Raw genomic sequence first — 57405 nt, 5'->3', positions numbered from 1 at the left:
GTGCTCAAGCAGCATTGGGTGGTCTATCGCTCGCCATTTATGAACGCGGCGGCGGTGGGGTGGCTGTTTTACACGTTCTGCTTTGTCAGCCTGCTGACGCTTTTGCCGCCGTTCATCGCACCGGAGTGGCGCACGTTTACGGTTGGGGCAATGCCACTGATGAGCATGATCAGCTCGATGACGCTTGGGGTTTGGTTGCTACGTTTCTGGCGCACCGTACACGTGATCCAAACTGGGTTTCTGATCTCCGCCGGAGCCGCCCTTGCGCTGATCTTGGTGCCGGGATCGCCGTTTGCGTGTTTGGTTTTGGCCGGTGCCTTGGGACTGATCCAAGGGGCAAGTTTTGCGCTGGTGCCAGAGTTGAATGACACGGCCGCGGATCGGGCAAATGCAAATGGGGTGTTTGCGCAGGCGGGCAACTTTGGCAACACCATTGGCACACCGATCCTTTTGGCGGTGGTCGCAGTGAGTGGCTATGGTGGCTTGATGTTGGTGTCGGCGATACTTTTGCTGATTGGCGCTGCGTTACATCTGGTGTTGGAGCGGGCGCGTGCGCGTGCCTGAAAACACAAAGCCCCGCGAAATGGCAGGGCTTTGTGCGTTTGTTGTGAGCTTACAAAATGGCGTGCGCCAAAATCATCAGTACGCCGGAACCAAGCACATAGCTGACATCCACGGTGATCGCGAAGCGTGACTTGTTGATCCAGGCGCCGGTGTTGGCCACGTAAGCGGCGCACGCGAGAATGGCGAGGAGGGCCACTGCCAGGTTCTGTGTGGTTTCGCTCAGAGCAACGATATAGGCCAAGAGTGCGATCGCAATCCAATTGGTGACCAGCGGCCCCATTGGCATTTTTTCAGGCGGCGTTGGGTCGATGTTGCTGCCCTCGGCCCAGCGTTTTTGCAGGCCCAAAACGGGGCCGTAGATCAAAAATCCAAAGGCGGCTGAGGCGACAAAGCCAGCAATAAATGCGATCCAATTCATAGGGTGGTCTCCAATGCTTCCAAGATGCGTGTCCAGCCACCTTCGTGGTTGTCGCGGCTTTCTTGCGACGGGAAGCGGACGTGTGTGAGGGTCAGGTTGGTACCGTCATTGGCGGCTGTCAAGATTAGGGTGACCTCGCTATCCTCTTGAGAATAAGGGGAAACCCATGTGAAGCGCAGGCGGTTTGCGCGATCAATTTCGAGGTATTCTCCTTCGTGCGGCCAGCCTTCTTCGACATCGGAGGCCTGCATCACCACACGAAACCGGCCACCGACCACAGGGTCATTGCTGGCCTCCGGCACAGTCATTCCCGGGGCAGGTACCAAAAATTTCTGCATCATTTTTGGGTCAAGCCAGGCGTCAAAAACACGTTCTGGTGGGAAAGGTAGAAAGCGGGACACTTCCAGCGCTAGGTCAGTCATTGTTGTCTTCCTCCAATAGGGCAGCTTCGAGGGCGTCCAACCGCAGCGCCCAAATGGAGCGCAGGTCGGCAAACCAGTTTTCGATTTGCGACAAAGGACCCATTTGCACCTCGATGAGGTGTTCCCGCCATTCTGTGCGGCGACTGGCCAAACCTGCAGCTTCCAGCACTTTGATATGCTTGGAGATTGCGTTCAGGCTCAGATCAAACCGGGCGGCGATGTCCGTGACCTTCATGGGGCCGTTTTGGGCCAGAAGGGTCAGGATCGCACGCCGGTTTGGCTCTGATGCCGCCTTGAGAATGGCGCTCAATTGGTCCGTGTCGTTTCGTTCAACCATATGGGTGAATAACATGAGGTCCCAGGTCAGTCAACCACTTGGGGGAATGACAGCATGACGAAAGGTGCGCAAGTTTGAAACACATCCAGATTGGCCTTCAAAATGTGGTCTTTGATACCTATGTCCAGAAATTGCGATCGGTTCGGGGCGCCGCAGATTCTGTCTTGGCGAACTAAAATGTTCTCTGTATGTTCGCGATATCTGGTTGGCAGAGGGGCAGCGATCCCCTATGTCTGGTGCCGTATCCGTTGGGGGTTTGAATGGCCGAGCTGAAGAACATCGAAGTGCGTGGCGCGCGCGAGCACAATCTGAAGTCGATTGACGTGGACATTCCGCGCGATCAGCTGGTGGTGATCACCGGTCTGTCGGGCTCTGGTAAATCCTCATTGGCGTTTGACACAATCTATGCGGAAGGGCAGCGGCGCTATGTCGAGAGCCTGAGTGCCTATGCGCGGCAGTTCCTTGATATGATGGAAAAGCCGGATGTGGACCACATCAGCGGCCTGTCTCCAGCGATTTCGATTGAGCAGAAGACCACCTCTAAAAACCCACGTTCGACAGTGGGCACTGTGACGGAGATATACGACTATTTGCGTCTGTTGTTTGCCCGCGTGGGCACGCCATATTCGCCTGCCACAGGTCTGCCAATTGAGGCGCAGCAGGTGCAGGATATGGTTGACCGGGTCATGACGTTGGAGGAGGGCACGCGGGGCTATCTTTTGGCGCCGATTGTGCGGGACCGCAAAGGCGAATACCGCAAAGAGTTTTTGGAGCTGCGCAAGCAGGGTTTCCAACGGGTGAAGGTGGACGGCGCTTTTTATGAGCTGGATGAGCCACCCACACTGGACAAAAAATTTCGCCATGACATTGATGTGGTGGTGGACCGGCTTGTGGTGCGTGAGGGCATGGAGACCCGTCTCGCTGACAGCATGCGGACGGCGCTTGATCTGGCGGATGGTATTGCGGTTCTGGAGACGGCACCCAAGGAAGGTGATCCGGAGCGGCTTACCTTCAGCGAGAAATTTGCCTGTCCTGTCAGTGGCTTCACCATTCCTGAGATCGAGCCGCGCCTGTTTTCGTTTAACGCACCGTTTGGGGCCTGTCCGACCTGTGATGGACTTGGCAAAGAGCTGTTCTTTGATGAGCGTTTGGTGGTCCCTGATGTGACCTTGAAGGTTTATGATGGGGCGTTGGCACCGTGGCGGAAAGGCAAGTCGCCGTATTTCCGGCAAACCATTGAGGCTTTGGCCAAGCACTACGAATTTGACAAAAACTCGCCTTGGAAAGATCTGCCGAAACATGTGCAGCAGGTGTTCCTCTATGGCTCTGGCGAGGAAGAGATTGAGTTCCGCTATGACGAAGGTGGGCGTGTATATCAGGTGACCCGTGTGTTTGAAGGTGTGATCCCAAACATGGAACGCCGGTATCGGGAGACCGATTCAAACTGGATTCGCGAAGAGTTTGAGAACTATCAGAACAACCGCCCATGTGGGGCGTGTCGTGGGCACCGTTTGCGTGAAGAGGCGCTGGCGGTGCGGATTGCGGACAAACATGCTGGACACGTGGTACAGCTGTCGATCCGCGAGGCCTTGGCTTGGATTGAAAGCGTACCCGCGGCGTTGACACCGCAGCGGCAAGAGATCGCAAAAGCCATTGTCAAAGAGATCCGGGAACGGCTTGGGTTCCTGAACAATGTTGGATTGGAATACCTGTCGCTGTCACGAAACAGTGGCACGCTGTCCGGTGGTGAGAGCCAGCGTATCCGGTTGGCCAGCCAGATTGGCTCTGGCCTGACAGGGGTGCTGTATGTGCTGGATGAGCCGTCGATTGGCCTGCATCAACGAGATAATGACCGGTTGCTGACCACGCTGAAAAACCTGCGCGATCAGGGCAATACTGTGATTGTCGTCGAGCATGACGAAGAGGCTGTGCGTGAGGCGGACTATGTGTTCGACATTGGCCCTGGGGCTGGTGTGCATGGTGGGCAGGTTGTTTCGCAAGGCAAACCGGAAGATATTGCCGCTGATCCGGCGTCCTTGACCGGGCAGTATCTGTCTGGTGCGCGTGAAATTGCGGTGCCAACCGAACGGCGTGAGGGCAATGGCAAGTCTGTGACGGTGGTGAAAGCGACGGGCAACAACCTGCGCAAAGTCACGGCGGACTTCCCACTTGGTAAGTTTGTCTGTGTGACCGGTGTGTCCGGTGGCGGGAAATCGACGCTGACCATTGAGACCTTGTTCAAAACCGCGTCGATGCGCCTGAATGGGGCGCGGCAGACGCCTGCACCCTGTGAAACCATCAAGGGGCTCGAACATCTGGATAAGGTGATCGACATTGACCAGCGCCCTATCGGCCGTACGCCGCGGTCCAATCCCGCGACCTATACCGGGGCGTTTACGCCAATTCGGGATTGGTTTGCCGGTCTGCCGGAAGCAAAAGCGCGGGGCTATAAGCCTGGGCGGTTTAGTTTCAACGTCAAAGGTGGACGTTGTGAGGCCTGTCAGGGGGACGGCGTCATCAAGATCGAAATGCACTTCTTGCCGGACGTGTACGTGGAATGTGAGACCTGCAAGGGCGCGCGCTACAATCGTGAAACTCTGGAGATCAAGTTCAAAGGCAAAAGCATTGCTGACGTGCTCGATATGACTGTCGAAGAGGCGCAGGAGTTCTTCAAAGCGGTACCCAGCATTCGCGACAAGATGGACGCGCTGATGCGGGTTGGGCTGGGCTACATCAAGGTGGGACAACAGGCGACAACGCTCTCAGGTGGTGAGGCGCAGCGGGTGAAATTGTCCAAAGAGCTGGCGAAGCGCTCAACCGGGCGCACGCTCTATATTCTTGATGAGCCAACCACCGGTCTGCACTTTGAAGATGTTCGTAAGTTGCTGGAAGTGCTTCATGAATTGGTCGATCAGGGCAACACCGTTGTGGTGATCGAGCACAATCTGGATGTGGTGAAAACCGCTGATCATATCATTGATATTGGCCCTGAAGGGGGGGATGGCGGTGGTAAGATTGTTGCCAAAGGCACGCCGGAGAAGGTGGCCAAAGTGGCAGCGAGCTACACCGGGCATTATCTGAAAGACATGCTGGTGCCGAAGAAAAAAGTGGCAGCGGAATAGGATTAGCGGGCGGTGGTTACAGAAACCTCCGCCCGTTTTCTTTAGGCCGCAACGGCTTGGCGCGGTTTCGCCAGAATGATGGGCAAGATGAACATCAAAAGAAAACCAGTGTTCAGCACCGCATTGAACCATGCGCCGGCTAGGACAGAACCTGTGCTGTCGATCACAAACCAACTCCAAATACCCCAGTGGATGATTGTGGCCCCGGTGGTTGGGTCATTTGCATAAACGCGGATGGTGATTTGCCAGATCATGAAACCTAAGCCGACCATCAGGCCACCGCCTATCGCGGCAAGGACCTTTTCGCTGTTGCCACCAAAGCTCTGCGCGCCGTCGAGCGGCAGGTGTGTCAGGTCCATGAACCAGCCAACGATGCCGTAGTAGCTGCCGGCGAGGGCAAAAAGCGGTATGAGGCCAAAAATCACCGTGCCAATTGAGGTCAGTTTCAAAAGATAGATCGCGCGATCCTGTGTCATGTTTTGTCTCCCACTATGTGTATGCGGGCACATTGCGCCGCTTGGGTGAGGTAAAACAATTACCTGTGGGGTAAGTGCTTTGCTTCCAAAATGCGTTAGAGTGACTGTGAACCTGAGGGAGCGAAATATGGGTGTCGATTTTGGTGCAGTTCTCAAAGAATGGCGGCAGGTGCGGCGGGTGAGCCAGCTGGACCTCGGGCTGTCGGCTGGCGTGAGTTCGCGACACATCTCATTTTTGGAAACAGGCCGGTCACGACCCAGCCGAGGCATGGTGTTGCGGCTGTGTGATGAGCTGGATGTGCCAGTTGCCCAGCGCAACCGGATGTTGACGGCGGCAGGCATGAGTCCTGCCTATGCGGAGCGGACGCTTTCCGCTGACGATATGGCGCCGATGCGGGCAGCGATGGAATGGACGTTGAAGCGGCACGAGCCTTATCCGGCGATTGCCATGGACCGGCACTGGCGCCTGGTGGCGATGAACACGGTGTCGGAGCGGTTGATGGCCGGTTTCGAAGTGGTTATGGGGGACAGTCTTGTAGACATGATGATTGACTCGAAGATCGTACAGCAAGCTCTTGTGAATTATAAAGAAATTCTACGTCACATGATTGCGCGATTGCGGGTCGAAAGTGCGCATTTTGGGCACGATCCAGTGCTGGAAGACGGGATCACGCGGATGCAATCGATGCTAGGAAGCGAGGTGTTGAACGTAGATGGTATCAAGCCTGCGATTATACCAGCCGTCTATGATTTTGGCGGTATGCATCTGTCGTTGTTTTCAACCATAAGCCAATTTGGCTCCACTGAAGACATCGCTCTCAGCGAACTTCGCATTGAGATGATGTTCCCGGCTGATGAAGCCACGCGCCTCACGTTGGAGGCGCTGGCCAAAGCGTGATCATTTTCTGTGCAGTGGACAGGTGCCTTTGCCCAGTATGGTATATAGCGGACAGGAGCCCAAGAGAGCTGTGGCCAAGGGGATAATGCCTATCCACATCCATGTGCCATACCCCATGAGCGCTCCTGCAATCAGGGCCAGCCCAATGACAACGCGCAGCACCTTTTCGATGCCGCCAACATTTTTCGCAAACATATGTTTCCCTCCTAGAGATGAGGTGAATATATATCTCGATATTGGAATGTGAATTGACTTCCCTCAAGCGGAGCGAGAAATCTTACGCTGCCAAAAGTGCCGTTGCCTCATAGCTTCGTAGGCTTGGGCGGGCGGCAATGTCCTCAAAACTGATGTTTTTCTCGCGCATCACTTGGCGTAGAGAGCGGTTTGCAAACGGATCAAAGCTATAGCGGGTCATTGGGCCAGGCAAGAAGCTCTCGGACCATTGGCCTTCGGAATAGAGCAGTTCATGCTGCGGCATGAGGATGTGGAAATAGGTGATGGTGCTGTCAGTTTCGCAGCGCACCACATCGCGGCCATTGACCAGATCTTTGGCTTTCACCAGCACTTCGTCACAGCCGAACAGGAGTTCGGCGCGGTAGCCTTGTAGCAGAACGCGGTGCTGAGGTGAGACAATCAGGTCACGGTCATTGTCCAACACGCCCGCTTTGATGCGGATTGGCAGGGACTCAAAACGTGATGGCATGTGGGAATGACCAATCCATTGGATTGGCTGAAAGCCGTTGTCCAGCGTATCGACCAGCATGCCTGCTTTGAGATCCTCTACCGGGATGTCGCCTTTGGATGTGCGGATCAGTGTGCCAACGGTGAAACACGGTGCGTGTTGCTCAATCTCGACCAACGCGGTGTCTGTCTCTCCCGCGGAATCTTCGATGGTGTAGTTAAAATAGACGGTTTCGTTGTCAGTGTCCGCATCTACAGTGAGCGTCCCGTCTGCGTTCAGGGTCACAACTTGACCGGTGGCGAGAGTGACGCTGCTGGGCAGGCCGCCACTGCCGTCGTGGCTGACAGCCGTGCCGTTAATGTGTGTGATAGTCAGGGTAGGGCCCGCGGACGAGTTGTCATTGCCCAGCACGTTGAGGATTTTGCTGTTGCCATAGGCGATGCGCAGGTCATCGTCTTGGGCCACAATCGCAGTTTGCACGGAGCCACCTGCGATCAGCAAGTTGGAGTCGTATTGTGTGTCGGTGGCGTCGGCGATGCCAATCACCAGCTCGTTTACACCATCCTGAAGTGGGACAACAAACGTGAGCGTGACAGTAAAGCCGTCCATTTCAGTGTTGTACTGGTCGCCAGCGTTGTCATTGTAAATATTGGAGTTGGCGTCGTTGATGTTGCCCACGGTTGCACCGCCATCTCCGACCGATATTTGCGCCTCAACACCGTTGACCCACACACCAATGGCGTCGTTGTAGCTCAGGTATTCGGGGTATTCTTCGGAAGACAACACAAAGTCGATGGTCAGCAGCTCACCGGCGGTGCCGTTAAAATCGATGGTCAGGTAAGAGGCATCAAACGTGTTGGTGCCTGCGGCGGCATTAAACAGGGCGTTGTTGTCTTCGCCGGAGGTGTTGGTTGACGTGGACGCCGACTGGTTGGTGTTGGTGCTACCGTCGCTGTTGGTAAAGTCGTCAACGTGACCGGTGGACAGGATCACACCGCTGTCAGCAGGGGCGACGCCAGCGCTTGTTGTGTCTGCGCCGGTGTAAATTCCGGAAGAGGCCGCGTCGCCGGTATAGGTGGCGCCAAGAATACGGGTTGGGTCACCAAAAATCTCGTTGGCCATCGCGGTTGCGGTGGCGTTTGTATCGATATTGAGTTCCGTTGCCGTTGGCATGGTCTAACCCCAGTGCATTCTGCTCTTGTCCAATCGCGGAACCTCTTTGGGTTCTCGCTCGCCCTAAAAACTGCTGGGCAAACGTGGCGTGAACGGGGCTGGGGTAAGGAAAGATTAATTAAAATTGAGGGCAGGTTTGAGTACGATAGAAAGTAGAAGGGTCGCGCAAAACGTGGCGCGACCCTTTATTTTATTGCTGATTTGGCGGAACTCTAGCTGCGCGTGCGTTTTTCGAAACGTGGCAACATTGCGGAGAAGTCGGTGCCAAGCCCGCCTTCATTCTCGACAAACTGCTCATAAAGCGCAGCAGCGGCTTGGCCCATCGGGGTGTCGGCATCAGCGCTTTCAGCGGCTTGTTGCGACAGCCTCAGGTCTTTGAGCATCAGTTCAGAGGCAAAGCCTGGCTGGTAATCGTTGTCAGCGGGGGACTGTGGGCCAACGCCGGGGGCCGGGCAGTAGGCGTTCATAGTCCAGCTGTACCCAGATGAGGTGGAGACCACGTCGAACATCGACTGGCGGTCCAGACCCAGCTTGTCAGCCAAGGCAAAAGCCTCGCAAGTGGCTATCATGGTCACGCCAAGGATCATGTTGTTACAGATCTTGGCCGCTTGGCCTGCGCCGGCTTCGCCGCAATGCACGGCCTTTTGGCCCATGATATCAAACAGCGGATCTGCCTTTGCAAAGGCGTCTTTGGAACCGCCTGCCATGAAGGTCAGCGTGCCGCCAGCTGCGCCGCCAACGCCGCCAGACACAGGCGCGTCCACCGGCAAGAGGCCTGCGGCGGTGGCTTGGTCAGCCACGGTGCGGGCGCTGTCCACGTCCACGGTGGAGCAATCCACAAAGGCCGCACCCTTGGACATCACAGGGATAATCTCGTTGGCCACGGCCCGCAGGATTTGACCGTTGGGCAGCATGGTGATGACCACGTCTGCACCGGTGGCGACAGCTGCACCGCTGTCAGCCATAGTTACGCCGTCAATCACGACGTCGGCCATGTCAAAGCCAGTCACTTCGTGGCCTGCTTTCGCAAGGTTGGCGGCCATGGGGCCACCCATATTGCCCAGTCCGATGAATCCGATCTTCATGGTGCTACTCTCCCTTTTCAAATGTTAGCGCATCCGCCCCAAGCGGAAGAACCATCTTGGTCACGATGCCAGCGGGCAGGGCGTCCAAGCTGTATTTCCATTGCGGATTGCGGTCTTTGTCGATGATTTGTGCGCGAATGCCTTCGAGAAAATCGCCATCATCCATGGCGCGGAAGGTAAAGCGATATTCCTGATCCAGAGCAAATCGGATGTCGTCGCGTTGGCGCACGCGGTGAATGATTTCCAGTGCGGCCCCCATGGCGATGGGAGAGTTGCGGGAGAGTTTTTTGAGGGCACCAACTGCAAATTCGCTGTCTGAATATTTCAGAGCGTTCAGAACGTCATTGAGGGTCTCTCCGCCGAAGTGTGCGTCTATGTCAGCCTGTTGAGTCGTCAATGGGCCAGCCTCGGGCTCGGAAGCTACCGCGTCGATCAGGGTGTAGTCTGCGGTCCCTTCGAGTCGTTCAATCAGTGAGGGCCACTGATCTTCTGGAATATAGTAGTCGGCAAAGCCTGCGTAGATCGCGTCAGCGGCGTTCAGACGCGCCGCGGTGAGGCCGAGAAATTCACCCAAACGACCGGGTGCGCGCGCAAGGATCAGCGATCCGCCGACGTCTGGCACAAGACCTATGCCGCATTCCGGCATGGCGATTTGGCTGGTTTCGCCCACAATCCGGTGGGATCCGTGACAGCCAACACCGACGCCGCCGCCCATGGTGAAACCTTGCATGAAGCTGACCACCGGTTTGGGGAACTCAAAGAGTTTTGCGTTCATGCGATATTCGTCGGCCCAGAAGGTGCGGCCATAGGTAAAGTCGCCTCTGGTGCCGGTGTCATAGAGCTCGGCAATGTCACCACCGGCACAGAAGGCCTTTTCGCCTTCCGCATCGATGACAATCATTTTTACGGAGTCATCCGTGGCCCAAGCGTCGAGCGCGTCTTCGATGGCGATGCACATGTCATAGGACATGGCGTTGAGCGCTTTGGGGCGGGTGAAGGTGATACGACCAGTCTGGCCGGATTTGCGGATATTGATGTCAGACACGCGGTGCGCTCCGTCTTGAAAAAAGGCCGCTCCAGAGGAACGGCCGGGTCATGGTTAGGCTGATATCATCTGGCGGGAGATGATCAGGCGCATGATTTCGTTGGTGCCTTCGAGGATCTGGTGCACGCGCAGGTCGCGCACAATTTTCTCAATGCCATAATCCGCGAGGTAGCCATAGCCGCCGTGCAACTGCAAGCAGCCGTTGGCGACGTCAAAGGCCACGTCGGTGACCATCAGTTTGGCCATGGCGCAGAATTTGGTCGCTTCGTGGTCGCCGTTGTCGAGCTTCCAGGCGGCTTGACGCAAGAAGGTGCGCGCGGCTTGCAGTTTGGTTTCATACTCCGCGAGGCGGAATTGCAGTGCCTGAAACTGGTTGATGGATTTTCCGAAAGCTTTGCGTTCGGACATGTATTGCACTGTCAGGTCCAGCGCCTTCTGCGCGCCACCTAAAGCGCCTGCGGAGATGTTCAGGCGACCACCGTCCAGACCTGCCATGGCGTAGCTGAAACCTTTGCCTTCTTCGCCAATCAGGTTGTCGGCAGGCACGGTGCAGTCGTCAAACTGGACTTGTGAGGTGGGTTGGCTGAGCCAGCCCATTTTCTTTTCCAATGCGCCAAAGGACAGGCCCTCCGCGCCGTCTTCCACCACCACAGTAGAGATGCCTTTGGGGCCGTCTTCGCCAGTGCGCACCATACAGACATAGGCGTCAGAGTATGAGCCGCCGGAAATGAAGGCTTTGGTGCCGTTCAATGTGTAACCGTCGTTTGTGCGGTCTGCGCGGGTTTTCAGGGCCGCAGCATCAGAGCCTGAGCCGGGCTCAGTTAGGCAGTAGGAGAAGACTTTATTCATGGTGCAGAGGTCCGGCAGCCATTTCTGCTTAGTCTCTTCAGACCCAAATTTGTCGATCATGCCACCACACATGTTGTGGATCGACAGGAAGGAGCCAACAGAGGGACAGGCCATGGCGAGGGCTTCGAACACCAAAGTGGCGTCCAGTCGTGATAGGCCGGAGCCGCCGTATTCTTCTGAGACGTAAATGCCGCCCAGACCCAACTCAGCAATTTGTGGCCAAAGTTCTTTTGGAATGCTGCCCTCGGACTCCCACTTTTGCGCGTGAGGTGCGATGTGCTCCTCGGCAAAACCTTTGGCCATATCAAAGATCAGGGTCTGTTCTTCACTCAGTGCAAAATCCATGTCTCGTCCTTCAAGATCGCGGCGTGGGGCAGGCCAACGCCAAAGAGGTGCAGATGAGGGGCAGGGGGCGCTGTCGCCCTTTCGCAGCCTCCCCTCCGCGAATTGAACATGTGTTAAATTACCATCGTTGTATTTGGATTGCAAAGCTCGAATGGCGCAAGAATAGCGCTATCACGCAGCGATTATGCAGATTGGTTTTGCAAAATTGCAGGAGAGGCGCAGGTTAGCCTGCTTCCTGGAGATCGGTTGCGTTTGGATCCGCATTTTCTTCGATCATTTGCGCGTAGGTCACCGATCGGTTGCGACCGCTCGATTTGGCGTGGTCGAGCGCTTCGTCGGCACGAAGCAGTAATTCGCCTTTTTCAAGATCGGTGTTGGGCCCGCCGCAGGCGATGCCAAAGCTCGCGGTGACGCGCAGGCTGACATTGCCGGTGCACTCGGTAGTCATGGTAGCAATTCGATTGCGCATACGTTCCGCAACAATCTTGGCGTTTTCACAGGAGGTGTCGGGAAGGATCATAACAAACTCTTCACCACCGAAGCGACACACCCGATCAGCACGGCGCAGGTTTGCGGCCTGCACCAGATCAGCAACGGCACGCAACACATCGTCGCCAGCTGGATGGCCATAGGTGTCGTTCACAAGTTTGAAGTGGTCGATGTCGAAGATCACCAAAGAGATGCCTTGGATGGAGTAGTCTTTTTCCCGCCACGCCAATGTGAGCTCGTTGTCAAAGGCTTGCCGGTTGAGTAGGCCAGTGAGGTGGTCACGGCTCGCGGTGTCTTTTGCGTCTCTATGCAATTGTTGTAAAGTGGCCCGTTCTTGATCCAGCAGATCGGCACGGCTGATGGTCCGGGTCACGCGGCGGCCAACCTTGAGGCTGTAGACACACAGGAAGAGCAAAAAGGCGTAATTGATCACATAGACGCCTTTGTACGATTGGCTGACCACAATATCGTTGACCCCTGCAAGGAGCGGTACAAACCATCCAAGCGTGTAAAACCAGGCGTCTTGTTTACGCTTGGAGATTGCGCGAATGCTCGTTGCCATGATCAGTCCAAATATGGCGACGCAATACAGTTGGACATAGATCAGATTGTCGGTGACAAGCGACAAGGGCGCCGTGAAAAGAATGGCACTACCGAGCATGGCTATCACACCAGCAACCAGTGGGGCGCTGAGATCCGAAAAACGGCGCCACAACAGAGTTTGATGCAGCGCAAAACTGGCCCACGCGATCAGCAGAATTCCCACGTATTCCAGGCGCACACGGAAGGCGCGAATATCAGCGCCAAACTGAATTTCGAGCATACCTGCAAGGATCACCGATCGAAGAAGGAAAGCAAATGCTGTTAGGGCCAGAAGAAGCGTTGCCGGGTCTTTGCGATGTACAACAAACAAAAACAGGTTCAACATCATCGCGAAAAACGTGATGCCCATAACAAGGCCGTCGATGATGCGATCCCGTTGCAGGGTGTTTTGAAAGTGTTCTGCAGAAGCAATGAATGGCGCGCCAATTATGCCGCCGTAGCTTTGCATTTCTTTGCGCACATGTACCACGAGGTGGCCGTCCCCCCGAAAGTCCAAAGGGTAAGATTGGGAGATGTAGGATGAGCGAATGGGGCCTGACATTGTGCCGCTGCCGCCAATTTTTGTGGCGTTTTCCGGTGTGTTGCGTGGCACCCAAAAAACTTCGTAAGCGTCGGCAACCCGGGGAAAGACAATGGTGAGTGGGGTGTCTGCGGCGTAGGGCAAGGTGAGCTGCGTGACATACGTTGCGTAGCCATGGGCATAACGGTTCTGTTCCAAGTCGGGCAAGCACATGGCCCAGTCGAGCGGAACCATTATAGTGTCCAACTGATTGGCGCCTGCCGCTGCTGCCGCTTCTTGAGCAGGCAAACGTGCCCCAAAGTGGAACCCCCATTCCCCTCGCAAAGTGACCTTCTCTTGAGAGGCAAATGGGACGTCGGAAAGGTTGTGGGATTGTGCTGTTGTCTGCTGTGCCCACGCTGGGAACGGCACGGTGAAAGACAGTAGGGCGCAGGCCGTCACAAACGTGAAGACGTGAAAGATCACACGTGGATATCTGAAGGCCATTGTCCGATGTCTCGCCATTGAGTGCTGCAAAAACTGTGACGCAGAGCCTTTAAATGCGGCTTAATCTGGCGGCGAAATGTCCGCTTTCCGGTGGTGAAAAATGAGCGGCAATTGGATCAAACTTTAGCCAGCCCGTGGAAATACGTCCAGCTATTGTGGAATGCGACACACCTGATGCGATTATCCAGCAGGCTTAAGCAGTTGATTGAGGTTGGTGCGTGGCACGCCGAGAATGGCAAGGGCTTGCTCCTCGGTGTCCAGAATGATTGGCACAACCGAAGGAAAGGGCTCCCAGCTGCGAAGTGCAAGGCGGGCCAGTTTTTGTCCAATCTCGGTTGGCGCAAAGTAGGTGATCAGAGTCTGCGCGTTGTTGCCGGTAAACGTCTCTGCCTTTTTTGCCTGTGCCTTCATCAGCTCAAGATAGTCTTCGTCCCAGCCCGTCAATTGGCTGAGATCAACAAACTGCTTTTGGCCGGGGCGAAAGTCCGGATGCTGCGCGTATTCGGAAAAGGCGTGTAAGGTGTCTGCCATTTTTGCGTGGCCCGCATAGTGTACATACACCAACCCAAGAGACGAAAGAATCCGAAACGAAACTGACAAATCGCGACTTCCTTTTGCAATGGAAAACGGGCGGCGCAACGCCGCCCGTTTGTATACAAACGAACACAGATTTGTGTCTGGATCAATCCATCTGTTTGAAGTGGAACTCGCCGCCTTCTTTGATACCTGATGGCCAGCGGGAGGTCACGGTTTTGGTGCGTGTGTAGAACTTGAACGAGTCCGGACCGTGTTGGTTCAAATCTCCAAAAGCGGATTTTTTCCAACCGCCAAAGGTGTGATAGGCCAGTGGCACAGGGATTGGCACGTTCACGCCAACCATGCCGACGTTGATGCGGCTGGCAAAGTCACGGGCGGTGTCGCCGTCACGTGTGTAGATCGCGGTGCCGTTGCCGTACTCGTGGTCCATCGCCAGACCAAGCGCTTCCTCATAGGATTGCGCGCGCACCATGGACAGGACGGGGCCGAAGATCTCGGTTTTGTAGATGTCCATGTCTTTGGTGACGTTGTCAAACAGGTGTGGACCCACAAAGAAACCATCTTCATAGCCCTGCAGGCTGAAGTCGCGGCCATCGACCACAAGATCTGCGCCTTGGTCGACGCCGGTCTGGACCAGACGCAGGATGTTTTCCTGTGCGGCTTTGGTCACAACAGGACCGTAGTCCACATCATCGCCCGCCGTGTATGGCGCGATTTTCAGTTTTTCGATGCGTGGGATCAGCTTGTCACGCAGCTTGTCAGCGGTTTCCTCGCCAACTGGGACTGCTACAGAAATCGCCATGCAACGTTCGCCAGCCGCACCGTATCCTGCACCAACCAGTGCGTCTGCGGCTTGGTCCAGATCGGCGTCTGGCATGATGATCATGTGGTTTTTTGCACCACCGAAGCACTGAACGCGCTTACCTTGAGCACAGCCAGTGCCATAGATGTATTCCGCAATCGGAGTTGAGCCTACAAAGCCTACGGACTGGATGATCGGATCGAACAAGATCGCGTCCACGGCTTCTTTGTCGCCGTTCACAACCTGAATGATGCCTTTTGGCAAACCCGCTTCTTCGAGGAGTTCCGCCAGCATCAGTGGCACGGATGGATCGCGCTCAGACGGCTTTAGGATGAAAGCATTGCCGCAAGCGATTGCCGGGGCAAACATCCACATTGGGATCATTGCTGGGAAGTTGAACGGTGTGATACCCGCGGTCACGCCAAGCGCCTGACGCATGGAGTAAATATCAATACCTGGACCGGCTGCGTCGGTGTATTCACCTTTCAGCATCTGAGGTGCGGCGATGCAGTATTCTGCAACTTCCAGACCACGCTGGATGTCGCCCTTAGCATCCGGGAAGGTTTTACCGTGCTCGCGGCTCAGTGCCTCAGCCAGCTTGTCCATGTCGCGGTTCAACAGGTCAACGAACTTCATCAGCACGCGGGCGCGGCGCTGTGGGTTCACAGCGGCCCAAGCCGGCTGAGCTGCTTGTGCGGCGGCGACGGCGATGTCCATCTCGGCCTTGTTGGCGAGCGGTACTTTGGCTTGAACTTCACCCGTTGCTGGGTTCATGACGTCGGCAAAGCGGCCGGACGTTCCTTTGACGTGCTCACCATTGATGAAATGAGTCAACTCTTGCATGGCATCCTCCATTGACATTTGGGACAAGAATAGGCTTGCAAAAATCAATGGAAAAGAGGCAACTGTTCAAAACGGCTTTGCAAAAATAGGTGGGGGTAACATGGCGGCACATTGGGATGATCTGCGGGTGTTTTTGGCGGTAGCTCGGGAAGAGAGCCTGTCGGCAGCGGGGCGTCGATTGCACGTTGACCCTGCCACGGTGGGGCGCCGTGTGGCGCGGTTGGAAACCGCGTTTGAGTCCCCTTTGTTTGTAAAATCGCCAACCGGTTATGCGCTGACCGACGCGGGGCAGAGGTTGATGGGACATGCGTTGCGCGTGGAACAGAGTTTGCAGGAAGCCACCGAAGAGATGGTCGGGCAAAGCTCTGGATTGTCTGGGCAAATCCGCATTGGTGCGCCGGATGGTGTGGCCAACTACCTTTTGCCGCGGGTATGCGGACGGATTGCAGATGACAATCCGGATCTGGACATTCAGATTGTGGCTCTGCCGCGTGTTGTGAGTTTGTCGCGTCGAGAAGCGGATTTGGTGGTGGCGGTGAGCGCGCCAACAGCGGGGCGGCTGACCGTGCAGAAGATTACCGACTATAAATTGCATCTGGCCGCCGCGAGATGGTACCTGCGCAACCGTCCCAAGATCACCTGTGTTGAAGACCTCAAAGATCATATGGTTACGGGATACATCCCGGACATGATTTTTGACAAGGAACTGGATTACCTCAGCGAAACTGGGATTGACCGTGTGCGGCTGGCTTCCAATTCAGCTTCTGTACAATTCAACTGGGTACGCTGTGGTGCGGGTATTGGTGTGGTACATGACTTTGCCATTCCCTGGGGGCGTGGTGTGGTCAAGGTTTTGAAAGATGAAATCAGCTTGACGCGCAGTTTTTATCTCATCCGCCACGCGGATGATCGGCGTCTTGAGCGACTGAACCGCTTCTCTGAGGCGCTGTGTGAAGGCATCCGGCACGAGGTTGCCCACCTAGAAGGTCAAACTTGACAAGCGCTTAGGATGCGGCAACGCTGATTTTCAGGGAGCGCCAAAACAAACTTTAAGCGGAGATCGCCATGCTCGTACACCAAATTCTCAAGTCCAAAGGCTCTGAAGGAGTGCTGACTGTGAAACCGGGAACCTTGGTGGAGGAGGCGGCCAAAATCCTTGCAGACAAGGGGATCGGTACCGTTGTGGTTTCGCCTGACGGCAACACGCTTGCAGGGATATTATCGGAGCGGGATATTGTGCGCGAACTGGCTAAGCGCGGTGCGGGCTGCATGTCAGATAAGATCGACGATTACATGACCACCGAGCTTGTGACCTGTGGTCGCAATGACGATGCGGTGTCCGTGCTGGAGCAGATGACACAAGGGCGCTTTCGCCACATGCCGGTCTTGGAAGACGGCAAGCTGGTAGGCCTTGTTTCATTGGGGGATACAGTGAAAGCGCGGCTGTCGGAATTGGCGATGGAGAAAGACGCGCTTGAAGGCATGATTATGGGGCACTGAGACTGTGCCGTGACGTTCTGTGTCCCGCAGAACTACCTATGATCGAATGACCCCTTGCAAATGGCTGCGCAATAATGTTGCGTGCGCATAGGACCGCAAGACCCATCGGGGGAGGCAGATATGCGCACCGCACTTTATCCAGGCACGTTTGATCCTATCACATTGGGACATATAGATATTATCCGTCGAGCTGCTGTATTGGTGGATCGGCTGGTGATTGGTGTGGCGATCAATCGCGACAAAGGGCCAATGTTTGACCTCGAAGAGCGGGTGGCGATGATTGAAGGCGAATGCGCGAAGCTGTCCAAAGAAACCGGTACAGAGATTATTGCGCATCCGTTTGAGAACCTGCTGATCGATTGTGCCAAAGAAGTTGGGGCGCAGATTATTGTGCGTGGCCTTAGGGCTGTCACAGATTTTGAGTATGAATATCAAATGGTTGGCATGAACCGTGCGTTGGACAGCAGCATCGAGACCGTGTTTCTGATGGCCGATCTGAAACATCAGGCGATTGCGTCAAAACTGGTAAAAGAGATCGCGCGCTTGGACGGGGATGTGTCGCAATTTGTCACGCCAGCGGTGAATGACGCATTGATGGATCGGTTGGGCAAAGCCTAAGCCGCTGCAGATGCATTAACACACGAAATTCAGGCCCATAATCACGTCGGTATTCTGTCTGTATCGCGACTGTTTTTGAACAGTGCAAATTTGCGCGCGCAGGTGTGACCGCGCCGCACGCCGCAAGGCCTTGACGTGCAACAGCTCTTTGCAAATCTGCTCTGGTGAGGCATGAAGAGCCAACAGGACAGATAGCCTCAGATCGAGGTAATGGGAGTGCGTAAGATGGCAGGCGGTTTGCTGGCGTTGTTGGATGATGTGGCTGCAATTGCCAAAGTGGCGGCGGCCTCAATTGACGATGTGGCGGCGGGCGCGGCCAAAGCAAGTGCCAAAGCTGCTGGTGCGGTTATCGACGATGCCGCCGTGACTCCAAAATACGTGCAGGGTTTTGAAGCCAAGCGTGAGCTGCCAATCATTTGGAAAATTGCCAAAGGCTCGATCAAAAACAAGTTGATCATTTTGCTACCTGCGGCGCTGCTTCTGGCAAATTTTGCGCCTTGGTTGATTTCGCCGCTGTTGATGATCGGTGGGGCGTACTTGTGTTTTGAGGGTGCCGAGAAGATATTCCACGTTTTGGTGCCACATGAAGCACATCCCGCAGAGGTATCTGAGGTGTCCGACGATCCGGCGCATCTTGAAGAGAAGAAAGCCGCCGGGGCGATCAAGACCGACTTTATACTGTCCGCAGAAATCATGACCATCATCCTGTCCGGCATTCCCGAGAGCAACTTCTGGATGGAAGCGGCGACACTGGCCTTGGCCGGGGTGGGCATCACCGTGGCGGTCTATGGTTCCGTCGCGCTGATTGTGAAGATGGATGACGTGGGTCTGGCGATGTATGCCGGTGGGCGCTTGTCGCTGACACGCACCTTGGGGCGCTGGCTGGTGCGAGGCATGCCGTATTTTATGAAGCTGCTGACCATCATTGGCACCGCGGCAATGCTGTGGGTAGGCGGCTCGATTGTGATCCACGGCATGGAAGTGCTCGGCTTTGGCTGGCTGGGGCATCACATTCACGACATTGCCCACGCCGTAGGCCATAAGGTGCCAGCGGCCTATGAGGGCTTTGTCGCCTGGACCACCAAAGCGGCGCTGGATGGGGTGTTTGGGGTTGCGCTGGGATTGGTGTTGATCCCGGTGGCCACCAAGGTGATTGCGCCGATTTGGGGTGCTGTGAGCGGTAAGAAAGCGGCGCATTGAGTGGTCGTTGATGCCGACCTGCCGGTGATCCGGGAAGTGCGCCCGTGGTACCAAAAATGGATCAGCACACGATCCAGTTATCCTGAGCGCCACATGCGATTCATTACGGTTCCGTCTACGCAGTTCGCGTTTGAGCAACGCTTGTCTCTTGCGCCGCGCGCCCAGAGAGAGCTTTTGGTTTTCTTAGATTTGCGCTTGAAGATTGCCGAACAGGCAAAAAGCAAATCCACGGGATTTGCGGGAAGGCTCTTTAATGTGCTGCCTGGTGAAAACCCGGATTACCTGAGGCTGTCTGGGAGGGAGTTGAAAGACGTACTGCAAGTCATTGGGGCAGATGTCGGCGACCTCACCGAGATAGATGTGTGTTATGATCTGCGTGTGGATGTGGCGCGGGAGGCGCTTAAAGTTTTGGAACAGGCAGAAGCGGCGAGTGATTAACCTTTTGTTGGTGCGCACGGGACTGTTGATCTGCCGGAACCAAGCCCCAACTCAAGGCCCAGAGAATTGGGATGCGTTTCCTCTTCAAAAGACACCTCGACAACTGCTCCGTTGATCAAAGAAATTTCTAAACGCGCATTTCAGATTTCCCCGGTCACTCAACACATTGCGGTGGACATGCCCCAAAACATGCCCATATAGGGCGCATGCTCTCACGCCCTTTCAAATACATCTGGCAACATCTGCGCTACATTCCGTTGTGGACAGCGCTGACCTATTCCAAGTGGCGTGGATTTGACGGGCGGGCGCGCAGTCTGGGTTATCTGGTCGGCTGGGTCATGCGGTGGATTCCAATCGCACGGCGGCGGTTTGACCGGGAGATCTTGCGGATTTACCCGGATATGGCGCGGGCGGAGCGGTTGGTGCTCAGCCGCAAAATGGGCCAGAACATGGGGCGCACCTTGTTTGAGGTGTTTCACAACACCGGGTTTCAGGCGGGACAGGAGAATTTTCATATCTCCGGGCCGGGGCTGGAGATTTTGGAAAAGATGCGGGATGAAGGCAAAGGTGCCATTCTTGTGTCCGGGCATTTTGGCCAATGGGAAGCGGTGCGCGCGGTGCTAAAACACCGGGGCATGGAGACTGCTGGCGTGTACCGACGTCAGAGCAACCGGCATTACCAGCGGCTGTTAGAGCGGGGCATTGAACAGGGAGGCAAACCTGCGCTGACCACCGGGCCCAATGGCACCAAAGCCATGATCAAACATCTGCGGGCTGGCGGATTTGTCGCAATCCTGCTCGATGAAAAAACCGTGGACGGCGAGATGATGCCGTTTCTGGGGTTTGACGCGCTGACCTCTTTGGCAGCGGCACGGTTGGCGCTGAAATATGACGTGCCTTTGATGCCGGTGTTTGGCACCCGGCGCGACGACAGCAGTGACATTGATGTGGAGTTTGAGGCGCCGATTGCGCCGAGTGATCCACGTACCATGACGCAGATGTTTAACGACAACCTGTCGGCGCGGATATTGGAAAAACCGGACCAATGGTATTGGCTGCTGCGCCGCTGGAAAGACATGCGCCGCTGACGTTTTTATGCGGGCAGGCGGTATTAGGTCTGTTCGGTTGTTTCGCCGGTTTGCGCATCATAGGCAACGGCCATGGCAGCGCGCAGGCGGGCCACCGCAGCGTCGGTGTTTTCTTCCGCGTCAAACTGCATCTGGTCCAGAACGTCGATGTGGATGCTGCCTTTGAACGGAAAGAATTTGCCACGCGGCAGAAGTGTATCGGAGTGGCTGATCACAAACGGCCGTACGGCGCGGCCGGTTTGTTGGGCAATCAGCACGGCGCCGGCTTTGAAAGGGGATAAGCCGGGTTTGGTGGCGCGGGTGCCTTCTACAAAGAGGATTGGTGACCGGCGTTTGGGCATCTCAGCGATGGCATCCGTGAGGGAACTGAGTGCGTCGCGGCCTTTTTGGCGGTCGATCTTCAAGAGGCCTGCGCCGTCAAATCCACGTTTGAGTAGCGCGGCTTCGCAAAGCTCTTTCTTGGCCCCAAAAGTCACCCATTTTTCGTCCGGGATCACATGCAGCATGGAGAAGCCATCGAGATGGCTGCGGTGGTTCACAGCGATAATGGAGTTTTGATCGGTGCGCAGGGCCTCAACGGCGGCGTCGGAAATCTCGACCTTGACGTCAAGGAACCACAGCAGCCAGGAGCAACAGCGCGACACGGTGCGCCAGAACCAGCCGCGAAAGCCGGGGCGTTTGCCGCAGAGCGTTGGGATGAAGGCCACAAACAGGAAAATAAACGGGCCGGTGAGGACCAGCAGCGTCCGTTTGGCAAGTGTGGCAAGCATCGGGAAATCCTAGGCAAAGGGCGCGATGGGCGTCGTATGGCTGATAGTGACTTACGGCAGGTAAAGATAGGGGGGAATTGGGGTAGGGTCTGTTTCAGGAATACTGTAAATTGGATGTGCGGAGATGACCATGCCACGGAGCGGTTGTGGCTAAGGTCTGCTTCGAGCGTAAAGTTGCCGCCGCAGCTTTTTGATTGGCGTTTCCCCTACCTACGAAGCCGACATCATCATCATTGGTCAGGATCAAGAGAACTGCCCGCGTGGTAAAGCTACCACGCGAGCGTTTCAGGACATTCTTGTTACCGCTCGCCTGAAAGTCAGTCTGCAAGCCTTTCAAACTGACAGGTGAAATGGCGCATCAAATCGGGTTGCCGCGTGATCTGAAACCCTGTCAGGCTATCTTTGTGCTCTACGAATTCCTCGAACACCTCGACCAAATAGTCGGCATGGCTTTGGGTGTAGGTCCGCCGAGGGATGGCAAGCCGAACAAGGTCCATGGCCGCAGGTGTTTCGGTTCCATCTGGATGTGCCCCGAACATAACGGTCCCGATCTCGCAACCACGAATGCCGCCCAATTCATAAAGTGCCACGGCCAAGGCCTGTCCCGGATATTGCAGCGGAGGGATGTGAGGTAGCCAGGCGCGGGCGTCAATGAACACGGCGTGCCCACCGGCGGGTTTCACCACAGGCACGCCGAGCGCATCCAACTTGTCGACTATGTAGGTGTTGGTCCGGATGCGGTAGCGCAGGTAATCCTCGTCCACAATCTCGGTCAGGCCTTGGGCCAGAGCCTCCAGATCGCGCCCTGCCAAACCGCCGTAGGTCGGAAAACCTTCGGTCCGAATCAAGTGGTTGCGGGCTTGTTCAGCCAGATCATCATCGTTGAGGGCCAACCATCCGCCGATGTTGCCAAACGCATCTTTCTTGGCGCTCATGGTCATCCCGTCGGCGACGGCAAAACAGTCACGCACAATGTCGGTGATCGAGCGGCTGCTCTGGCCTTCTTCGCGTTGTTTGATGAACCAGGCGTTTTCGGCGAACCGGCACCCATCAATGAAAAACGGCTTGCCAAATTTGCGCGCCAGAGCGGCGGTCGCGCGGATGTTTTCCAGGCTGACAGGTTGGCCACCGCCTGCATTGTTGGTGATTGTGATCATCACGCAAGGCACGGTGTCGCCGTGTTCTTGCAAATAAGCCTCGAGCCGGGCCAAATCCATGTTCCCCTTGAACGGGTGCAGATTGGAGGGGTCGAGGCCTTCGGCGATCACCAGATCGTGGCCTTCTGCACCCGATGCTTCGATGTTGCCTCGGGTGGTGTCAAAATGCGTGTTATTCGGGATGTTTTTTCCGGTTCCGCCAAACATCGAAAACAAGATTGCCTCAGCGGCGCGGCCTTGGTGGGTGGGAATGACATGTTTGAACGGCATGAGGTTTTTCACAGCCGCCTGGAACCGATAAAACGATGGCGATCCAGCATAGCTTTCATCACCGCTCATAACAGCCGACCATTGTTTGGCGCTCATCGCGCCTGTGCCGCTGTCGGTCAAAAGATCAATCAACACGTCGTCTGATTGCAGGCCAAAGAGGTTGAAATGTGCGTCTTTGATCAACGTTTTCCGCTCATCGCGCGTGGTCATGCGGATGGGTTCAACCGATTTGATGCGGAATGGTTCGATGATAGTTTTCATTACAGGGCTCCTGAATTTCGACCCTGTAGGTATCGTGGCAACACTCACACGAAAGGGCCGAAGCGCTGCGGTTGTCCATTACGGACCGCGCTCAGCGCCCAATCTGTTGCGCCCTATTTTTGAATTGATCCCGGGTGGGCGAGCAAGAGGTCAAATTGCCGCGATCCCTGTGTCTCACCCGGCGGTTTGTTGTGTCAAAGTTTGATCCACTTTCTGCTGGGCTTTCTTGTGGCAGCACGTGGCTGAAAACGTCCCTAGAAAAAAAGGCGCCCCATAATGAGGCGCCTTTTCAATGGGATATGCGGTCGACTTAAAGCAAGTCTTTGACCTTCTGCGCCACATTGGCGGCGGTGATGCCGAATTTCTCGAACAGCTCACCCGCTGGGGCCGAGGCACCAAAGCCGTCCATGCCGACAAAGTCGGACTTGCCTGGACGGGCGCGCTCACCCAAGAGCCACTGATCCCAGCCGCCGTTGCGTACAGCGGCTTCAACACCCACACGCACAGCAGCGCCCGCAGGCAGCACCTTGCGGCGGTAGTCTTCGTCTTGGGCGGCAAACAGCTCCATACATGGCATGGAGACCACGCGGGTGCCGATGCCGTCGGCTTCCAAGAGAGCCTTGGCTTCCATCGCAAGCGACACTTCAGAACCGGTGGCGATCAGAATGGCCTGACGTTTGCCGGTCGCTTCGGCCAGAACATAACCGCCTTGCGCGGTGAGGTTCTTCAGCTTGTGCTCAGTCCGCAGCGTTGGCAGGTTCTGACGGGTCAGGGCCATGACCGATGGGGTGTCTTTGGAGGTCAGGGCAATTTCCCAGGCTTCGGCAGTTTCCACGGAGTCAGCTGGGCGGAACACATAGGTGTTTGGCGTGGCGCGGCAGATTGCCAGATGCTCAACCGGCTGGTGAGTTGGGCCATCTTCGCCCACGCCGATGCTGTCATGGGTCATGACAAACACGGTTGGGATTTTGCTCAGGGCCGCCAGACGCATAGCGGGACGCGCGTAGTCGGTGAAGCAGAAGAAGGTGCCGCCGTAAGGACGGATACCGCCGTGCAGCGCCATGCCGTTCATCGCCGACGCCATGCCGTGCTCACGAATGCCCCAGTAGACGTAGCGGCCTTTGCGGTTGTCGGTGTCAAACACACCCAGATCAGCCGTCAACGTGTTGTTGGAGCCGGTCAGATCCGCAGAGCCGCCCACGGTTTCTGGCATGATCGGGTTGATCGCAGCCAGGGCCATTTCGGAAGATTTCCGTGTGGCAACCTTGGGCTGGTCCTCAGAAATCTGTTTCTTCAGGGCTTTGATGGTGGCCGACAGTTTGTTTGGCACATCCAAAGCATAAGCGCGGTTGAAACGGTCTTGTTTCTGCTTGGAGGCTTCGGCAAAGCGGGCTTCCCAAGCTTCGCGGTCAGCAGCGCCACGGGATCCAATGGCTTCCCACTGTGCTTTGACGTCGGCAGGGACGTCGAATGGCGCGGAGGTCCAGCCGTAACCAGCTTTGGCGGCTTTCATCTGATCAGCGTCAGTCAGCGCGCCATGGCCTTTGGAGGTGTCTTGCGCGGCGTGGCCAATCGCGATGTGCGTTTTGCACGCGATCATTGATGGCTTGTTGGTTTTCTTGGCGGCTTCGATGGCGGCGTCGATGGCCTCAGCATCGTGGCCGTCAATCTCCTGAACGTGCCAGCCGGAGGCTTTGAAGCGCTTCACCTGATCGGTGCGGTCAGACAGTTCCACTGTGCCGTCGATGGTGATGTTGTTGTTGTCCCAGAAGACAATCAGGTTGCCCAGAGAATGGCGACCTGCCAGGCCGATGGCCTCTTGGGAGATGCCTTCCATCAGGCAGCCATCACCGGCAATCACATAGGTTTTGTGATCGACCAGCTTGCGGCTGTACTGTGCGCGCTGCATTTCCTCGGCCATGGCAAAACCCACAGCGTTGGCGATGCCCTGACCCAGCGGGCCAGTGGTGGTTTCCACGGCATCCAACAGGAAGTTTTCCGGATGGCCTGCGGTCAAAGCGCCCATCTGGCGGAAGTTTTTCAACTGTTCATGGGTGACCTGCTTGTCGCCCATCAGATAGAGCAGGGAGTAGATCAGCATGGAGCCGTGGCCCGCGGACAGGATGAAACGATCGCGGTCCGGCCAGTTTGGCGCAGCCACGTCAAATTTCATGTGCTTTTCAAACAGCACAGTGGCCACATCAGCCATGCCCATTGGCATGCCGGAGTGACCGGAGTTGGCAGCGGCAACCCCATCCAGCGTCAGGGCGCGAATGGCGGCGGCTTTCATCCAATGTTCTGGGTTCTTTTCACGCAGTGCGGCGATGTCCACGGATGCGCTCCTTCGTTTAAAGGGTTGGGTTGCCGGGTGAATAGCAGTTTTAAGGCCAATAGCAAGCTGGCAAGGCTGTTGGCTGTGAATTTGACCGGGTTTGGCGTGGTGAATTCCCGCCGATTGGGGGCGCAATTTGCAATTTCAGCGGCTAATATCAGGCCATTGAGCGCCGTTCTTTGATTCGTTAAGAAAGAAAGGCGCGCAAAAGAACGCGGGTCATTAAGAACCGGACCGGAAAGGACGAGGCATATGAGCGACATCAGCGAACTGGAAGGCAGGCTGACCGCAGCGCTGGAACGCATTGCGCGAGGTGTGGACGGTATGCAGGCGGCGGTTGCTGAGCCTGATGAGGGCGAAGACGTACAGGCATTGCGTCGGGCATTGGAGAATGAAGCGCTGGTGACGGCGCAAATGGAGGAGCGTGTGCGGGCGTTGACCGCGCGGCAGACCGAGCTTGAGGAAGAGCTGGGTGCAGCGCAAACCGCCAAGACAGACGCTGAGGATGCGCTGAAAGCTGCCGAGAGCACGGCGGAAGACACCAGCGCAGCCTTGCTCACGGCGGAAGCACGGGCGGAAGCGGCAGAAACGGCAGCCGCCGCTGCGGCCGATGCTGCTGAAGAGGCCGCAAGTCAAGCTGGCTCAGTACCGGAGAGCGCTGGAGACGTGGCGCCTGCGGAAGACGCGGCTTTGACCGAAGCGGTGGAAGAGAACCGTGTGATGCTGGCCGAGTTGGGCACACGCCTGCGCCGGTTGCGTCAGATGGCGCGGCGTGAACGCTCCGCCAACCAGGTGTTGCGTGAGCAGGTTGAAAAAGACGGCATGGTGGATCCGTCTGCTGTGAATGGCGCGTTGAAAGCTGACCTGGATACGTTGAGTGCATTGCGTGAAGCGGAGAGCGCGGAAACAGCCGTGATTTTGGCAGAGCTGCGCCCGTTGGTGCATGGTTTGGCTGTCGCCGCGCCGGACGCGGACGTGGACGATAGTGATGCCGCGCCAGAAGAGATCGCGGTTGAGACTGCGGAGCCGCTTGCCGACACGGTTGAAGACAGCAAAGAAACGGGAGACGCCTGATGCCTGAAGTACAAATTGAAATTGGCGGCCGGGTTTTTGAAGTGGCCTGTCAGGACGGGGAGCAGCATTTCCTGCGGGCAGCGGCACAGATGGTGGATGAACAGGCACGGGTGCTTGTTGGGCAAGCCGGACGAATTCCTGAAGCGCGGATGTTGCTGATGTCTGGTCTGATGTTGGCCGACAAAACGGCTGGTCTGGAAGATCAGCTGCGCGATGCGGAAGCCAAGATTGCGGCGCGGGAAAAGGAAATCCAAGCATTGCACGAGGCCCCAAAGGCGGAGCCCGCAAAGGTGGAAGTGCCCACCATTCCTGAAGAGGTGACGCAGACACTGGCCGAGATGGCGGCGCGGGCAGAGAGCCTTGCGGATCTGGTGGAAGAGAAGGCGGCGGGATAAAAACCGCGTGGTTCTAACTCTAGCGCTAATGCGCCCGTGCCAAATGGTACGGGCGTTTTTTTTGGCCTTTGGCGACGGATTTGGGGCGGGTGGCCGTTAGAGACATAGGTGCCTTTGTCACCTGTAATCTCATTGCCTTAGGGAGGCTGATATGGCTCAACAACAGACCGCCTATGATCGGATGTCGCGACTAAATCATTGGCTTGTGGCTGTCTTGATGATTGGCATGCTTGCAGGGGGTATTTACATGTCGCAGTTTTTGCCTCGTGGTCCAGAAAAGCAAACTTTCATGGGTATTCACAAGTCAATTGGCCTTGTGGTTTTGATACTGGGCAGCTGGCGGGTGTACTGGCGACTGCGCCAGGGATTTCTGGCCGCGGTGCAGGACGGATGGCAAACCAAATTGGCGCATTGGGCGCATGTGATTTTATTGGTCGGTATCGTTGTGATGCCGATGTCCGGTGTGATGATGTCCTATTTTGGCGGCCGAGAGATCGGGGTTTTTGGTCTGTTCGCAATCCCCGGTGGCCCCGAGATCAGCGCGCTAAAATCACTGGGGGGTGCAGTGCATGGGATTTTTGCCAAGCTGATGATTGCCACAGTTCTCCTGCATATCCTTGGAGCGCTCAAGCATGTGGTAATGGACAAGGATGGCACTTGGTCCCGCATGACGGGTCGATCATAAACAGAAAACCCGCCATTCTCTGGCGGGTTTTTGTTTTCAAACAGATGGTTGTGGTGCAAAGCTTAGGCGTTGGCCTCGCGAATTTTGTCGGCTGCGTCCTTGTCAAACGCCAAGCCGTTGTCGGCAAACAGAGTGTCAAGCTCGCCGGACAGGGTCATCTCGGTGATGATATCACAACCGCCAACAAACTCGCCTTTGATGTAGAGTTGCGGGATGGTGGGCCAGTCGGAGTAGTCTTTGATGCCTTGACGGATTTCTTCATCCGCGAGCACGTTCACGTCGGCGTAGTCCACCGCCATGTAGTTCAGCACGCCAGCTACACGGGAGGAGAAGCCACACTGCGGCATGTCCTTGGTGCCTTTCATGAACAGCACCATGTCGTTGGCTTTTACGATTTCAGCGATGCGGTCTTTAACGTCGGTCATTGTTGCGTTTCCTTGTTATGTCGCCATCGGTCTATGGCGCGGGTGCGCCTCCAGTAAGAGGGGCCGTGTTTCAAAAAACCTCGTACATCTGAACAGATGGTGACGCCACCTAGAATGTCGAGAAGCGAGCTCATTTGCGCTTGGTGTTTTCTTTCTCCAGCCGGTCATTTTTGGCAACGAGAGCGGTCATACTATGTTCCTCCGTTGCATGGTGACGCACGTCGCTGGATTTGGGTTTCATCGACGAAAGGGACGTTCGCCGGTTGCGTTTGAGATAAACCTCCGCCGCGATGGCGACAACCACCAAGCCAATAATACCAAAGGTGATGGCGGCTATCGATGGCATCATTCAGGTGCTTTGGTTGTCAGCGCGAGGGCGTGCAACTCGCCTGTCGAGCCGTCCATTTTTCCCTTTAGTGCGGCATAAACAGCGCGCTGTTGTTGCACGCGGTTTTTGCCGCGGAAGCTTTCGTCAATCACCATCGCGGACATGTGCACGCCGTCGCTGCCACCCACTTGGATGTCGGCATCCGGGAAGGTCTCGCGCAGCAGTTCCTCGATTTCATGGGTGGTCATTGGCATGGTCGGCTGTTCCTTTGTGTCGTTGCCCAAAAATGTAGGCTTTGGGTTTGGGCTCTGCAAGGCGATTTCGATGTCAGGCGCGTAATGTCACAGGAAAGGCGCAAGCGATTGCAGGTAAGCTGGCACGTCGGCCAAGGCGTCTTGGACCTCGGGGACTTCGAAGTCATGTACCGATTTGGGATTGTCCGGGCAGAGCGCCGTTATGAGGGACAGAGCCTGGCGTTTGGCGCTTGCGGGGATCGGGAGGTTGCTGACCTCTTGCAGAAGCAGCAGGGCTTCGTGGATTGGACGGACCACGCGCAGGGCGTAGGTCATATGTTCCAGAAGGTCGGGGTCGTCGCGCCAGGTTTCGCCTTCAAACAGCTCCTGAGTGACACGCTGTCCAGCCCCGGCGCATTGGTACGCGACGCAACCGCCAAAGCCTTTGGGCAGCAGATCGGCGTGGACGGTGCAGTTGAGGCAGCTGTCTGAGAGGTTGGGGCAGGGGATATCGGCGCGTTTGAGCAGGGCAAAGTCTTCGTCCGCGTCAAACGGGTAAGCAACACAGCAAAGCGCCGCGCAATTGCTGCAATCGTCGGTGAGTGTGGGCAAGGCGACGGGCAGTGTCATGGCAAAAGGCCTGCGTCAGTCTTCATAGATGTCTATCGGCATTCTGGAGGTTTTGTAGAGCACCAGCAAGGATGCGATGCCCCAGCCATAAGCCAAAATGCGTGTACAGAGTTGCAGGAAACTGTGGTGCCATTCCGGGCGGAATATGGAGCGGGGAATTATTTCTTCCGTGCAGGAGCCGCCTGAGGCCGCGCGAAGAAAAACGTCATTGCCGTAATAAATAGCCACAAAACCAAGCGCGCAGAGCATAGGAAGCGCAGCGAGGCCCCAAGGGGTGTCGGCAAAACGATGCGCAACAACCAATCCTGGCGCGTGGATCAGAGCCGAAAATATTGCGACCTTGGCGGCAAAAACTGCGGTACGGGATGCGTAATCCGGCGCACAGAAATCAACCGCAATGCTGCTGGTGTGGGTGGCCAACAACAGTGTGTAGACAATGCAAAACACGCCGATCTGTGACAGGATGTAAAAGATCGGCGCGTTGGCTTTCATTTAGGCGACAGCGGCGGCAAAGCTGCTGCGGAACGTGGCGGAGAGCTCTTCCAATGGGGCTTCGGAGGCGCCGAATTTTACGGTGTCGCCGGTAAATTTGCCCACAGAAGTGACAGTCACGCCTGCTTTGGCTGCGTTGATCATCAGCGCCTCTGCCTGATCGAAGTTACAGGCCACCAAGTAACGGGCTTGATCTTCGCCAAACAGGGTTGGGGTGTCGTCCATGTCGATCTGCACACCCACGCCAGCTGCTTCGGCCATTTCAAAGGCTGCGAGCGCGAGGCCGCCATCTGCGAGGTCAGTACAGGCTTTGATCCAGTCGCGGTTGTTGCGAATGAACTCGCCGTTTTTGCGTTCCGCCTCAAGATCAACGTGCGGTGCGTCACCTTCTTCGCGATTGAAGACTTCGGCCAGCAGGGCAGATTGGCCAAGGTGGCCTTCGGTGTCGCCAATCAACAGGGCGACGTGGCCATCACGTGCCTCGCCCAAGATAGGCTCTTCGCCAGCGGCAATCAGGCCAACCGCGCCAATGGTTGGGGTGGGCAAGATGCCGGAGCCGTCGGTTTCATTGTAGAGCGACACGTTGCCGGAGACGATCGGCATGTCCAGCGCTGCAACTGCTTCACCAATGCCTTTGATGGCGCCAACAAACTGGCCCATGATCTCAGGCTTCTCTGGGTTGCCGAAGTTCAAGTTGTCGGTTGTGGCCAATGGCTTTGCGCCCACGGAGGACAAGTTGCGGAAAGCTTCGGCCACAGCCTGTTTGCCACCCTCGATGGGGTTGGCTTTTACGTAGCGTGGGGTCACGTCAGAGGTGAAGGCCAGTTTTTTGTCGGTGCCGTGCACGCGGATCACGCCGGAGCCCATGCCGGGACGCTGGGCGGTGTCGCCCATCACGGTGGTGTCATATTGCTCATAGACCCACTGTTTGCCCGCGTAGTTGGGCGAAGTGATCAGGCCTTTGAGGCCGTCGATCGCGTTAATCTGGGGCACGTCCGCCAGTTCTTCAGCCGCTGGGGTCTCTACCCATGGGCGGTCATATTCTGGTGCGCGGCCGGACAGTGGCGACAGCGGCAGGTCCGCTTTGACCTCACCGTTGTGCAGGATCAGGAAGCGGTCTTCGGCGATGGTTTCACCTACGATGGCAAAGTCGAGATCCCATTTGGTGAACACGGCACGGGCTTCGGCCTCAAGCTCTGGGTTCAGCACCATCAGCATGCGTTCCTGGGACTCAGACAGCATCATTTCGTAAGCTGTCATATTGGCTTCGCGCTGAGGTACGTCCTCCAAGTTGAGCTTCACGCCCAGCTTGCCTTTGTCGCCCATTTCCACGGCGGAACAGGTCAGGCCTGCGGCACCCATATCCTGGATGGAGATCACAGCGCCTGTCTGCATCAGCTCCAGCGTGGCTTCCATCAGGCGTTTTTCGGTGAAAGGGTCGCCAACCTGCACGGTGGGGCGTTTCTCTTCGATGGTGTCGTCAAATTCAGCAGACGCCATGGTTGCGCCGCCCACACCGTCACGGCCGGTTTTGGCGCCGAGGTAGACCACAGGCATGCCGATGCCGGAGGCGGCGGAGTAAAAGATGCTGTCAGTTTTGGCGAGACCCGCAGCAAAGGCGTTTACAAGGCAGTTGCCGTTGTAGGCCGGGTGGAAGCGGACTTCGCCACCAACAGTCGGGACGCCAAAGCAGTTGCCGTAGCCGCCGACGCCTTCGACAACGCCGTTTACTAGCTGTGTGGTCTTGTGGTGATCAGGTTCACCAAAGGACAGGGAGTTCATTGCCGCCACAGGACGTGCACCCATGGTGAAGACGTCGCGCAGAATGCCGCCAACACCGGTGGCGGCGCCTTGGTAGGGTTCAATATAGGACGGGTGGTTGTGGCTTTCCATTTTGAAAACAACCGCATCGCCGTCACCAATGTCCACGATACCAGCATTTTCACCAGGACCACATATCACCTGTGGGCCTTCGGTGGGCAGGGTGCGCAGCCATTTTTTGGAGGATTTGTAAGAGCAGTGCTCGTTCCACATCGCAGAGAAAATACCCAGCTCTGTGAAGGTTGGCTCGCGGCCAATGATCTCCAGGATCAGGTTGTATTCGTCAGGCTTCAGTCCATGAGCTTCGATGAGATCGGTGGTGATGGCCGGTTCCTGCATGTCGCGAGAGTCCCCAAATAAACAGCAATTGAGGGGCTTTTAGGACAGCGAGTGCAAAAGGGGAAGCCTTATAACGCCTCGTTAGAAGCGTTGGCCCACATAGATGTAGAGAAGGTCCTCTTTACGGTCGTTGTAAGACATGTCGACGGAAAACACGGCTTTGAACTTTTTGGAGAGTTGGAAGCGTAGGCCCAGACCACCTGCATACCGGACGTCGGAGTCACCGATGCGGCCGAGACTGCTGCCGGTGTTGCCAAAACCTGCAAAAGCCACACCAGAGAAGCGGCTGCTGATCTGGTGGCGGTATTCGGCCTGTGCTGAAAGCAGTGCGTCGTTGAGAAACTCGGTTGGGCTGAAGCCGCGGAAGCCGTCGGTGCCGCCCAGAGAGCATTGGTCAAAAAACGGGGTGTCTTCGCTGCTGGCGCAGCCTGCAAAGCGGGTCGCAATGCTGTTTTGATCCCCAATGGGCAGGTAGTGGTTGTAGGTCAGAACGGCCTTGCTGTAATCGCGGCCGCTGGCGTTTAGGATTTGGCCGTAGGTCAGCGCGCCGTCGAGTAGGTGGCCGTTGCGGGCGGAAAAATCGTCGTCACGGGTGTCCCACTTGGCCAGAAGGCTAAATGTGCCCACTTCGAGGTGGCCTTCGGGCAAAGGGGGCAGACCGGTTCCAGTGCTGTCATAGCCCAAAGTTGTGTCTAGATAGCGCATGGAGCCGCCAAACAGTAGGTCGGAGTTTAAGCCGCGCAGCACGCTGAGGTTGACGACGTCGCCGGTTTGGCGCACCGGCACCGGGGTGCCGCCGATGAAGAGATCATAGAAACCTTCAGCCTGGCCCAGGCTGGCGCTGACCTGCCAGCGGTTTTCATCCCAGACAAACTTGCCGCCTAACCCATAGGCGTTGGTGCCGTTGTCAGAGCGCATAACACCTGCGCCAAGGATGGAGGTGTCGCTGCCTTCATCAATGGTGAAGAGGTAGCCGCCACCAAGTACAAGCCCTGCGCCAATGAGAACGTTTTTGAACGGCACCGGAGCAACCACAACCGAGCCATTGCCAAAGCCCAGCGGGGTGTCTTGGGTTCGGGCGTCGTCGAGAGAGCCATTCACCATGTCGTTGGCAAACGGGTCAGCCTGAGCGGCGGAGAACGACAGGTAGGTCGCAAGCGCAGCGCCCGGAAGGATCCGGGCGGCTGCTTTGGTATATGTGGCAAGGGTTGCCGTCATGGTTTGTCCTTTGTGGGGCTGGATCAATCTGGCCCTTTGGAAGGTGTGGCCGCGGCTTGCTCTTCTTGCTGCTGCGCTGCTGCTGCCGCCGCGGCGGTGAGGGCGGCTTGATCTTTCTCTGGCAGATCCTTGGCGCCGTCGGGTAAGGCCACACGGACCTCGCGGCGGGCAAAGTCGATACCAGCAGCGTTGAATTCGGATTTCACCCGGTTGTAGATCTCTTTGCGGATCATGAACTGTTTGCCCGGTTTGGCCATGAACTTGCCTCGAATGATCATGCCGACGTCATCAAAGTCAAACACACCTTGCGATTTGAACGGCTGCAAGAAGTCGTCTTTGTAGAGTTCTTCCACCAGCATTTCCTGACCAATCTTTTTGAAGATCTTTTTGACCTGATTGGGGTTGGTGTCAAATGGCACGGTGAACTTGAGTTTCATAATCACCCAATCACGGGAATAGTTCGTGAGTTTGGGGATTTCGCCGTATGGGATGGTGTGCACAGGACCGCGGTGGTGGCGCAGTTGCATGGAGCGGATCGAGATTTTCTCAACCGCACCCATAGTGCCTTCGATTTCCACGTATTCACCCACGCGGAAAGCGTCATCCACCAGGAAGAACACACCGGACACCACATCGGTGACCAATTTCTGCGCGCCAAAACCAATCGCCAGACCGGCGATACCAGCACCAGCCAACAGAGGCGTGATGTCCACGCCAAGGTTGCCAATGGACAGGAGAGTGAAGACCACAATGATTGCGCCCTGGGCAGTGACCAAGGCCAAAGGCAGAACTGTGGAAAGTCGCGACGCACCAGCACCGCCCATTTCGTCGCCACCAGCGTCGTCCTGGGTCAAGCCAAGCGCCGTCATTTCTGCGGCGAGGCGGCGGTTGATGTAGAGGCTCATCGCCTCGTAAACCACATAGCCAACAATTACGGTCATGGCGAAGCTGAACAGATTGTCGCCGATGCCTGCGCCCTCCTGAAGCAAGCTCATCAGCGACACATTCCAGGCGCGGGTGATGATCATCAGGACAGCACCAACAGCGATCACGCGCCCGATGCGCACATAGCTGCGTTTGGTTGCGATATGGGCCTCTTCGGCAACTATTCCTTCGCCCTGCATTGGGGGGACCAGATGGCGCACCAACCCGCGGATGCCGGTGTCGATCACCGGGGCAATCAACAACCAGAACATGGTGGTATAGTGGGCGCCGCCAAGCAGAAGCTGAACTTTTCCTAGTCCAATCAATGTGGAGACCAGCACCCAAGTTGCACCGGCCACAGCCATTGCAAAGAAGGGGTAGCCGCGGGCGAGGGCCTCGTCAAATTCGGTGCGGTCTGGATCGTCACCGCGCATCATGTCGCTGAGGCCTTCGCGGGCGGTCCAAGCAACATACGCGATGTAGACATAGACCAGGGAGTCTAGCCAAAAGCCGATGCGGGTTTCGCCTGGGTTAATGCCGTTCAATTTGTTGAAGGCGACGACAAAAATGGTCGCGCCACCCAAGACGACAATGCCAATGATGTGGCGGTGAATAAACGCCGCCCAATGATCGCTGACATTCACCAGGCGCAGATCCGGACGGTTGGGGGCCATTAGGAAGCGTGAGAAGGCGGCGGCGATGCGTGGCATCCAAATCATGTAACCGATAAACGGAGCAACAAAAGTGACCTGCTGGGCGTCTAGAACGGTACGGCCAAGGGCTCGTACGGTGATATAGAAGATCACCAACCCAAAGATTTCCCGCAGGAAACGTTTTAGCAGGAAGGTGACGGCCTCACGCAGTGTGGTGTCGCCCTGCGCGGCCTCCGGGTTGCGCACTTTGATGACCCAAGTGCGTACGGCGTATTCGACGCCAAGGCCAACGGCGAGCAACAAAGCCGTAAGCCCAAAGAGGGTCAGCACACCGCCCATGCCCCCGTGCGTTTCGCCAAAGGCTTTGAACGCCTGAACTTGCGCTGGGATCAAAGCCGGGAGAGTGCGGAGCGCGCCCAGAAGCGGTTGGGAGAATGCCTGCCATAAGACTGTGCCACGTTCCACGAGGCTTTTGGGCGTGTCCTGCCCTGCTTCTGCCGCAGCAACGGCATCCAGTCGATCCAACAGCACCGCTCGGACTTCGTCATCAGACATACGTGCCACCATCGCGTTGATGGCGTCGGTTGTCATTTCTTCGGGGTTGATCTCTGCCACCTCGGCGGGGCTGGAGGATAAGGTAGTGAGTGGCACGCCTTGGGCCTGTGCCACTGTCATTGTTGTGACGCATAAGGAAAGCGTCAGAAGAATGCTCGAAACGATTTGTCTCATAAGGTACTCTACGATCAAAAAAAGATTGATTCAAAGAGATGACTTTTACGTGACTAGGTCAAGGAGTGTTCGCCTTACTTTGCAAATGCGAACAAGTAATTTCAGATTGTGAAATGCAAAAAAAAGGGCCGAGCATTAAGCTCGGCCTTAGTCCAACAGGGAGGTGAAGGTGATGAGCGTATAAGCAATCATCGCCTTCAAGAGATGAATTAGTAGTCAGTTTGCGAACCTTCAAGAGATATTCTGTCGCAGGTGCAGCATGCCCGCTATGCGCGCGTTGCATAGCTTAGGAAATGTCCTTTTCCCGCAATTGCTTGCGATGCAAAATGATCTCTTCCTGCACAAAGTCCCGGAAGGCCGCAATGCGCTTGGATTGGCGCAATTCCTCCGGGAAGGCCAAGTAAACTGGGACTTCAGCTGATTCAATTTCAGTCCCAACGCGCACCAAATCAGGAAAATCCTGCATCAGGTAGTCCGGCAAAACACCAATGCCGAGGTCGTGGCTCACCGCTTGCAACACACCAAAGTAGTTGTTCACGTAGAGCATCTTGGTGATGTCATTGGCCAGCAGGCTGGTGACAAAGCTGGCGCCGGCACCGACCTGCTCGGAGGTCACATTTTGGCAGATCAGGCGGTGCTCTGTGAGGTCTTTCAGGGATTCCGGTTCGCCATGCGTCTCCAGATAGCTCTGGGAGGCATAAAGGCGCATGCGCACGCTCATCAACCGTTTGCGGATCAGGTCTGCTTGACTTGGCTCTTTCATGCGGATGGCCACATCAGCCTCGCGCATGGGCAGATCGAGCACCTTTTCCTCCAGCATCAAGTCGATGTTGAGGTCGGGGTATTGCTCGTAGAGCTTTGCCAAGCGAGGGGCCAGCCAGAGAGTGCCAAAACCAATGGTGGTGGTGACACGTAATTCGCCAAACACTTCCTCTTCGCTGTCACGGATGCGCGCGGAGGCGGCATCCAGTCGTTTGTTCATCGCCGTGGTGGCATCAAACAGCAGCTCACCTTGTTCGGTTAGGATCAAGCCGCGGGCATGGCGGTGGAACAAGGTGGTGTTCAGGCTTTCCTCAAGCGCGCGGACTTGCCGGGACACAGCCGATTGCGACAGGTGCAGCACATCGCCAGCATGCGTGAGGCTGCCAGCGTCGGCAACAGCGTGAAAAATCCTGAGCTTGTCCCAGTCCATGTTGGCTCCGTTTTTTTGTTGTGTCTCATGTGGTTAGTTCTCAGTCAAAGAAAATCGTGTCCACATGAGCGGATGGAGGGCGGTCTTACGCCCTTGGGATGCTGAGCGAAAGTGAAGTTTTTGCGAAAAATCAGCTGCTTGGAGTGAAACCTATCCAAATGGGGAGGCGGAGCACCACATAAGGGTAGGCATCAAAAAACTTGGCATAGGGTGTTCGGAATTTGATCAAACAGATTTTGGTTGAAGATAAGGTGGTTCTCGCGTGGTTTGATCAAATAGGGCGCTGGATTCCTAGGAAATTTCAATCATCGGTAAGTTTTGGTTTACGTTTGGTTAGGATGCGGCTGTCACAAGCATTGTATCCAACACGCGAGGCAACAATGCGAGCATTTTCAAGGATCAAAGCCAAGCTCCGGTGGCATCACATGGTGCACGGCGGTATTTTCCTGTTTGCGCTCGTTTTGTTTCCTATCCTCGGTGAATATGAACTTTTTGAAGAGTTCTACGAGTACAGCCGCGAGCATGAAGACTGGGAGCTGGATGAGCTGGCACTACTCGTGGTATTGCTGACCGTCGCGCTTTTGTTTTCCGTGGTTTTTCAGGGGCGGCATTTGCGGAGCATGTCCCAAGAGCGTGAAGCAATGCGCAAAAGCGCAGAGGCGAATGCGCGGCATGATCCGTTGACTGGTGTGATGAACCGCCGTGCGTTCAAAGAAGTTGCGGAAGGTTTGGTGAAGGAAGCCAAAACAGCGGAAACCGTACGATACATTGCGTTGTTGGATTTGGATAAGTTTAAGCCTGTGAACGACTTGCATGGGCACGCGGTTGGGGATGCTACCCTGATTGAAGTTGCGGAGCGGTTGAAAACGGAAGCGGGCGTCGGCGGCACAGTGGCGCGGCTTGGGGGAGATGAATTTGCCATTTTGCTGGACCCTCTCGTAAACGCGGCGCAGGCGGAACGGGCTGCGCAACGATTGGTGCATGCAATTGCACGGCCTTTCCATTTTGGCGAAATCGGCGTGTTTATCGGCACGTCCGTTGGGCTGGTGGCATTGCGTCAAGGCGACGACATCTCCGAGGTGATGCGTCGTGCGGATAAGGCGATGTATGTGGCTAAAACTCAGGGCCGTGGCCGGTTTGCGTGGTATGATGCAGAGCAAGACCGTCAATCGATGGATCGGGAAAAGCTGGCAGCTGATCTGCGTGAGGCGATTGCACATGATCAGGTTGAGCCATGGTTCCAACCGATTGTGGAGATCGACGACAATCTTGTGAGCGGCGTCGAAGTTTTGGCACGCTGGAACCATCCGGAGCGCGGGTTCATCCCGCCGGGGGTGTTTATCGAGATCGCTGAAGACAGTGGCCAGATTGGCGCCTTGGGTCTCAGTGTGTTGCGACAGGCGTGTTCTCAGGCCAATGAATGGGCGCAACCGCTGACTGTGTCGTTCAATGTCTCTGGGGTTCAATTCAAAGACCTCAATTTGGTCCCGTCGATCCGTATGGTGTTGGAAAGCACCGGTTTTGATCCGAAGCGGCTGATTGTTGAAATTACCGAAAGCTCCGTGATCGACGATTTTGATGTGGCGCGAGAAAAGCTAGACGAACTCAAGACACTTGGCGTGTCGATTGCGCTGGATGATTTTGGCACCGGCTATTCCAGCCTTGCGTGCTTGCAGAACCTGCCATTTGACCGTTTGAAAATTGACCGCAGCTTTGTGACTGATATTTCGGATCATCCGCAAAGCCAGAAAATTGTCTCAGGCATTGTGTCGCTGGCACAGGGGTTACATTTGGAAGTGACCGCCGAAGGCATCGAGACGGTCGAGGATTTGGCCTATGTGAGCTATCTGGATTGTCAGCGGGCGCAGGGGTTTTTGTTTGAGAAAGCTGTTCCAGCAGCGCAGGTGGAAGAGTTGTTGGAGACCAAATGGGACGACCTTCCAACCGTGCCGCTGTCGTTGCCAAAAGCGGTGGGCAAATCTGCAGGCTAAGTTTTCTTGGCAATTGTTTCGGACTGGTGTGCAGGGGGCTGCGCGCCGGTTTTTTGTTTGTGATCAGATCACTAAGCCGTAGTTCTGCGGTGTTTTCTGTGCAACCCGGGAGGGTTAAAGGAACGAGTGTTCAAAAAAATGATTGCATAGGTCAGACTTTGTGACCTAATAAATTGCTTATATAGGAATGACCGTCCAGCGAGGGGAGCGCAAGATGAGTATCCAAAAGGTGTCTTTGAATGACCGATTGGACCTGACCAAAGATAGTGTGATGCTAAATGGCACACAGGCTTTGGTGCGGTTGATGCTGATGCAGAAGGCGCGGGATACCACAGCTGGGCTCAATACCGCTGGCTATGTAACAGGGTATCGTGGTTCGCCGCTGGGTGCGGTGGACAGTCAGATGATGCGGGCCGAGAAAGAACTCACGGCGCATGATGTGTTGTTTCAGACCGGGTTAAACGAGGACCTCGCGGCGACGCAGCTGTGGGGCAGCCAACAGGCAGAGCTGCGTGGCGAAGGTAAGTTTGATGGCGTTTATGGGCTTTGGTACGGCAAAGGGCCGGGCGTGGACCGCACCGGTGATGTGATGCGCCATGCCAACATGGCAGGTACCAGCCCCAACGGTGGCGTGCTGATGGCGATGGGCGATGATCACACCGGGGAAAGTTCCACCGTGTTGCATCAGTCTGAGTGGGCGCTTGTGGATGCCTATATGCCGGTTGTGTCGCCTGCCGGTGTGCAGGAGGTCATGGACTACGGTCTCTATGGTCTGGCGCTGAGCCGGTTTGCCGGGGTCTGGGTGGGGCTCAAGACCATGAAAGACACCATTGAAGCCACGGCGGTGGTGAATGGTGACCCGCATCGGTTGGACTTTGTTGTGCCTGACTTTGCGATGCCAGAAGGCGGTTTGAACATCCGCTTGCACGACACGCCGCACGCGCAGGAAGCGCGGATGATTGACCACAAACGCTTTGCCGCGGAGGCGTTTAGCCGGGCCAACAAGATGGACAAGCGGGTCTGGGGCAAGCCGGGTGCGAAAATTGGCTTTGTGGCCGCCGGTAAGAACTGGCTCGATCTGGTGCATGCCATGGACTTGCTGGGCATTGATGAAAGCGAAGCAGAGCGGCTTGGCATCACCACCTATAAGGTGGGTCAGACCTTCCCGCTGGATATGATGTCATTTGAGGAATGGGCCGAGGGACTCGACCTGGTTGTCGTCGTCGAAGAGAAGCGCAAGCTGATCGAGGTGCAGATCAAAGAAGCAATCTTTGACGACCGGCGTGGGAGACGGGTCTATGGTTGGTACAAAGGCGGCTATGGCAGCCTGGGGCGCGAGGAGCTGTTCCCAACCCGTGGGGCTCTTGATCCGATTATGATTGCCGAAAAGCTCGGCGACATTCTGGTCGAGGAAGGTCGGGGCACCGATGCGGTGAAGGCCGGTATGAATACGCTGAAAGAAGCGCAGCGGGCAGACAATGCCGAGGATATTGCGGTGCGTACGCCGTGGTTCTGTTCCGGCTGTCCACACAACACCTCCACCAAAGTGCCAGAAGGCAGTCGGGCTTATGCCGGAATTGGCTGTCACTATATGGTGCAGTGGATGGATCGGGAGACCACCGGCTTTACCCATATGGGCGGCGAGGGGGCCAACTGGATTGGCGAGGCGCCATTTAGCAAGACCAAACATGTGTTCCAGAACCTGGGGGATGGCACCTACAACCACTCCGGAGTGCAGGCCATTCGCGCGGCATTGGCGGCAGAAACCAACATCACCTACAAAATCCTGTTCAACGACGCGGTGGCCATGACGGGCGGGCAGGCCAATGATGGTGGCCTGAGCCCCCAGAAAATTGCCGACGAGGTGCGCGCAATGGGCGTGCAAAATGTGGCGGTGGTCTACGACGAAAAAGAAGACGTGGACCCTTCTGTGTTCCCGTCAGGCATCACCTTCCATGAGCGTGCTGAGTTGGCTGATGTGGAGAGAAAATTCCGTGAAATCAGTGGGGTGAGCTGTATTGTTTATGTCCAGACCTGCGCCAGCGAGAAGCGACGTCGGCGTAAACGCGGACAATTTCCGGATCCGGATCGTCGGGTGTTTATCAACACCGATATTTGTGAAGGCTGCGGCGATTGCGGGGTGCAGTCCAACTGTATTTCCATCGAGCCAGCCGAGACCGAACTGGGTCGCAAGCGCAAGATCAATCAATCGAGTTGTAACAAGGATTTCAGCTGCTTGAACGGATTCTGCCCGAGTTTTGTGACTGTTGAAGGGGCAAAAATTCGCAAAGGTGCCACAGCAGCGTTGGAGTTGCCGCAGATGGCGATGCCGGAGATCAAGCCGATCGAAGGCACCCATAACGTGGTGATTACCGGCGTTGGCGGCACCGGGGTTGTGACCATCGGGGCGATCCTGTCCCAAGCGGCGCAGATTGACGGCAAAGCGGCCGGCATGATGGAGATGGCCGGTCTCGCACAGAAAGGTGGCGCGGTGCATATCCATTGTCGCGTGGCAGAAACGCCGGAAGCGATAAGCGCGGTGCGCGTGGCCACCGGCGAGTGTGATGCGCTGATAGGGGGCGATCTGGTGGTGAGTGCCGGGGCAAAGACCTTGGGGCTGACATCAGAAGGCCGGACCGGGGCTGTGGTGAACAGTCATGAGATCATCACCGGTAGCTTTACGCAGGATACGGAATTCAAGCTGCCCACAGGCCGGTTGGAAGTGGCCTTGCAAGCCCGGTTGCGGGAAAAATTGGCTTTGTTTGATGCGTCGGAGCTGGCGCGGGTTGTGATGGGGGATGCGATTTTCTCCAACATGATGGTGTTTGGGGCGTCGTGGCAGAAAGGGCTTGTTCCAATCAGTCACGAGGCGATTGTTAGCGCGATTGAATTGAATGGCGCGGCAGTGGAGAAAAATCTGCGCGCGTTTGAGATTGGCCGGTGGGCGGTGCTGTATCCAGAACAGGCTGCGGGCATGCTGGCACCCAATGTGGTGCAGAAGCCCAAGACGCTAGAAGAGAAGATCGCCTTCCGCGCGGATCACTTGGTGAAATATCAGGGCCACGGTTTGGCAAGAAAATACCGCACTCTGGTCGATGGCATTGAGGATATCCGTCTGAAAAAGGCCGTGGCGTTGGGTTATCATAAACTGTTGGCCTACAAAGACGAATATGAGGTGGCGCGATTGCATTTGGAGACCCGAGCCAAGGCGGAAGAGGTCTTTGAAGGCAATTTTGAGATGAAGGTGCATCTGTCACCTCCCCTGTTGGCCAAAGAGGGTCCAAATGGGCGTCCACTAAAGACGGAGTATGGCAAAGGCATGATGCGTCTGTTCCCCATCTTGGCGAAGATGAAAGGGTTGCGCGGCACACCGCTTGATCCCTTTGGGCGCCATCCGGAGCGTAAGATGGAGCGAGCGCTGATCACGCAATATGAGGCCGACATGGCGCGAGTGATTGCGGATCAAGGTGCGAAAGCCTCTGACGCGGCGGTGGCATTGGCGGAATTGCCGATGCAGATCAAAGGGTTTGGACCAGTGAAGGTCGAGGCCGAGGCCAAAGTGGCGAAGCGGCGTGAGGAGTTGCTGGTTGCGGTGCAACAGGGAGATGCAATACAGGCAGCTGCTGAATAATCGCCTCAGTTCCTAAATGAAAACCAAAAAACCTGTCTGTTTTAGGCAGGTTTTATGATTTTTGATGCGTTAGCTTGACGCTACGGAAGGGGGTTAAAATTCCTTCGCAAATCTGTCATAGAGCGGCTGTGTTACTATGACTCGAGAGCTTCTATGACTTACGTGATCCATAATGCCCGTGACATCAGCTATGCCTATGCGGCGGAAACGCGCAGCGGCAAAGCGATGATCCGGATGTTGGAAAACTCCACCGGCCGGTTGCGACTTATCAAACGGGCGGCGGGCTATGAGGACGAAGTGGCCGCAGGGCGGGACTTCTGGGAAGTCATGCGTGAGCGCTATGGTTTGACTCTGGATGTGATTGGCGGATCGCTCGATAACATCCCTAAAACCGGGCCCGTGGTTATGATTGCCAACCATCCATATGGTATTCTGGATGGGTTGATGATGGGCTATATGCTCAGCAAGACACGTGGTGATTTCCGCATGATGGCACATCAGGTGTTCCGCAAGGCAGAAGATCTCGAAAGAATTATCCTACCGGTGAGCTTTGACGAAGACCGAGCGGCAGTGAAGTTGAACCTGCAGACGCGCAAAGTGTCGCTGGATTATCTCAAGCAAGGCGGGGCGATTGGGATCTTCCCGGGCGGCACCGTGTCCACGGCGGATAAACCGTTTGGGCGGCCGTTTGACCCCTATTGGCGCGGGTTCACCGCGCGTATGATTGCCAAATCTGAGGCGTCCGTGGTGCCGGTGTTTTATGACGGGCACACCAGCCGCTTGTTCCAGGTGGCCAGCCATCTGCATTACACCTTGCGTATGGGGTTCCTGATCCGTGAATTTAAAAAGCGGGTTGATACGCCTGTGCGTGTGGTGATTGGCGAGCCGGTGGAGCCGGCTGAGATCAAAAGCCGCGCCAGCGACACGTGGGAGCTCATGGACTTCCTGCGGGAACGCACCTATTCTTTGTCCCCAAAGCCGATCACCAAAATGGGCTATGGCTTTGAGTTTGAAGAAAAACATAAGCTTGACGGTCAGAAGGCCGAAAACAGGTAAATCGAGGTGCGGTGTGGCAGTTGGACTCTTTGACAGTGGCTTGGGTGGCCTGACGGTCTATGACGCGGTGAGCAAGCGTTTGCCGGATGTGCCGTTGGTATATTTTGGCGATAATGCTCATGCGCCCTATGGCGTGCGCGACGCCGATGACGTCTACAACCTGACCACCGCCGCCGTGGAGCGGATGTGGGCGGCAGGCTGTGATTTGATTATTCTCGCCTGTAACACAGCCAGTGCTGCGGCGCTGCGGCGGATGCAGGAAAGCTGGATTCCCAAAGACAAGCGCGTTCTGGGGGTGTTTGTGCCCCTGATTGAGGCGTTGACGGAACGTAGCTGGGGGGACAACAGCCCTCCGCGTGAGGTTGAGGTCAAACATGTGGCGCTTTTTGCGACACCGGCCACGGTGGCGAGCCGGGCGTTTCAGCGCGAGTTGGCGTTTCGTGCGATTGGCGTTGATGTGGAGGCGCAGGCCTGTGGCGGCGTTGTGGATGCCATTGAAGACGGCGATATGATCCTGGCTGAGGCGCTGGTGCGCTCGCATGTGGATGCGCTCAAGCGCAAGATGCCGGAGCCGCAAGCGGCGATATTGGGCTGTACGCATTACCCAATTATGCATGACGCGTTTCAAGCGGCTTTGGGCGCGGATGTAAATGTGTATAGTCAGGCCAATCTGGTTGCAGATTCGTTGGCAGACTACTTGGAGCGGCACCCCAAAATGATTGGGCACGGCACAGACAATTTGTTCCTGACCACGGGTGATCCTCGCAAAGTGAGTGATCGCGCAACCCAGTTTTTGCGACGACAAATCTCCTTTCAAGCCGCGTAAACTGCGGCGAGGGTGCGCAGGCTCTCGCAATTCTCATCACAATTCACTATTTACCCCGCAAGTGACGGGGATGGCCACGCGAATGCTGTGGCCAAAAGAAGGGAAGAGGTCGACAACATGACCCATAAAATCGCAATTCTTGGCGCCAGCGGCTACACCGGAGCAGAGCTTGTGCGTTTGATCGCCACCCATCCCAGCATGGAAATCGTTGCCTTGTCCGCAGATCGTAAGGCGGGCTTGGAGATGGCGGCTGTGTTCCCACATCTGCGCCACCTGACTTTGCCAACGCTGTGCAAGATTGAAGAGATTGATTTTGCCAATGTGGATCTGTGCTTTTGCGCGTTGCCACACGCCACTTCTCAGCGTGTTATCAAAACGTTGCCGTCTGATGTTAAGGTTGTGGATCTGAGCGCGGATTTCCGGCTGCGCGATCCTGATGAATACGCCAAGTGGTATGGCGGGCAGCATGACGCGCTTGAGATACAAAAAGAGGCTGTGTACGGCCTGACCGAGTTTTATCGGGAAGAGATCAAGACCGCACGGGTTGTGGCGGGAACCGGCTGCAACGCGGCGACCGGACTTTTTGCGCTCAAACCGCTGATTGAAGCGGATGTGATTGACCTTGATCAAATCATTCTTGATCTGAAATGTGCAGTGTCCGGCGCAGGGCGGTCCTTGAAAGAGAACCTCCTGCACGCGGAGCTGAGCGAAGGCAACCACGCCTATGCGATTGGCGGCACACACCGGCATCTGGGCGAGTTCGATCAGGAATTCTCCAAAGTGGCGGGGCGCGAGGTGAAAGTGCAATTCACCCCGCATCTGGTGCCAGCCAACCGGGGGATTTTGGCAACCGTGTATGTGCAGGGTGATGCAGAGGTGATCCATGCCACGTTGGCAAAAGCCTATGCTGAGGAACCTTTCATTGAGGTGTTGCCCTTTGGCGAAGCGCCGAGCACACGGCATGTGCGCGGCTCCAACTTCTGCCATATCGGCGTGACCGGCGACCGGATCGACGGGCGGGCCATTGTAATTGCGGCGTTGGACAACCTGACCAAGGGTTCCAGCGGCCAGGCGTTGCAGAACGCCAACCTGATGTTGGGAGAAGAAGAGACTGCTGGCCTGATGCTGGCGCCTTGTTTCCCGTAATTTGCGCGCAAGCGCTGGAGAGGAAAAATGAAGAGCCTCAAGAAGCAACGCCGGGTTCAGGTGATCATCCTGACCTTCGTAGCCCTGATCATTTCCACCGGTCTGATTGGCTGGGCCATGCAAGACGGGATCAATTACTTCCGTTCGCCAACACAGGTGGCGGAGGAGCCGCCAGGGGCCTCTGAAACCTTCCGGATTGGCGGGTTGGTCGAAGAGGGAACATTGGTGCGCGGTGACGGTGAGACCGTGCGGTTTTCCGTGACCGATGGCGGGGCCTCCATTCCGGTGACGTTTACCGGCGTGTTACCGGATCTGTTCAAAGAAAACGAAGGCATGATTGGCACCGGGAAATATGTTGACGGTGTATTTGTGGCGTCAGAAATTCTGGCGAAACACGATGAGACTTATATGCCCAAAGAGGTGGTGGACGCGCTGAAAGAGCAGGGCGTTTATGTGGAGCCTGAGCCAGAGAGTTAAGGCATTGCACCGATGATGAATTTGACCCCGTGGGCTGCGAAGTCTGCGGGGTTTTTCTTTGGTGCAACGGGCATCGTGCGCTGGGGTGGGGGCGGTTTAACGGACAAGTCGACAGGCTGTGTGGGAAGCACACAGGAGGTTGAGATGTTGGATGTTCGTCAAATTGCAAAGGAGATTGTGGCGCGCGAAGGTGGGTTTGTGAATGATCCGGATGATCCGGGCGGCGCGACAAATTTAGGTGTTACCTTGGCCACAGCACGGCGATTGGGCTTGGACAAAGATCGTGACGGTGATGTGGATGTTGCGGATGTGAAGCAATTGACACCAGCGGATGCAGAGGCAGTCTATCTGTGGCACTATTTTGAAAGGCCAAAGTTGGATCGGTTGCCAGAGGTTTTGCAGGCGTCGGTGTTTGACATGTACGTCAACGCAGGCAGCAATGCGGTGAAAATTCTGCAACGCCTATTGGGGCAAATGGGGCAGCAAGTTGCGGTGGATGGCAAGATCGGGCCACAGACCATAGCCGCCAGTAAAGTGGCGGCAGGTATGGCGCCCGATCATTTGGCAGATGCCTATGGCGTGGCGCGGCGGAACTATTATTTCCGGCTGGCGGACCTGCGACCCAAGTCGCGCAAATATGCGCGCTCTCGGGCCGGCAATAAGGGGGGATGGATCAAGCGGGCGGAGGAGTTCATCTCACCGCGCTATCACCTGACGCAGGTGGAATTTGAGAAACGGGTGGTGTCATGGGGATGATCGAGCGGGTGTTGTCGTTTGTGTTTGGCGGCGGGCGTAATGTGATCAAGGAAACCGCAGAGGTGTTTCGCGAGAATGCGGAGGGTGCAGCGCAACGGGCGCAAGATGTGCAGATTGCCGCCATGCAGGGCCATGCGGCAGAGTTTCGTGCGCAGGATCGGGGGCGGTTTGATCGGGTGATGGACGCGGTGAATCGCCTGCCGCGTCCGGCTATGGCCTTGGGTTGTTTGGCGCTTTTTGTGAGTGCCATGGTGGATCCGGTTTGGTTTGCGGCGCGCATGAGTGGCATTGCCTTGGTGCCGGAGCCGTTGTGGTGGCTGCTTGGCGTGGTGGTGAGCTTTTACTTTGGCGCACGACATCAGGCAAAAGGTCAAGAATTTCAGCGATCTATGACAGAAAACTTGAAGCGTGTACCCGAGGTGATCGACACACTTGAGGCCCTGGAAGGGTCTGTGCGGGCGGAGGCTCAATCTCCTATGGAAGGAGGCGAGAATCCGGTGCTTGTGGAGTGGCGCGAACATTCCAGTGGGGGCGCGACAAAGTGATCATCTGGCGGGTCCGATTTGCATTGGCCCCGCCCGCGCGTCGGCGTATATAGGGGCCATGATAGTAGAACTTGGCCACTTTGCCCTGATCCTCGCCGCCGTCACCGCATTGGTGCAGGCAATTGTCCCACTTGTAGGCGCGCAAATGCGCTGGCCCGGCTGGATGGCTGTGGCGGAACCGGCCGCAGGTCTGCAGTTCCTGTTCGCGTCGTTCAGCTTTGCGGCGCTGACGTACGCCTTTGTGACCTCGGACTTCTCGGTGTCCTTGGTGACTGGCAACTCGCACACGCTCAAACCGATGCTGTATAAAATCAGCGGAGTGTGGGGCAACCACGAAGGGTCCATGCTGTTGTGGGTGTTGATCCTGACGCTGTTTGGAGCCTGTTTGGCCTGGTTTGGCGGCAATCTGCCGCCTAGCATTCGGTCTCGCGCCTTGGCGATCCAAGGCGCTGTGGCTGTGGCCTTCTTTGCCTTCATCCTGTTTACCTCCAACCCGTTTGAGCGCATGGATGCGGTGCCGTTTGATGGTCGTGATTTGAACCCACTGTTGCAGGACGTCGGCCTCGCATTGCACCCGCCGTTTTTGTACCTCGGCTATGTTGGGCTTTCGATGGCCTTCTCCTTTGCGATTGCGGCGCTGATCGAAGGTCGTGTTGATGCGGCTTGGGGCCGCTGGGTGCGGCCTTGGACCTTGGCGGCCTGGGTGTTCCTGACCATCGGCATCGCGCTGGGATCCTGGTGGGCCTATTACGAGCTTGGTTGGGGCGGTTTCTGGTTCTGGGATCCGGTGGAAAACGCCTCCTTTATGCCTTGGCTTCTGGCGGCTGCTTTGCTGCACTCCGCCATCGTGGTGGAGAAACGCGAAAGCCTGAAGAGCTGGACCATCCTGCTGGCGATTATGGCGTTTAGCTTCTCGTTGATTGGGACATTTATTGTGCGTTCCGGTGTGATCACGTCGGTGCATGCCTTTGCCAATGATCCGGAACGTGGCGTGTTCATCTTAGGTATTTTGGTGTTTTTCACCGGTGGTGCACTGACCTTGTTTGCGGCGCGGGCGGGTCAAATGGAAGCCAAAGGTGTCTTTGGCGTGGTCAGCCGCGAAAGCGCACTGGTTCTCAACAATATCCTTTTGGCCGTGGCCTGCTTTGTGGTGTTCATTGGCACAATCTGGCCGTTGGTGAGCGAGATGTTCTTTGAGCGTAAACTCAGCGTGGGCGCGCCATTTTTCAATATGGCGTTCACGCCGTTTATGGTGCTTTTGGGGTTGGTCTTGCCAGTTGGTGCGATGTTGCCGTGGAAACGGGCAAAACTGGGCAAGGTGGTGAAACCGCTGGCACCAGCATTTGTTTTGGCGGTGGCGCTTGGTGGTTTGGCATGGACCATTCAGGGCGGACGCTCGCTGTTGGGGCCTGTTGGCTTGTTCCTTGGGGCGTGGCTCCTGATGGGCGCTGTGATTGACCTGATGTCGCGCACGGGCCGCGGGGCGCTGGGGGATCGGATTGGGCGTTTGAGCCGTCTGCCGCGAGCGGATTGGGGCAAAGCAGTCGCGCATGCGGGCTTTGGTGTGACCATCTTTGGTATCGCAGGATTGATGGCCTGGGAGCAGGAGGACATTCGTGTCGCTCAACTTGGCCAGCCATATATGGTTGGGGCCTATGAAATCACGCTGGAAGGTGTGCGCGAAACCGAAGGGCCAAACTACCTGACGACGATGGCGGACATCCGTGTGCGTAAAGACGGTAAAGACGTGACTATGTTGCATCCTGAGAAGCGCGTGTATCCGGTGGCGGCGATGCCAACCACGGAAGCGGCGATTGACTACCGGATTCTGCGGGACGTGTATTTGGCAATCGGAGATGCACAGGCAGATGGCGCGTACACGGTGCGGACCTACATTAAGCCGCTGACCAACTGGATTTGGTTCGGGTCCTTCCTTATGTCTCTTGGTGGGTTGTTGAGCCTGACCGACCGCCGTTATCGTGTGGCGGCCGGGGCGCGCAAAGCGCCGGCAGGTGGCGTACCAGCGGAGTGAGAGACATGATGACAACGCTGAAAACTTGGGGCGCGGCATTTTTTGTCGCGCTGATGTTGGCAGGGCCAAGTGCCGCTGTGCAGCCGGATGAGATTTTAGATGATCCGGTTTTGGAAGAGCGGGCACGGGACATATCCAAAGACCTTCGGTGTCTTGTCTGCCGCAACGAAAGCATTGACGACAGCAATGCCCAGCTTGCCAAAGACCTGCGGGTCTTGGTGCGGGAACGGCTTGTGGAAGGTGACAACAACGACGAAGTTGTCGACTTTGTTGTCGATCGCTACGGCGAATATGTGCTGTTGCGGCCGCGCACCAGTGGCACCAATATGGTGCTTTACGGCGCGGGACCGGTGATGTTGATCATCGCGCTGATCGTTGGATTTGGCTACACGCGCCGCCGCTCCACAGCCCGCTCACCAACAGAACGCACATTGAGCGACGAGGAAGAAGCGCGGCTTCAGGAAATCCTCAAGGAATGACGTCGGGTCCTGCTTGGAGCACAAGCAGAGGGATGCGATGACAGGGCAGGACGCGGAGAGGGACCCAATGGATTATCAGACAATTACTTATGACGTGACCGACGGTGTTGCCACGGTGACATTGAACCTGCCGGACACGCTTAATGCGATGACACAGCAGATGCGGGCGGAAATCACAGATGCGGTGATCGCGGCTGGTTCCGAAGCCCGCGTGTTGGTGTTGACAGGCGCAGGCAAGGCGTTTTGCTCTGGTCAGGATTTGGGTGACAGCTCCAGTGCAGCCAGCATGGATTTGGAGCGCACGCTGCGTGATGAATACATGCCGATGATCCGGGCGATCCGTGAATGCTCTATTCCAACTATCAGCGCGGTGAATGGTGCCGCCGCGGGAGCCGGGGCCAATCTTGCGCTGGCGGCGGATGTGGTGATTGCCAAAGAGAGTGCCTACTTCATGCAAGCGTTTTCACGCATTGGCCTGATGCCGGATGCCGGTGGCACCTATGAGTTGCCCAAGGCGATGGGCGCGGCCAAAGCGATGGGCGCAGCCCTGTTTGGGGACAAGATCAGTGCGCGACAGGCGGATGACTGGGGCATGATCTGGGAAGCGGTGTCAGATGACGCTTATGAAGTCACAGTGAAGAAGCGTGCGGCGCATCTCGCAAGTGGCCCGACGCTGGCCTACAAAGAGATCAAACGCGCCGTTCAGGACAGCTATGGCAATGACTGGACCGCGCAGATGGAACAGGAAGCCAAGCGCCAGGGCAAACTGGGCAAGACCCGCGACTTCCAGGAAGGTGTTGTGGCGTTCCTTGAAAAGCGCCCCGCGAAATACGAAGGGCGCTAAGTCCTTCACCGTTCTTTGAGCCGTTTCATGAGGGCCAGCGCTTCGGGCGTTGGCCTTTGTTCTATGCGGCGATAGACACGGCCATCGATGGTGCGTTCCGCCAGTTTGTGGTCGATGAGGGACCGGCGCAGTAGGACATGATCGTCAAAGTTGAGGCCGGTTTTCAGGATCTCGTTGACGTCTCTCTCCGTCAAATCTTTGTGCGCCGGCATCCGGGCCCAGAAGGTCCAGAGACAAAGGCCTTGTACTTTGGTCCATTTCGGCCAGCGGAACATGCGACCTGAATCATCAAACACACGCAGGGCGCGTTTGAGGGCCAATTCGTCCAGCGCGGTGTCCTCCGCGGGTTTGGCTGCTTTTAGATGTTGGTGGTTCTGAAACCCTGCGGCTTTGGCCACCAGCGCCAACATGGCGGCGTGGCCGGGCAGGGTATCTTGCTCGGTCAGAGACTTGCGCAGTGTTTTGGTGAAGGCTGAAACGTCGGCCACGTACAGAGGGATCACGTCTTGTGACATGAGGGCATCCTTTTGACATCGTGCATCCCGAAGTCGGGGTCGATGGCCGCCCTTGTCGACGGCACGTGCAAAAAGCATGCTGTCGAAAGATGTCTCGCAGGTTTAGCAAAGTCTGACTGACCGGCGGCGCCTGGGTGAACTGCGGACCCATGGCGCCGTGTTTAATTGTGTTTTTGGCCTGTGTCCAGCACGGCGGCGCGGCGGTTTGATCAATGCCCGCCGCGGCTGAGCCATCATGGCCAACCTGTTTGACCTCGAAAGCGGTCTTAGGACACGGTGATTTCGGCCAACTGCACATCATCGGTAGTGAGTGTGTCACTGTCGCCCTGCACGCGCAGCACAAGTTGGCCATCCGCATAGACCATTGTTTCATCGCTTTCAGTTTCCAAGGTGATGGTTGGTTCTGGATCACCCGCGAGATAGTGGACCTCGATGACGTCCTCGGCTTCATTGAAATCTGTGACAACGGGTACATTGTCCTCATCCTCGACCCAGTAGCCTACTTCGAAGTGATCATGGCCGGCGCCGCCTGTGGCAGTGTCGCCTTCGCCCACCAGCAGACAATCGTCACCGTCGCCACCGTCCAATAGGTTGGCTTCTGCCTGGGTTGGTGTAACGACCGCCAAGGGAGTGGACGGGTCTTCTGGGGTGTAGCGGTCGGCAATTTCGAGATCGCGGTTGAAGATGTCTGTTCCAACCAACTCGTCGTTGCCCGGGCCACCATAAAGAGCGTCGTCGCCACCGGCTCCAAACAGGGTGTCATTGCCGCTGCCGCCATGTAGCTCGTCATCTCCGGCACCGCCATGCAGAACGTCGTCTGAGGATTGTCCGTAAAGGGAATCCGCGCCGTCGCCGCCTAAGAGGTAGTCCTGGCCGTCGCGACCGCGCAGGCTGTCGTCGCCGTCTTCGCCGGAGAGGATGTCTGGACCATTCGTCGCATAAATTTCATTGTCGTTGTCAGAGCCTTCGAGCATGAGGCCGACCTCGCCATCACGTGTGATGGATCGGGATGTGATTTCGTCGTTAATGCCACCGTTGGTGTTGAGGTCGTTGTTGGTGTTGACGCCATTACCGTCGTCGCTGTCTCCGTCATCGGAACCGCCAAAATCAGCAATTGCTGCGATCCCCAGACCTGCGAGCAACAAACCCAAAAACATCATGTTGGTCTCTCCTAGTTTCGCGTCAAAATTGCACGCGTTTAGAAATGTGCTGGCCATCGGAAGACATTTGGATGAAACAGACGGCCCACTAGATGACATCCGCAGAATGTGGATTTGGGGGATCAATCGTTTGTTGCGCGTCTTCTACGCGTCCCAATTGGCTTCCGAGCCATGTCGTATGCAAGTTGCCTTAAACACGCTATGCGTGTCAAATATTTGAGGCACATTTGAACGGGATTGCACTCAATTCATTAGAGTCTGAGCAGATTGTTTCTGAGAGCGCATCAATGAACCACAATGAACGCGCCGAAAGCGAAAGGCCGGCGCGTATTTCAGGGTGAACGTCAATGCCTATGAGAAGTCGCAATGCAAGCTGTAGTGAAGGTGGAATGGTTGGCCACCTGCAAGATCACAGGGTAACGAAGGTCACGTCGGAGGCGTCAAAGTTGTCGACTTCATTGATGATGCGGACCATCAGGACATTGTTTGCAAGAATATGGGTTTCGCCCATTTCAACTTCGATTGTGATCTCCGGAGTGGGCTCACTGTCCGGCACAATGATGGAAATCACATCTTCATTCGGATCAAAATCTGTGATCACTGGGGCGTCGCTTTCGACCCAGTTTCCGATGTGGAAGGTGTCGCTGCCAACGCCGCCGGTAGCCGTGTCATGTTCGCCCAGGATCAATTGGTCATCTCCCGTACCGCCAAACAACACATCGGCTTCTTCAGTGTCAGAAGGTTCTTGCGTTTCAAGCTCAGTGTCTGGCTCACGTTCCAAATAGCTGTCGGCGACTTCGGGATCACGGTTGGTCACGTCCGCCCCAAACAGCCAGTCGTCGCCGCTACCGCCTTCTAGGGTGTCCTCGCCAGTGTAGCCGAAGAGAGTGTCATTGCCGTTGTCGCCAGAAACTGCGTCGTCCCCTTCGCCGCCCGTCATGTAGTCGTCGCCAGCACCGCCAAAAAGAACGTCGTCACCGTCACCACCATAAAGGCCATCTTCGCCGTCCTGGCCACGCAAAGTGTCATCGCCGTCTTTGCCGTCAAGCAGGTCGGGCCCGGCTGTCCCCGTCAGGTCGTTGTTGGAATCTCCGCCTTCAAGCAGGAGCCCATTGTCGCCCTCTTCGGACACGATCGGGGTTGTGGTGGTATCATCATCGGTTTCAGTGTCAGACGTAAAGCCAACGGCTGTGCTGTCATCGTCTGATCCATCGCCGCCCGATAGGCTGCTTGCCGCGAGTCCCATAAACAGTAGACCCAGAATCCACATCACTCATCTCCAAATTGCGACACTTAATAAGTGCCAAAAAACATATATTGTTGGGGAGGTCGTTTTCTCAACGCGATCGGTAAAAATTGCCATTGGACAAATTGCAGTTGCGAGACGTGTGACCAACCTTTCCAATTCTTTGAAATTTGGACACTGCTCCGCACGTTAAACGTGTATGAACTTGGGCTGGATCAAAGCCAAAATGGTCAATTTTGCGATTTGAGAGGTTGTGCAATGCAAAAACGCGCCGGAAAAGGTTCCGGCGCGTTTGAAGTTGTCAAAACCGTTTGGTTTAGCGGTTTTCGATGTCTGTGTAGGCGCGCACGTCTTCGCCTAGGTACAGCTGACGCGGACGTCCAATTTTGTGGCCCGGATCGGACAGTTGTTCTTTCCACTGAGAAATCCAGCCAACAGTACGAGACATTGCAAAGATTGGTGTGAACATTGAAGTTGGGAAGCCCATCGCTTCGAGAATGATGCCGGAGTAGAAGTCCACGTTCGGGAACAGCTTCTTCTCTTTGAAGTACGGATCGCTCAGCGCGATGCGCTCCAGCTCGGAGGCAACTTGCAGCAGTGGGTTGTCGTCGACACCCAGCAGCTCCAGCACTTCATCCGCGGATTGCTTCATCACAGTCGCACGGGGATCCATGTTTTTGTAAACACGGTGGCCAAAGCCCATCAGACGGAACGGATCGCTCTTGTCTTTGGCGCGCGCGATGAATTCCGGGATGCGATCCACAGACCCAATCTCTTTCAGCATCTCGAGGCAAGCTTGATTGGCGCCGCCGTGAGCCGGGCCCCAGAGGCAGGCAATACCCGCAGCAATACAGGCAAACGGGTTGGCACCGGAAGAAGACGCCAGACGCACCGTTGAGGTTGAGGCGTTCTGCTCGTGATCAGCATGCAACGTGAAGATACGGTCCATCGCGCGCGACAGGATCGGGTTCACTTCGTAGTCTTCGGCCGGCACGGCAAAGCACATGCGTAGGAAGTTCGAAGCGTAATCTAGGTCGTTGCGTGGGGACACAAACGGCTGACCAATTGTGTACTTATATGCCATGGCAGCAATAGTTGGCATTTTTGCAATCAGGCGATGTGAGGCGATTTCACGTTGAAGCGGATCGTTGATGTCGGTGCTGTCGTGGTAGAACGCGGACATCGCGCCAACCACACCCACCATAATGGCCATTGGGTGTGCATCACGGCGGAAGCCACGGAAGAACGTTGCCATTTGCTCGTGCAGCATCGTGTGGCGGGTGATGGTGGTTTCAAAGGTTTCCAGCTCTGTTGCAGTTGGCAATGTGCCGTAGAGCAGCAGGTAGCAGACTTCGAGGTAATGGGACTTGCCCGCAAGGTCACCAATTGGATAGCCGCGGTGTGTCAGAACACCTTCTTCGCCATCAATATAGGTGATGGTGGATTCACAAGAGGCAGTGGATGTGAAACCTGGGTCATAGGTGAACACACCGGCCTGGCCGTAAAGTTTGCGGATGTCGAGCACATCCGGACCGCAAGTAGGGGAGTGGATTGGCAACTCGTAAGATGCGCCGTCAATCGTAAGGGTTGCGGTTTTCTTGGCCTCGGACATGGCAGTTTTCCTTCCTATGTAGCCGGGGACGCGGATCGCCCCGGCGCGTTGTGTCTGCGACGTCTTAACGCCTGATTAACAGGCGTTATTCCGTCGCGTTATCTTTGGCAGCGTCTGTCAGACGCGCGAGAGATTCCTCGCGTCCCAGCACCAGCATCATGTCAAAAACGCTGGGGGTCGCAGCTCGGCCAGCCAGCGCCGCCCTGAGCGGACCAGCCATCTTGCCGAACTTGATTTCATTGGCTTCGCAGTAACTGCTCGTTACAGCCTCAAGCCCTTCACGCGACCAGCTAGCATTTTGCAGCTGCGGCGTCAAATCATTCAGTATACCACGGGATACTGAATCGAGGTGTTTGGCCGCCTTTTCTTCCACGTCAATTGGACGGGATGTTATTGAAAAGTGTGCTTTTTCAAGAAGATCGGGGAAGGTCTTCGCGCGATCCTTGAGGCAATAGAGCGCATCCCGTAGTAATACGGTCTGAGGCTCGCTCAGCGCCGGCTGGTCTGCGGCATCAAGGTAATTCACAATCTCTTGCAGCAATGCAGCATCCTCACTCACGGCGATGTGCTGGCCGCAGATGTTCTCCAGCTTTTTGGTGTCAAAGCGCGCCGGGCTTTTGCCAATGCTGTCCAGATCAAACCATTCTTTGGCCTGAACATCGGTGAAAAACTCATCGTCACCGTGACTCCAACCAAGGCGCGCGAGGTAGTTGCGCATGCCCGCGGCAGGATAGCCCATGGCTTGGTATTCCTGTGCACCAAGGGCGCCGTGGCGCTTGGACAGTTTTTTGCCGTCTGCTCCGTGGATTAGAGGAATGTGCGCATAAACCGGTAGATCCCAGCCCATTGCGTTGTAGATCATCATCTGGCGCGCGGCATTGTTGAGGTGATCGTCGCCACGGATCACGTGGGTCACGCCCATGTCGTGGTCATCTACAACAACTGCAAGCATGTAAACCGGTGTACCATCCGAGCGTAACAGGATCATGTCATCCAGCTGGTCGTTGCGAATGGTCACATCCCCTTGAACCTGATCGCGGATCACGGTTTCGCCGTCACGTGGGGCTTTGATGCGGATCACAAAAGGCGCATCCGGATGGGTGGAGGCATCCGCGTCGCGCCATGGGCTGCGGAAATGGGTGGATTTGCCTTCTGCGCGGGCCTCATCACGGAAGGCGGCAATTTCATCTTGAGTGGCGAAGCATTTGTACGCTTTGCCTTCTTCGAGAAGCTGTAGTGCAACTTCGGCATGGCGTTTTGCGCCTTCAAACTGGCTCACAACCTCGCCGTCATGGTCGAGGCCAAGCCAGTTCATGCCTTGCAGTATGGCTGTGGTGGCTTCAGGTGTGGAGCGCTCACGATCGGTGTCTTCGATGCGCAGCAGGAACTTGCCGCCGCGGCCGCGGGCATAAAGCCAGTTGAACAGCGCCGTACGTGCGCCGCCGATGTGCAGATAACCGGTGGGCGATGGGGCAAAACGGGTGACGACCTGGCCTGTCATAGCGGGTTTAACCTTTCAGTAACCATTGGGGTTCTAGCGTTGAGGGACTGTCTAGCGACACGGGTAAGAGAGGACAAGGCTTGCGCGTCGTCACATATTTGCGTGCTTCCCTTCTGAACCAATATGGGCACCTGTTTTGCTGGGTGCCGGTCTGTTTGGGGCTGGGGATTGGCATCTTTTTTGCGCTGCCGGTGGAGCCTGCCGTTGCGGTGTTGGTCGCGATTGGACTGATTTCATGTTGGTTTGCATGGTTGACGATCGGTAAGGAGGTCCATGTCGCGGCGTGCTTATGGCTTGTGGCGCTCGTTCTTGCCGGAGTGTGCATCGCTGGTGCGCGGGCGCATCGCGTGGCGGGTCCGGTTCTTGAGTTTCGATATTATGGCGCGATTGAAGGGCGGATCACTGCAATTGATCGCTCGGCATCTGATGCGGTGCGGTTGACCTTAAACAATGTGAAATTGGATCGGTTTGCGCCGGAGGGCACACCCAAAAGGGTGCGAATTTCACTACATGGTGATGTGACAGGCACAGACCCAACGCCAGGCAAGCTTGTGGGCACAACGGGGCATTTGTCGCCGCCGTCCGGGCCAGTTGAGCCGGGAGGATTTGATTTTCAGCGCCACGCTTGGTTCAAACAGATTGGTGCTGTCGGCTATACGCGCGTGCCGGTGGTGGCCTTGGAACTGCCAGGCAACGGCGGAGGGATTTACGGATTTCGAATGCGGTTGTCCGCGGCGATTCAGGCCCGCATGGCACCGGATGTCGCCGGATTTGCAGCGGCGGTGACCACAGGGGATCGAAGCGGAATATCTGAGGCGGTCACAGAAGCGCTCCGTGGTGCCAACCTCGCGCATTTGTTGGCAATTTCTGGTCTTCATATGGGGCTCTTGGCCGGGTTTGTTTTTGGCGCTCTGCGGTTTTGCATCGCTTTGGTCCCCACCGTCGCACTGCGCGTTGATGGCAAAAAGATCGCAGCCTGCGGGTCCCTTGTGGCGGCGACGGGCTATTTGTTGTTGTCCGGTGGCGCCGTGTCTACCGAAAGGGCGTATGTGATGACGGTAGTGGTTCTGTTGGCGGTGATGCTTGAAAGGCGCGCCCTGACATTGAGGGCAGTGGCGGT

Annotated in this window: 53 protein-coding genes (2 of these 53 cut by a window edge); 24 read left to right on the top strand and 29 right to left on the bottom strand. The window is 56.3% G+C overall.

Annotation, left to right across the window (positions count from 1 at the left end; translation table 11 throughout):
• Positions 1 to 564: the 3' end of an MFS transporter gene (locus QOL67_RS05570; protein WP_283424982.1), read on the top strand. 603 nt of this gene lie to the left of the window's left edge; the window shows 564 of its 1167 coding nt (coding positions 604-1167); its start codon lies beyond the left edge, outside the window; the stop codon is at positions 562 to 564.
• 49 nt (positions 565 to 613) lie between these two features.
• On the opposite strand, the gene QOL67_RS05565 is transcribed toward QOL67_RS05570, so the two are convergent.
• Genes QOL67_RS05565 through QOL67_RS05555 form a run of 3 tightly spaced genes read right to left on the bottom strand, consistent with a single transcriptional unit; the run spans position 614 to position 1756 of the window.
• On the bottom strand, positions 614 to 982 hold the full coding sequence (locus QOL67_RS05565) for a DUF1761 family protein (RefSeq protein ID WP_283424981.1): 369 nt from the start codon (positions 980 to 982) through the stop codon (positions 614 to 616).
• Entirely contained in the window at positions 979 to 1404 is a 426-nt protein-coding gene (locus QOL67_RS05560) for an SRPBCC family protein (RefSeq protein ID WP_283424980.1), read from the bottom strand. The genes QOL67_RS05565 and QOL67_RS05560 overlap by 4 nt, the downstream gene beginning before the upstream one ends.
• Complete coding sequence (locus tag QOL67_RS05555) at positions 1397 to 1756, bottom strand: ArsR/SmtB family transcription factor (RefSeq protein ID WP_283424979.1); 360 nt, start codon at positions 1754 to 1756, stop codon at positions 1397 to 1399. The genes QOL67_RS05560 and QOL67_RS05555 overlap by 8 nt, the downstream gene beginning before the upstream one ends.
• Before the next feature lie 245 nt (positions 1757 to 2001).
• On the opposite strand from QOL67_RS05555, the gene uvrA reads away from it, so the two are divergent.
• A complete protein-coding gene (gene uvrA, locus QOL67_RS05550; RefSeq protein WP_283424978.1) occupies positions 2002 to 4863 on the top strand; it encodes an excinuclease ABC subunit UvrA in 2862 nt (953 codons plus the stop codon).
• 41 nt (positions 4864 to 4904) lie between these two features.
• Here the strand turns inward: uvrA and QOL67_RS05545 are convergent, their stop codons facing one another.
• On the bottom strand, positions 4905 to 5339 hold the full coding sequence (locus QOL67_RS05545; protein ID WP_283424977.1) for an excinuclease ABC subunit A: 435 nt from the start codon (positions 5337 to 5339) through the stop codon (positions 4905 to 4907).
• A gap of 127 nt (positions 5340 to 5466) precedes the next feature.
• Between QOL67_RS05545 and QOL67_RS05540 the strand changes: the two genes are divergently transcribed.
• On the top strand, positions 5467 to 6237 hold the full coding sequence (locus QOL67_RS05540; protein ID WP_283424976.1) for a helix-turn-helix domain-containing protein: 771 nt from the start codon (positions 5467 to 5469) through the stop codon (positions 6235 to 6237).
• Here QOL67_RS05540 and QOL67_RS05535 read toward each other — a convergent pair whose 3' ends face one another.
• From QOL67_RS05535 to QOL67_RS05500, 8 genes are all read right to left on the bottom strand, one after another.
• Complete coding sequence (locus QOL67_RS05535; protein ID WP_283424975.1) at positions 6238 to 6432, bottom strand: YgaP family membrane protein; 195 nt, start codon at positions 6430 to 6432, stop codon at positions 6238 to 6240.
• Between the two features lie 82 nt (positions 6433 to 6514).
• Positions 6515 to 8092: a Hint domain-containing protein gene (locus tag QOL67_RS05530; RefSeq protein ID WP_283424974.1), complete on the bottom strand. Its 1578-nt coding sequence runs from the start codon at positions 8090 to 8092 to the stop codon at positions 6515 to 6517.
• A gap of 212 nt (positions 8093 to 8304) precedes the next feature.
• Positions 8305 to 9177, bottom strand: coding sequence for a 3-hydroxyisobutyrate dehydrogenase (gene mmsB, locus QOL67_RS05525; protein ID WP_283424973.1), 873 nt, complete (start codon positions 9175 to 9177; stop codon positions 8305 to 8307).
• 4 nt (positions 9178 to 9181) lie between these two features.
• Entirely contained in the window at positions 9182 to 10222 is a 1041-nt protein-coding gene (locus QOL67_RS05520) for an enoyl-CoA hydratase/isomerase family protein (RefSeq protein WP_283424972.1), read from the bottom strand.
• Positions 10223 to 10276: 54 nt separating this feature from the next.
• Positions 10277 to 11416, bottom strand: coding sequence for an acyl-CoA dehydrogenase family protein (locus QOL67_RS05515; protein WP_283424971.1), 1140 nt, complete (start codon positions 11414 to 11416; stop codon positions 10277 to 10279).
• Positions 11417 to 11639: 223 nt separating this feature from the next.
• Positions 11640 to 13514 carry a GGDEF domain-containing protein gene (locus QOL67_RS05510; RefSeq protein WP_283424970.1) on the bottom strand — a complete coding sequence of 625 codons (1875 nt, stop codon included), beginning with the start codon at positions 13512 to 13514 and terminating at the stop codon, positions 11640 to 11642.
• Between the two features lie 180 nt (positions 13515 to 13694).
• Positions 13695 to 14045, bottom strand: coding sequence for a hypothetical protein (locus tag QOL67_RS05505; RefSeq protein ID WP_283424969.1), 351 nt, complete (start codon positions 14043 to 14045; stop codon positions 13695 to 13697).
• 151 nt (positions 14046 to 14196) lie between these two features.
• Complete coding sequence (locus QOL67_RS05500; RefSeq protein WP_283424968.1) at positions 14197 to 15696, bottom strand: CoA-acylating methylmalonate-semialdehyde dehydrogenase; 1500 nt, start codon at positions 15694 to 15696, stop codon at positions 14197 to 14199.
• 100 nt (positions 15697 to 15796) lie between these two features.
• Between QOL67_RS05500 and QOL67_RS05495 the strand changes: the two genes are divergently transcribed.
• From QOL67_RS05495 to QOL67_RS05470, 6 genes are all read left to right on the top strand, one after another.
• Positions 15797 to 16693, top strand: a complete 897-nt coding sequence (locus QOL67_RS05495) for a LysR family transcriptional regulator (RefSeq protein ID WP_283424967.1) — start codon at positions 15797 to 15799, stop codon at positions 16691 to 16693.
• Between the two features lie 68 nt (positions 16694 to 16761).
• Positions 16762 to 17196, top strand: a complete 435-nt coding sequence (locus QOL67_RS05490) for a CBS domain-containing protein (protein WP_283424966.1) — start codon at positions 16762 to 16764, stop codon at positions 17194 to 17196.
• A gap of 120 nt (positions 17197 to 17316) precedes the next feature.
• Positions 17317 to 17814, top strand: a complete 498-nt coding sequence (coaD, locus tag QOL67_RS05485; RefSeq protein ID WP_283424965.1) for a pantetheine-phosphate adenylyltransferase — start codon at positions 17317 to 17319, stop codon at positions 17812 to 17814.
• Between the two features lie 225 nt (positions 17815 to 18039).
• Positions 18040 to 19014: a DUF808 domain-containing protein gene (locus tag QOL67_RS05480; RefSeq protein WP_283424964.1), complete on the top strand. Its 975-nt coding sequence runs from the start codon at positions 18040 to 18042 to the stop codon at positions 19012 to 19014.
• Positions 19015 to 19452, top strand: coding sequence for a hypothetical protein (locus tag QOL67_RS05475; protein ID WP_283424963.1), 438 nt, complete (start codon positions 19015 to 19017; stop codon positions 19450 to 19452).
• 206 nt (positions 19453 to 19658) lie between these two features.
• Positions 19659 to 20540 carry a lysophospholipid acyltransferase family protein gene (locus tag QOL67_RS05470; RefSeq protein WP_283424962.1) on the top strand — a complete coding sequence of 294 codons (882 nt, stop codon included), beginning with the start codon at positions 19659 to 19661 and terminating at the stop codon, positions 20538 to 20540.
• Between the two features lie 23 nt (positions 20541 to 20563).
• Here the strand turns inward: QOL67_RS05470 and QOL67_RS05465 are convergent, their stop codons facing one another.
• The 3 genes from QOL67_RS05465 to tkt form a co-directional block, all read right to left on the bottom strand.
• Entirely contained in the window at positions 20564 to 21310 is a 747-nt protein-coding gene (locus tag QOL67_RS05465) for a lysophospholipid acyltransferase family protein (RefSeq protein WP_283424961.1), read from the bottom strand.
• A gap of 317 nt (positions 21311 to 21627) precedes the next feature.
• The gene (locus QOL67_RS05460) at positions 21628 to 22998 is read right to left on the bottom strand and encodes a tryptophanase (protein ID WP_283424960.1); all 1371 of its coding nucleotides are present in this window, start codon (positions 22996 to 22998) and stop codon (positions 21628 to 21630) included.
• A gap of 310 nt (positions 22999 to 23308) precedes the next feature.
• Positions 23309 to 25330: a transketolase gene (tkt, locus tag QOL67_RS05455; RefSeq protein ID WP_283424959.1), complete on the bottom strand. Its 2022-nt coding sequence runs from the start codon at positions 25328 to 25330 to the stop codon at positions 23309 to 23311.
• Positions 25331 to 25582: 252 nt separating this feature from the next.
• On the opposite strand from tkt, the gene QOL67_RS05450 reads away from it, so the two are divergent.
• The 3 genes from QOL67_RS05450 to QOL67_RS05440 all read left to right on the top strand — a co-directional run bounded on the left by QOL67_RS05450 (position 25583) and on the right by QOL67_RS05440 (position 27484).
• Positions 25583 to 26404 (top strand): coiled-coil domain-containing protein, encoded by an 822-nt coding sequence (locus tag QOL67_RS05450; RefSeq protein WP_283424958.1) that lies wholly within the window; start codon positions 25583 to 25585, stop codon positions 26402 to 26404.
• Positions 26404 to 26799 (top strand): cell division protein ZapA, encoded by a 396-nt coding sequence (locus QOL67_RS05445; protein WP_283424957.1) that lies wholly within the window; start codon positions 26404 to 26406, stop codon positions 26797 to 26799. Before QOL67_RS05450 ends, QOL67_RS05445 begins: the two co-directional genes overlap by 1 nt.
• A 151-nt stretch (positions 26800 to 26950) precedes the next feature.
• Positions 26951 to 27484: a cytochrome b gene (locus QOL67_RS05440; RefSeq protein WP_283424956.1), complete on the top strand. Its 534-nt coding sequence runs from the start codon at positions 26951 to 26953 to the stop codon at positions 27482 to 27484.
• Between the two features lie 62 nt (positions 27485 to 27546).
• On the opposite strand, the gene grxD is transcribed toward QOL67_RS05440, so the two are convergent.
• The 9 genes from grxD to QOL67_RS05395 all read right to left on the bottom strand — a co-directional run bounded on the left by grxD (position 27547) and on the right by QOL67_RS05395 (position 36468).
• Complete coding sequence (gene grxD / locus QOL67_RS05435; RefSeq protein ID WP_283424955.1) at positions 27547 to 27909, bottom strand: Grx4 family monothiol glutaredoxin; 363 nt, start codon at positions 27907 to 27909, stop codon at positions 27547 to 27549.
• 130 nt (positions 27910 to 28039) lie between these two features.
• Positions 28040 to 28258 carry a hypothetical protein gene (locus QOL67_RS05430; protein ID WP_283424954.1) on the bottom strand — a complete coding sequence of 73 codons (219 nt, stop codon included), beginning with the start codon at positions 28256 to 28258 and terminating at the stop codon, positions 28040 to 28042.
• On the bottom strand, positions 28255 to 28491 hold the full coding sequence (locus QOL67_RS05425; protein WP_283424953.1) for a BolA/IbaG family iron-sulfur metabolism protein: 237 nt from the start codon (positions 28489 to 28491) through the stop codon (positions 28255 to 28257). The genes QOL67_RS05430 and QOL67_RS05425 overlap by 4 nt, the downstream gene beginning before the upstream one ends.
• Before the next feature lie 87 nt (positions 28492 to 28578).
• Positions 28579 to 29100, bottom strand: a complete 522-nt coding sequence (locus tag QOL67_RS05420) for a hypothetical protein (RefSeq protein ID WP_283424952.1) — start codon at positions 29098 to 29100, stop codon at positions 28579 to 28581.
• A gap of 15 nt (positions 29101 to 29115) precedes the next feature.
• Positions 29116 to 29592 carry a hypothetical protein gene (locus QOL67_RS05415; protein ID WP_283424951.1) on the bottom strand — a complete coding sequence of 159 codons (477 nt, stop codon included), beginning with the start codon at positions 29590 to 29592 and terminating at the stop codon, positions 29116 to 29118.
• Positions 29593 to 31752 carry a phosphoribosylformylglycinamidine synthase subunit PurL gene (gene purL, locus QOL67_RS05410; RefSeq protein WP_283424950.1) on the bottom strand — a complete coding sequence of 720 codons (2160 nt, stop codon included), beginning with the start codon at positions 31750 to 31752 and terminating at the stop codon, positions 29593 to 29595.
• A gap of 81 nt (positions 31753 to 31833) precedes the next feature.
• The gene (locus QOL67_RS05405; RefSeq protein ID WP_283424949.1) at positions 31834 to 32970 is read right to left on the bottom strand and encodes a BamA/TamA family outer membrane protein; all 1137 of its coding nucleotides are present in this window, start codon (positions 32968 to 32970) and stop codon (positions 31834 to 31836) included.
• Between the two features lie 23 nt (positions 32971 to 32993).
• The gene (locus QOL67_RS05400; RefSeq protein WP_283424948.1) at positions 32994 to 35276 is read right to left on the bottom strand and encodes a mechanosensitive ion channel family protein; all 2283 of its coding nucleotides are present in this window, start codon (positions 35274 to 35276) and stop codon (positions 32994 to 32996) included.
• Between the two features lie 286 nt (positions 35277 to 35562).
• Positions 35563 to 36468 (bottom strand): LysR family transcriptional regulator, encoded by a 906-nt coding sequence (locus QOL67_RS05395; RefSeq protein ID WP_283424947.1) that lies wholly within the window; start codon positions 36466 to 36468, stop codon positions 35563 to 35565.
• Between the two features lie 380 nt (positions 36469 to 36848).
• Between QOL67_RS05395 and QOL67_RS05390 the strand changes: the two genes are divergently transcribed.
• The 11 genes from QOL67_RS05390 (at position 36849) to QOL67_RS05340 (ending at position 50251) form a co-directional block, all read left to right on the top strand.
• Positions 36849 to 38459 (top strand): putative bifunctional diguanylate cyclase/phosphodiesterase, encoded by a 1611-nt coding sequence (locus tag QOL67_RS05390; protein ID WP_283424946.1) that lies wholly within the window; start codon positions 36849 to 36851, stop codon positions 38457 to 38459.
• A gap of 214 nt (positions 38460 to 38673) precedes the next feature.
• Entirely contained in the window at positions 38674 to 42090 is a 3417-nt protein-coding gene (locus QOL67_RS05385) for an indolepyruvate ferredoxin oxidoreductase family protein (protein WP_283424945.1), read from the top strand.
• A 153-nt stretch (positions 42091 to 42243) separates the two neighbouring features.
• Entirely contained in the window at positions 42244 to 43146 is a 903-nt protein-coding gene (locus tag QOL67_RS05380) for a lysophospholipid acyltransferase family protein (protein ID WP_283424944.1), read from the top strand.
• A gap of 13 nt (positions 43147 to 43159) precedes the next feature.
• A complete protein-coding gene (locus QOL67_RS05375; protein ID WP_283424943.1) occupies positions 43160 to 43972 on the top strand; it encodes a glutamate racemase in 813 nt (270 codons plus the stop codon).
• A gap of 117 nt (positions 43973 to 44089) precedes the next feature.
• The gene (gene argC, locus QOL67_RS05370) at positions 44090 to 45118 is read left to right on the top strand and encodes an N-acetyl-gamma-glutamyl-phosphate reductase (protein WP_283424942.1); all 1029 of its coding nucleotides are present in this window, start codon (positions 44090 to 44092) and stop codon (positions 45116 to 45118) included.
• 27 nt (positions 45119 to 45145) lie between these two features.
• On the top strand, positions 45146 to 45595 hold the full coding sequence (ccmE, locus tag QOL67_RS05365) for a cytochrome c maturation protein CcmE (RefSeq protein ID WP_283424941.1): 450 nt from the start codon (positions 45146 to 45148) through the stop codon (positions 45593 to 45595).
• A 144-nt stretch (positions 45596 to 45739) separates the two neighbouring features.
• The gene (locus QOL67_RS05360; protein WP_283425459.1) at positions 45740 to 46351 is read left to right on the top strand and encodes a holin-associated N-acetylmuramidase; all 612 of its coding nucleotides are present in this window, start codon (positions 45740 to 45742) and stop codon (positions 46349 to 46351) included.
• Positions 46342 to 46896: a holin family protein gene (locus QOL67_RS05355; protein ID WP_283424940.1), complete on the top strand. Its 555-nt coding sequence runs from the start codon at positions 46342 to 46344 to the stop codon at positions 46894 to 46896. Before QOL67_RS05360 ends, QOL67_RS05355 begins: the two co-directional genes overlap by 10 nt.
• 58 nt (positions 46897 to 46954) lie before the next feature.
• Positions 46955 to 48928 carry a heme lyase CcmF/NrfE family subunit gene (locus tag QOL67_RS05350; protein WP_283424939.1) on the top strand — a complete coding sequence of 658 codons (1974 nt, stop codon included), beginning with the start codon at positions 46955 to 46957 and terminating at the stop codon, positions 48926 to 48928.
• An 8-nt stretch (positions 48929 to 48936) separates the two neighbouring features.
• Positions 48937 to 49407, top strand: coding sequence for a cytochrome c-type biogenesis protein (locus QOL67_RS05345; RefSeq protein ID WP_430458940.1), 471 nt, complete (start codon positions 48937 to 48939; stop codon positions 49405 to 49407).
• 67 nt (positions 49408 to 49474) lie between these two features.
• Positions 49475 to 50251, top strand: coding sequence for an enoyl-CoA hydratase-related protein (locus QOL67_RS05340; RefSeq protein WP_283424937.1), 777 nt, complete (start codon positions 49475 to 49477; stop codon positions 50249 to 50251).
• 5 nt (positions 50252 to 50256) lie between these two features.
• Here the strand turns inward: QOL67_RS05340 and QOL67_RS05335 are convergent, their stop codons facing one another.
• From QOL67_RS05335 to gltX, 5 genes are all read right to left on the bottom strand, one after another.
• On the bottom strand, positions 50257 to 50766 hold the full coding sequence (locus tag QOL67_RS05335) for a DUF2087 domain-containing protein (RefSeq protein WP_283424936.1): 510 nt from the start codon (positions 50764 to 50766) through the stop codon (positions 50257 to 50259).
• Positions 50767 to 51032: 266 nt separating this feature from the next.
• A complete protein-coding gene (locus tag QOL67_RS05330) occupies positions 51033 to 51926 on the bottom strand; it encodes a calcium-binding protein (RefSeq protein WP_283424935.1) in 894 nt (297 codons plus the stop codon).
• Positions 51927 to 52335: 409 nt separating this feature from the next.
• On the bottom strand, positions 52336 to 53196 hold the full coding sequence (locus QOL67_RS05325; protein WP_283424934.1) for a calcium-binding protein: 861 nt from the start codon (positions 53194 to 53196) through the stop codon (positions 52336 to 52338).
• Between the two features lie 292 nt (positions 53197 to 53488).
• On the bottom strand, positions 53489 to 54784 hold the full coding sequence (gltA, locus tag QOL67_RS05320) for a citrate synthase (RefSeq protein ID WP_283424933.1): 1296 nt from the start codon (positions 54782 to 54784) through the stop codon (positions 53489 to 53491).
• Positions 54785 to 54869: 85 nt separating this feature from the next.
• Complete coding sequence (gene gltX / locus QOL67_RS05315) at positions 54870 to 56285, bottom strand: glutamate--tRNA ligase (protein ID WP_283424932.1); 1416 nt, start codon at positions 56283 to 56285, stop codon at positions 54870 to 54872.
• A gap of 80 nt (positions 56286 to 56365) precedes the next feature.
• On the opposite strand from gltX, the gene QOL67_RS05310 reads away from it, so the two are divergent.
• Positions 56366 to 57405: the 5' portion of a ComEC/Rec2 family competence protein gene (locus QOL67_RS05310; protein ID WP_283424931.1), read on the top strand. It continues 1006 nt past the right edge of the window; the window shows 1040 of its 2046 coding nt (coding positions 1-1040); the start codon lies at positions 56366 to 56368; the stop codon falls past the right edge of the window.

Source organism: Shimia sagamensis (genome assembly GCF_900182745.1).
In the GTDB taxonomy this organism is placed as follows: Bacteria; Pseudomonadota; Alphaproteobacteria; order Rhodobacterales; family Rhodobacteraceae; genus Shimia; species Shimia sagamensis.
Note: the sequence above shows the minus strand (reverse complement) of the source record. Positions and strands in the feature narration are given on the sequence as shown.

Excerpts from the sequence above, each read along its gene's own strand:
- QOL67_RS05565 (WP_283424981.1), bottom strand. The coding sequence starts at position 982 with ATGAATTGGATCGCATTTATTGCTGGCTTTGTCGCCTCAGCCGCCTTT.
- QOL67_RS05560 (WP_283424980.1), bottom strand. The coding sequence starts at position 1,404 with ATGACTGACCTAGCGCTGGAAGTGTCCCGCTTTCTACCTTTCCCACCA.
- QOL67_RS05555 (WP_283424979.1), bottom strand. The coding sequence starts at position 1,756 with ATGTTATTCACCCATATGGTTGAACGAAACGACACGGACCAATTGAGC.
- uvrA (WP_283424978.1), top strand. The coding sequence starts at position 2,002 with ATGGCCGAGCTGAAGAACATCGAAGTGCGTGGCGCGCGCGAGCACAAT.
- QOL67_RS05545 (WP_283424977.1), bottom strand. The coding sequence starts at position 5,339 with ATGACACAGGATCGCGCGATCTATCTTTTGAAACTGACCTCAATTGGC.
- QOL67_RS05540 (WP_283424976.1), top strand. The coding sequence starts at position 5,467 with ATGGGTGTCGATTTTGGTGCAGTTCTCAAAGAATGGCGGCAGGTGCGG.
- QOL67_RS05535 (WP_283424975.1), bottom strand. The coding sequence starts at position 6,432 with ATGTTTGCGAAAAATGTTGGCGGCATCGAAAAGGTGCTGCGCGTTGTC.
- QOL67_RS05530 (WP_283424974.1), bottom strand. The coding sequence starts at position 8,092 with ATGCCAACGGCAACGGAACTCAATATCGATACAAACGCCACCGCAACC.
- mmsB (WP_283424973.1), bottom strand. The coding sequence starts at position 9,177 with ATGAAGATCGGATTCATCGGACTGGGCAATATGGGTGGCCCCATGGCC.
- QOL67_RS05515 (WP_283424971.1), bottom strand. The coding sequence starts at position 11,416 with ATGGATTTTGCACTGAGTGAAGAACAGACCCTGATCTTTGATATGGCC.
- QOL67_RS05510 (WP_283424970.1), bottom strand. The coding sequence starts at position 13,514 with ATGGCCTTCAGATATCCACGTGTGATCTTTCACGTCTTCACGTTTGTG.
- QOL67_RS05505 (WP_283424969.1), bottom strand. The coding sequence starts at position 14,045 with ATGGCAGACACCTTACACGCCTTTTCCGAATACGCGCAGCATCCGGAC.
- QOL67_RS05500 (WP_283424968.1), bottom strand. The coding sequence starts at position 15,696 with ATGCAAGAGTTGACTCATTTCATCAATGGTGAGCACGTCAAAGGAACG.
- QOL67_RS05495 (WP_283424967.1), top strand. The coding sequence starts at position 15,797 with ATGGCGGCACATTGGGATGATCTGCGGGTGTTTTTGGCGGTAGCTCGG.
- QOL67_RS05490 (WP_283424966.1), top strand. The coding sequence starts at position 16,762 with ATGCTCGTACACCAAATTCTCAAGTCCAAAGGCTCTGAAGGAGTGCTG.
- coaD (WP_283424965.1), top strand. The coding sequence starts at position 17,317 with ATGCGCACCGCACTTTATCCAGGCACGTTTGATCCTATCACATTGGGA.
- QOL67_RS05480 (WP_283424964.1), top strand. The coding sequence starts at position 18,040 with ATGGCAGGCGGTTTGCTGGCGTTGTTGGATGATGTGGCTGCAATTGCC.
- QOL67_RS05470 (WP_283424962.1), top strand. The coding sequence starts at position 19,659 with ATGCTCTCACGCCCTTTCAAATACATCTGGCAACATCTGCGCTACATT.
- QOL67_RS05465 (WP_283424961.1), bottom strand. The coding sequence starts at position 21,310 with ATGCTTGCCACACTTGCCAAACGGACGCTGCTGGTCCTCACCGGCCCG.
- QOL67_RS05460 (WP_283424960.1), bottom strand. The coding sequence starts at position 22,998 with ATGAAAACTATCATCGAACCATTCCGCATCAAATCGGTTGAACCCATC.
- QOL67_RS05450 (WP_283424958.1), top strand. The coding sequence starts at position 25,583 with ATGAGCGACATCAGCGAACTGGAAGGCAGGCTGACCGCAGCGCTGGAA.
- QOL67_RS05445 (WP_283424957.1), top strand. The coding sequence starts at position 26,404 with ATGCCTGAAGTACAAATTGAAATTGGCGGCCGGGTTTTTGAAGTGGCC.
- QOL67_RS05440 (WP_283424956.1), top strand. The coding sequence starts at position 26,951 with ATGGCTCAACAACAGACCGCCTATGATCGGATGTCGCGACTAAATCAT.
- grxD (WP_283424955.1), bottom strand. The coding sequence starts at position 27,909 with ATGACCGACGTTAAAGACCGCATCGCTGAAATCGTAAAAGCCAACGAC.
- QOL67_RS05430 (WP_283424954.1), bottom strand. The coding sequence starts at position 28,258 with ATGATGCCATCGATAGCCGCCATCACCTTTGGTATTATTGGCTTGGTG.
- QOL67_RS05425 (WP_283424953.1), bottom strand. The coding sequence starts at position 28,491 with ATGCCAATGACCACCCATGAAATCGAGGAACTGCTGCGCGAGACCTTC.
- QOL67_RS05420 (WP_283424952.1), bottom strand. The coding sequence starts at position 29,100 with ATGACACTGCCCGTCGCCTTGCCCACACTCACCGACGATTGCAGCAAT.
- QOL67_RS05415 (WP_283424951.1), bottom strand. The coding sequence starts at position 29,592 with ATGAAAGCCAACGCGCCGATCTTTTACATCCTGTCACAGATCGGCGTG.
- purL (WP_283424950.1), bottom strand. The coding sequence starts at position 31,752 with ATGCAGGAACCGGCCATCACCACCGATCTCATCGAAGCTCATGGACTG.
- QOL67_RS05405 (WP_283424949.1), bottom strand. The coding sequence starts at position 32,970 with ATGACGGCAACCCTTGCCACATATACCAAAGCAGCCGCCCGGATCCTT.
- QOL67_RS05400 (WP_283424948.1), bottom strand. The coding sequence starts at position 35,276 with ATGAGACAAATCGTTTCGAGCATTCTTCTGACGCTTTCCTTATGCGTC.
- QOL67_RS05395 (WP_283424947.1), bottom strand. The coding sequence starts at position 36,468 with ATGGACTGGGACAAGCTCAGGATTTTTCACGCTGTTGCCGACGCTGGC.
- QOL67_RS05390 (WP_283424946.1), top strand. The coding sequence starts at position 36,849 with ATGCGAGCATTTTCAAGGATCAAAGCCAAGCTCCGGTGGCATCACATG.
- QOL67_RS05385 (WP_283424945.1), top strand. The coding sequence starts at position 38,674 with ATGAGTATCCAAAAGGTGTCTTTGAATGACCGATTGGACCTGACCAAA.
- QOL67_RS05380 (WP_283424944.1), top strand. The coding sequence starts at position 42,244 with ATGACTTACGTGATCCATAATGCCCGTGACATCAGCTATGCCTATGCG.
- argC (WP_283424942.1), top strand. The coding sequence starts at position 44,090 with ATGACCCATAAAATCGCAATTCTTGGCGCCAGCGGCTACACCGGAGCA.
- ccmE (WP_283424941.1), top strand. The coding sequence starts at position 45,146 with ATGAAGAGCCTCAAGAAGCAACGCCGGGTTCAGGTGATCATCCTGACC.
- QOL67_RS05360 (WP_283425459.1), top strand. The coding sequence starts at position 45,740 with ATGTTGGATGTTCGTCAAATTGCAAAGGAGATTGTGGCGCGCGAAGGT.
- QOL67_RS05355 (WP_283424940.1), top strand. The coding sequence starts at position 46,342 with ATGGGGATGATCGAGCGGGTGTTGTCGTTTGTGTTTGGCGGCGGGCGT.
- QOL67_RS05350 (WP_283424939.1), top strand. The coding sequence starts at position 46,955 with ATGATAGTAGAACTTGGCCACTTTGCCCTGATCCTCGCCGCCGTCACC.
- QOL67_RS05345 (WP_430458940.1), top strand. The coding sequence starts at position 48,937 with ATGACAACGCTGAAAACTTGGGGCGCGGCATTTTTTGTCGCGCTGATG.
- QOL67_RS05340 (WP_283424937.1), top strand. The coding sequence starts at position 49,475 with ATGGATTATCAGACAATTACTTATGACGTGACCGACGGTGTTGCCACG.
- QOL67_RS05335 (WP_283424936.1), bottom strand. The coding sequence starts at position 50,766 with ATGTCACAAGACGTGATCCCTCTGTACGTGGCCGACGTTTCAGCCTTC.
- QOL67_RS05330 (WP_283424935.1), bottom strand. The coding sequence starts at position 51,926 with ATGATGTTTTTGGGTTTGTTGCTCGCAGGTCTGGGGATCGCAGCAATT.
- QOL67_RS05325 (WP_283424934.1), bottom strand. The coding sequence starts at position 53,196 with ATGTGGATTCTGGGTCTACTGTTTATGGGACTCGCGGCAAGCAGCCTA.
- gltA (WP_283424933.1), bottom strand. The coding sequence starts at position 54,784 with ATGTCCGAGGCCAAGAAAACCGCAACCCTTACGATTGACGGCGCATCT.
- gltX (WP_283424932.1), bottom strand. The coding sequence starts at position 56,285 with ATGACAGGCCAGGTCGTCACCCGTTTTGCCCCATCGCCCACCGGTTAT.